The following is a 57,671-nucleotide window of genomic DNA, read 5'->3' as shown; positions in this document are numbered from 1 at the left end:
CGGCCCGCCCGAGGAGCCCGGACAGGAGGACGGCAGGGCTCCGCAGCAGGACCATTCCGGGCTGCCGTCCTTCCTGTCGGCGGACGCTCTGCTCGCCTTCAACTGGCGGTTCGCGCTGGGCGATCAGCAGCTCACCCGGGCGGAGCTGGACCGGCTCGCCGAAGCGAGCCGCCCAGTCGTACGCCTGCGCGACCAGTGGGTGCTCATCGATCCGGAGGAGGCTCGGCGCGCACGCGAGAGCCAGGACCGCAAGCTGACTCCGGTCGACGCGCTCGGCGCCGTACTCACCGGCACGACCGAGGTCGACGGCCGCCGCATCGACGTACAGGCGTCCGGGTGGCTGGCGCGGCTGCGCGACCGGCTGGCCGATCCCGAGGGCGGACAGCAGGAGGTCGGACAGCCCGCGGCGCTCGACGCGACCTTGCGCGACTACCAGCTGCGCGGCCTCAACTGGCTGAACCGTATGACCTCGCTCGGCCTCGGCGGCTGCCTTGCCGACGACATGGGACTCGGCAAGACGATCACGCTCATCTCGCTGCATCTGCACCGGCAGACCGACGCATCGGCCGCGGGCCCCACGCTCGTCGTCTGCCCGACGTCCCTGCTGGGCAACTGGCAGCGCGAGATCGAGAGATTCGCGCCCGGCACTCCGGTACGCCGCTTTCACGGCGCATCCCGCGGTCTCGACGCCCTGGCGGAAGGGGAGTTCGTGCTCACCACGTACGGCACGATGCGGGTGGACGCCGAGAGGCTCGGCCAGGTGTCCTGGGGCATGGTCGTCGCCGACGAGGCGCAGCACGTCAAGAATCCGTACTCCGCCACCGCCAAGCGGCTGCGCACCATCGGCGCGAAGGCCCGGGTCGCGCTCACCGGCACGCCCGTGGAGAACAACCTGTCCGAACTGTGGGCGATCCTCGACTGGACCACGCCTGGGCTGCTCGGGAAGCTCGGCACTTTCCGTACGCGCTATGCGCACGCGGTGGAGAGTGGCGACGATCCGGCCGCGGCCGAGCGACTGGCCTCGCTGGTACGGCCGTTCCTGCTGCGCCGGCGCAAGTCCGACCCGGGCATCGCGCCCGAGCTGCCGCCCAAGACCGAGACCGACCGGGCTGTTTCGCTGACCAAGGAACAGACCGGTCTGTACGAGGCGGTCGTGCGGGAGACCCTCGCCGCGATCTCGGAGGCCGGTGGCATGGAACGGCGCGGTCTGGTGGTGAAGCTGCTCACCGCGCTCAAGCAGATCTGCAACCACCCGGCACAGTATGTGAAGGAGCAGAGCCCGAAGGGAGCGCGGCCGCGGACAGCCGGCCGCTCCGGCAAGCTGGAGCTGCTGGACGAACTCCTGGACACCATCCTGGCCGAGGACGCGAGCGTGCTGGTCTTCACCCAGTACGTCCGGATGGCGCGGCTGCTCGAGCAGCATCTGGCGGCGCGCGGCGTGCGCACGCAGTTCCTGCACGGCGGCACGCCGATCGCCGAGCGTGAGGCGATGGTGAACCGCTTCCAGGACGGCGAAGTACCCGTCTTCCTGCTCTCCTTGAAGGCCGCCGGTACCGGGCTGAACCTCACCCGGGCCGAACATGTCGTCCACTACGACCGCTGGTGGAATCCAGCCGTCGAGGCGCAGGCCACCGACCGGGCGTACCGCATCGGTCAGCACCGTCCCGTGCAGGTCCACCGGCTGATCGCGGAGGGCACCATCGAGGACCGGATCGCCGACATGCTCGCGCGTAAACGGGAGTTGGCGGACGCGGTCCTCGGCTCCGGCGAGGCCGCCCTGACGGAACTGACCGACGCCGAACTGGCGGATCTGGTGGAACTGCGAGGGAGCGGGCGATGAGCGGCAACGACGAGATGGAGCGCACGTTCGACGCGCTGCCGCAGGCGCGCGGGCGGGGTTTCGCACAGACCTGGTGGGGCCGGGCGTGGCTCAAGGCGCTGGAGGACACGGCGCTCGACGGCGAGCAGCTGAAGAAGGGCCGCAGGCACGCGCGTGAGGGTGCCGTCGGTGCGGTGTCGGTACGTCCCGGGCGGATCACCGCCGTCGTACGGGACCGGGACGGAACCGCGCACCGCAGCGATGTGCTGCTCCAGGAGCTGAGCGAGGAGGAGTGGAACCGTCTCCTGCACATGGCAGTCGACCGGGCGGGGCATATCGCGGCGCTGCTCGACCGGGAGATGCCACCGCATCTGGTGGAGGACGCGGCGGCCGCCGGGGTCGAGCTGCTTCCCGGCATCGGCGACCTGGAGCCCGAGTGCGACTGTGAGGCATGGGACCACTGCCCGCATACGACGGCCCTCTGCTACCAGGTGGCGCGTCTGCTTGACCAGGATCCGTTCGTGCTGCTGCTGATGCGGGGGCGCGGGGAGCGACGTCTCCTTGACGAGCTGCAGATACGGAGTGCGGCGCGGGCGGCCGGGGACGTGCCGGAGCAGGAGGCCGGCCAGGCACGGACGCCCGAGGGTGTGCGGGCCGACGAGGCGTTCGCAGCGCGGGACGTCGTGGCGCCGCTGCCGGCTCCTCCGCCGCTGCCCGACGAGCCCGGGCAGCCGCCCGCGCTGGACACGGAGACCCCTCCGGCGCCCGGTATCGACACCGCGGCGCTGGAGTTCCTGGCCACGAACGCGGCGGCGCGGGCGCACCGGATGCTGTCCGAGGCCCTCGCACCCGGTCATGAACACCAGCCGTTGGAGGTGAAGTTGGCGCTGGACCAGGATGCGGTACGGCTGGCCGCCGCCGGGCCGGAACCGGCGATCGCGGAACGTCTCGCCGCGGGCACGGACCGGCAGCGCGCCGAGCTGGACCTGGCCGTACGCGCCTGGCGGTACGGCGGTGCGGCCGCCCTCTCGGTGCTCGAGGAGGAGTGGACGCCGGAGCCGGAGGTGGTGGCACGGGCGCGGACACAGCTCGCCGGCGCGTGGGAGGTGGCGGAGCGGCCGCAGCTGCGGGCGGGCGGCTCGGGCCGCTGGACGGTGGTGGGTAAGGAGGCGCAGTTGCGCGTGGGCCGTGACGGCCGCTGGTGGCCGTACCGCAAGGAGCGCGGCCGCTGGGCCCCGGCCGGTCCCCCGGACCACGATCCGGCCGCGGCGCTGGCGGAGGTGCTGGGCGAGACCGGCTGAACGAGCCCTGGTCGCACATGTGTTGGCAGTGTGTCAGGCGGTGTTCATCCGGGCGCCTCATGGCGTTCTGGAGGGGCGCCCAGCCTGGCCCTGTCACATGATCTGTTGGCCAGGAGGCCCGATGTCCCCGCACGCGCACCAGCAGCGCACCGTACGCCGCTCCTTCGCCGTGGGGCTGCCGATCGCCTTGCTCGCGGCGATCACCGTGGCGGGCACCGCCACGGGCGTGCCGGGTCACGACGGCGGCCCGGAACGGGCTCCGCGCGTGGTGGGGACAGCGACTCTCGGCGACATTCCGCTGGGGCGGTTCAGCAACGCGCTGCTGCCCGGCACGGTCGGCGACGACCGCGGCGTCGACCTCGGCGGGATCGGCAGCGACCTCTGTCCCGCCGGCCGGAAGGGCGAGTTCTGGACGGTGACCGACCGCGGGCCCAACGGCCAGATCAAGGTGGACGGCAAGAAGCGCCGTACCTTCCCCGTCCCCGGGTTCGATCCGGCGATCGTGAAGGTGCGGGTGTCCGGAGACGAGGTGAAGGTGATCACGGCGATCCCGGTCACCACGCCGTCCGGCAAGCCGGTCACCGGTCTGCCGAACCAGGCTTCGCGCGACGAGGCCCCGTACACGTACGACGCGAGGACCCCGCTGTCGTACGACCCCAATGGTCTCGACACCGAGGGCATCGTCCGCGCCGCGGACGGCAGCTTCTGGCTCGCCGACGAGTACGGCCCGTCCCTCGTGCATGTCTCCGCCCGCGGCAGCGTTCAGGCGCGTTACGTGCCCAAGGGGCTCAAGCTGAAGGGCGCCGGCTATCCGGTCGTGGAGGCTCTGCCCGGCATTCTGCTCCAGCGCAGGACCAACCGCGGCTTCGAGGGCCTGGCCCAACTCCCGGGCGGCGACCTGGTGCTGGCGGTGCAGAGCCCGCTGTCCGTGCCGGACGCGGCTGCGGGGGAGGCATCGCGCAACGCGCGGCTGCTGCGTTTCTCGCCGAAGAAGCGTGCCGTGACGGCGGAGTACGCCTACCGCTTCGACGCGGTGGACGCGGTCGACCCGAGCGAGAACGACACCTCGGAGCTCAAGATCTCCTCGGTGGTGGCCGTCGGCCGTAACAGCCTCCTTGTCCAGGAGCGCACCGACAAGACCTCCCGACTGCACCGGGTCACGCTGCCACGCGGCGGCGGCATCCTGGGCAGTGCCTGGGACGACCCGGCGACCTCCCCGTCGTACGAGCAGATCGAGGACCCCTCGGCGGCGGGCGTGCCCGTGCTCCGCAAGAGCCTGGTCGTCGATTTCGGCAAGGTCGCGGGTGTGCCCGGCAAGGTCGAGGGGGTCGCGCTGACGGGCCGCGACACGCTCGCGCTCATCAACGACAACGACTTCGGCATGAGCGATGGGCCCGAGGCCTTCGACGCGCAGGGACGCCTGGTGGACAGTGGCATCGAGACGACGGTGACGTACGTCCGGCTGCCGCGGTCGCTGCGCGGCTGACCACCGGGGGGTGACACAGGGCACCAACTGCGTTTCTCACAGCGGCAGTTGCAGCGGTCGTCTTCCGTCACTCGCGCCGGGCCGCGTACCGGGTCCGATACACGTATCGTGTCGACCGGTTCGGCCCGTGCGCGCGAAGGCGCCTTCCGGATCTCCCAGTTGGGTCGGGTGCGCTGGCCGGCCCGCGAGTACGGGGTGTCCCGGCTCGACACGCATACCGGCCGGTCACTCACGCGGGCGAGTCTCCGCACGCCGGTGTCCCACGCGCCGGTGTCCGCGCGCCGGTGTCCGCGACACCAACTGCGTCTGTGTCGCCAAGTTCCGCGAAGAGTGGCTGTCGGCGGGAGATCCTCATTGCGGCCTCCACCGTCATCCGCGGGAGGCCGCCGCCGTACCTCCCGCCCCTGACACCCCCACCAGGAGAGTCCCGTGAACCGTAGAGGACTGCTCCGGGGCGCCGCCGCCGCGGCCGCCACCGGTGTACTGCTGCCCGCCGCCCGCGCACATGCCGCCACCGGGGACGACACCGACTATCCGGCCGCCTACTGGACGTCGGCCTCGACCGCCAACTGCACGGCGTCCGAACGTCCTTCGGAATATCCCATCGAGTATGTGGTCATCCATGTGACCCAGGAGAGCTTCGACGACACCATCGGGATCTTCCAGAACCCGGCGAAGCAGGTCTCCGCGCACTATGTGGTCCGCTCCGCGGACGGCTCTGTCGCGCAGTGTGTGCGGGAGTGCGACGTCGCCTGGCACGCCGGCAACTGGGACTACAACACCCGCAGCGTCGGCATCGAACACGAGGGCTGGGTGGACCAGCCGGCGTACTTCACACAAGCCCTGTACGAGCAGTCGGCGGCGCTCACCGCCTGGGTCTGCGATCGCTACGCCATTCCCAAGGACCGGGCGCACATCATCGGCCACAGCGAGGTGCCGGGCGCCACGCACACCGACCCCGGTCCGCTGTGGGACTGGGAGTACTACATCCGGCTGATCAACTACGTCTGATGCCGGGACGCTTGTCGGTCCTCGCGGATGGCGCCACGATGGGCGCGGGAGGCCGAGTTGAGCGACGCATGGGTGGCCCTGGAATCCGGCGCGGATCCGGCGGAGCGGCTCGCCGCGCTCAGCCGGGCGTACGACGCGTATCTGACGGCGGGCCGGGTCGAGCGGCCGGTGCGTTCCGTGGTGGCAGAGTCCTGGCGGCGCTCGGCCGGCGCGCATGTCAGCCCGGAGGGTACGGCCGGAGTCGAGCTGGACGCCGACGATCTGGGGGCGTACCGCGAGAGTCATCCGCTGGCGGCGGCAATGCCGCTGGTCCGGGAGCTGATGGGCGCGTACGCGATGGACGGCGAGCATCTGGTCGCGGTCTGCGACGCGCATGGCCGGCTGCTGTGGGTCGAAGGGCCTCCGGCCACCCGCAGGAATGCGGGCCGGATGAACTTCGTTCCGGGCGCCCGCTGGGCCGAGGCGGTCGCCGGGACGAACGCCCCGGGCACGGCGATCACGGTGGACCGGCCCGTCCAGGTCTTCGCCGCCGAACACTTCCGGCGGCCGGTGCAGGCCTGGACCTGCGCCGCGGCCCCGATCCACGACCCGGTCACCGGACGGGTGCTGGGCGCGGTGGACATCACCGGCGGCGACCGGCTGGCGCATCCGCACAGCCTGGCGTTCGTCGGGGCCGTGGCGCGGGCCGCCGAGTCGCAGCTCGCGCTGCTGGCCCCGCCGCCCGCGGCCGACCGTCTGCGCCTTTCGGCGCTGGGACGGGACGAGGCACTGCTGGTGGCGGGCGGGCGCAAGGTGCGGCTGAGCCGCCGGCACAGCGAGATCCTGGTGGTGCTGGCCCGGCACCCGGAAGGTATCGGCGGCGACGAGCTGCTGGTCGAGCTGTACGAGGACGAGTCGGTCACCCCGGTCACGCTGCGGGCCGAGCTCTCCCGGCTGCGCGGCCTGCTCGGTCCCGAGCTGCTGCGCTCCCGTCCGTACCGGCTGGCCGCGCCGGTCGACGCGGACTTCGCCGCGGTGGCACGCCGGCTGGCCTCGGGGGCGGTGACCGGGGCGCTGAGCGCGTACGCGGGTCCGCTGCTGCCCGCGTCGCAGGCGCCCGCGGTGACACGGCTGCGGCGCCGTCTGGAGGACGAGCTGCGGGCGGCACTGATCGCGCGCGGCGATCCGGGACTGCTGGCGGACTGGGCGTACAGCCCGTGGGGCGAGGACGACCTCGCGGTGTGGCACGCGTTCGCCGCCGTACTGCCCGTACAGCAGCGTCCGTCAGCGCTCGCGCGCGTACAGGAGCTCGAAGACTGGCAGGGCTCGTGACGGCTGCTGCCGTACGGCACAACCCGGCCAAAATTCGAACACACGGACAATGCCCATCGGGTCCCACCCCCTTCCCCACCGGATGACGGCTCCCACACTGCGATCACGGGCCAATCTCCATAGTGTCGTGTGGTGGAGCACCACATCCAGGCCCGGCCGGGCCCCTGTCAGGCGCTCCCCATCCGAACCGGAGGGAGCCCCCCATGCCGGAGCTGTTCATCGGCGGTCGGTGGACCGCCGCGGTCGACGGACAGGTTCGTGACATCCGCTGCCCCGCGGACGGCACCCTCGTCGCGACCGTCGACGAGGGGGGGCCGAAAGACGCCGCGGCGGCGATCGCCGCGGCCCGTGACGCCTTCGACCGCGGCCCGTGGCCCGGCACTCCGGCCGCGGAGCGCGGCCGGCTGCTGCTGCGCGTCGCCGACCTCCTGCAACGCGACAAGGACGCACTCGCCCGCGCCGAATCCCTGGACACCGGGAAGCGGCTCGTGGAGAGCGAGTACGACATGGACGACATCGCGAACTGCTTCCGCTACTTCGGCAATCTGACGGCCGCGAGCGGCACGGACCGGGTTGTCGACACCGGCAATCCCGAAGCGGACAGCAGGGTGGTGCACGAGCCGGTCGGCGTGTGCTCACTGATCACTCCGTGGAACTACCCGCTGCTCCAGACCTCCTGGAAGGTCGCCCCGGCGCTCGGCGCGGGAAACACCTTCGTCCTCAAGCCCAGCGAACTGACCCCGCACACCGCCGTCATCCTGATGCGGTTGCTGGCCGAGGCCGGGCTGCCGGACGGGGTCGCCAACCTGGTGCTGGGCGCGGGGCCCAGCGTGGGCGCGCCGCTCACCGAGGATCCGCGGGTCGACATGGTGTCCTTCACCGGCGGTCTTGCGACCGGGCGCCGCATCATGGCGGCCGCCGCCCCCACCGTGAAGAAGATCGCGCTGGAACTGGGCGGCAAGAACCCGAACATCGTCTTCGCCGACGCGGACTTCGACACGGCGGTCGACTACACGCTGATGGCGGTGTTCCTGCACTCCGGGCAGGTCTGCTCGGCCGGGGCGCGACTGCTGGTCCAGGACGAGCTGCACGACAGGTTCGTCGACACGGTGGTGGCCAAGGCTCACGAGATCAGGCTCGGCGGCCCGTTCGACAAGAACGCCCGCACCGGGCCGCTGATCTCCGCCGCGCACCGCAACAAGGTCGAGGCGTATGTCGCGGCAGGGCTGGCCGAGGGCGCGGTGCTGCGCTGCGGCGGCACGCGGCCCAAGGATCCCGCGCTGCGGGACGGCTTCTACTACCTGCCGACCGTGCTGGACGAATGCGCGCCGGGCATGTCCGTGGTGCGCGAGGAGTCGTTCGGCCCAGTGCTCACCGTGGAGCGGTTCCGCGATGAGGAGGAGGCGGTCTCGCTCGCCAACGACACGGTCTACGGGCTGGCCGGAGCGGTCTGGTCGCAGGACGTCGGCCGGTCACACCGGGTGGCCTCCCGTATGCGCGCCGGAACCGTATGGATCAACGACTTCCATCCGTATGTGCCCCAGGCGGAGTGGGGCGGCATGAAGCAGTCAGGTTTCGGCCGTGAACTGGGTCCGGCCGGGCTGGCCGAGTACCAGGAAGCGAAGCACGTCTGGCGCAATCTCGCGCCGCGCCCGCAGAGGTGGTTCGAATGAGTACGAATACCGGCAGTGCCGGCCCGGACCCCACCGACCCGGCCGGCACTGCCAGGACGCAGGGCCAGCACGACGACGACGCGCTCGGCGCATTCGGTTACAAGCCGGAACTGAAGCGTACCCTCGGCAACTTCCACACCTTCGCCGCCGGGGTCAGCTACATCTCCATCCTGACCGGCACTTTCCAGCTCTTCTACTTCGGTGTCGCCTTCGGCGGCCCCGCCTACTGGTGGTCCTGGCCGATGGTCTTCCTCGGCCAGTTGATGGTGGCGCTGTGCTTCTGCGAGCTCGCCGCCCGCTACCCGGTGGCCGGGTCCGTCTACAACTGGGGCAAGAGCGTGGGCGGTCCGCACATCGGCTGGCTCGGCGGCTGGATGATGATGACGGCCACCATGGTGACGCTCTCCGCGGTGGTCCTCGCCTACCAGATCACGCTGCCGCGGATCAACGACTGGTTCCAGTTCGTGGGTGACGGCAGTGGCAAGACGGACGCGGCCGCCAACGCCGTTCTCCTCGGCTCGGTGCTCATCCTCTTCTCCACCCTGGTGAACGCCTTCGGCGTCAAACTCATGGCGACCATCAACTCCGGCGGTGTGTTCATCGAGCTGATCGCCGCAATCGCCCTGGTCATCCTTCTCGCGGTACACATCACCCGTAGCCCCAGTGCCGTCCTGACCCAGACCTACGGACTCGGCAAGGGCGAGCCTCTCGGCTACCTCGGCGCGTTCCTGACCGCCTCGCTGGCCTCCGCGTATGTGATGTACGGCTTCGACACGGCGTCCTCGCTCGGCGAGGAGTCGCACGATCCGAGCCGCAACGCGCCCCGCGCCATCCTGCGGGCTCTCATCGCGTCCTTCGTCATCGGCGGGCTGATCCTGCTCTTCGCCCTGATGGCCGTGCCGAACCTGTTCGCGAAGCAGCTCTCCACAGAAGGTCTGCAGTACGTCGTGCTGGTGACGCTCGGCTCCACGATCGGCGAGATCGTATTGTGGTGCGTGGTCATCGCGATCACGGTCTGCACACTGGCCGTGCACGCCGCGGGCATCCGGCTCATGTTCGCGATGGCCCGGGACAACAACCTGCCGGCGGGTTCGCGACTCGCGCGGGTCAGCCCGCGCTTCCAGACACCGGTGGTGCCCGCCGTGGTGATCGGTTTGGTGGGCGTCTTCATCCTGGTCATCAACATCAACCAGCCGCAGATCTTCTCGGTGATCACCAGCATCGCCATCATCATGATCTACCTGGCCTATCTGCTGGTCACCGCCCCGATGCTGGTCCAGCGCCTGCGCGGCAAGTGGCAGCCCGCCGAAGGCAAGTTCTCACTCGGCAGGTTCGGGCTGCCCGTCAACATCCTCGCGGTGCTGTGGGGCGCGGCCATGTCGATCAACCTCGCCTGGCCGCGTGCCGAGGTCTACAACGCGACCGGACCGCAGCACTGGTATCTGCGCTGGGGCGCGTTCCTCTTCATCGGCGTGGTCGCCCTCGGCGGCTTCGCCTACTACTGGTTCGTCCAGCGGCACCGTACGGGCGTCCTCGCCGAGCACCGCGCCGTGCTCGCGGACGAACCGCCGACTGCTGCCGCCTCCTGACACTCCCCCGATCCTGAGATCCTCTCGCTCCTGGATCCCCTCGCTCCTCTCCCAGCGATCCCGGAGATTGCCTCGGTCCTCCTGTCCCGCAGACCTTGGAGATGCGATGCCAGCAGAAAGCCCCGTCCACGAGTTCGACTATGTGGTGGTCGGCGGCGGCACGGCCGGCGCCGTCATCGCCGCGCGACTGACCGAGAACCCGGACGTCAGCGTTTGTGTGCTGGAGGCCGGTCCGTCGGACGTGAGCAACGAAAGTGTCCTCCGGCTCGACCGGTGGATGGCTCTGCTGGAGTCCGGTTACGACTGGGACTACCCGGTGGAGCCGCAGGAGAACGGCAACAGCTTTCTGCGGCACGCCCGCGCCAAGGTGCTCGGCGGTTGCTCCTCGCACAACTCCTGCATCGCCTTCTGGGCGCCGGCCGAGGACCTCGACGAGTGGGGTTCGCTGGGCTGTACGGGCTGGAGCGCCGAGGACTGCTTCCCGCTCTACCGGCGCCTGGAGACCAATGACGCGCCCGGAGAGCATCACGGCCGCTCGGGCCCGGTCATCATCCGCACCGTCCCGCCGAACGACCCGTGCGGAGAGGCGCTGCTGGCCGCGTGCGCGGCTACGGACATCCCCACGACCCCGTTCAACACCGGCGTCACGGTGGTGCGCGGCGCCCACTGGTTCCAGATCAACTGCCGTCCGGATGGCATCCGTTCGTCCGCGTCGGTGTCGTATCTGCACCCGGTCCTCGGCAAGCGGCCGAACCTGGAGGTACGTACCGATCTTCAGGCCAAGCGGCTGGTGTTCGACGAGGACCGGCGCTGCACCGGTGTGGAGTACCTGGAGCCGGACACCATTCACAGCGGCGCGGTCATGGCACGTCGCGAAGTCATCGTCTGCTGCGGGGCCATCGACTCGCCGAAGCTGCTGATGCTCTCGGGCATCGGGCCGGCGGACCATCTGCGGGACTGTGGAGTGGACGTGCGGGTGGACTCCCCCGGCATCGGCTCGCATCTGCAGGACCATCCGGAGGGCGTGATCATGTGGGAGGCGAAGCAGCCCATGGTCACCTCCTCCACGCAGTGGTGGGAGATCGGCATCTTCGTGGACACCGAACCGGGCCTGGACCGGCCGGACCTGATGTTCCACTACGGCTCGGTGCCGTTCGACATGAACACCTACCGGCGCGGCTACCCGACGTCCGACAACGCCTTCTGTCTCACCCCGAACGTCACCCGGGCCCGGTCCATGGGCACGGTGCGGCTCCGCTCCCGCGACTTCCGGGACAAGCCGAAGGTCGACCCGCGGTACTTCACGCACGAGCACGACATCCGGGTGATGACGTACGGTCTGCGGCTCGCCCGTCAGATCGTCTCGAAGGCGCCGATGGCGGAGTGGGCCGGCCCGGAGCTCGCTCCGGGCCCGGCGCTGCAGTCCGACGAGGAGCTGTTCAGCTATATCCGCGAAACGCACAACACCGTCTACCATCCGGCGGGCACGGTGCGGATGGGCGCGGCGGACGACGCCGATTCGCCGCTCGATCCGCAGCTGCGGGTCAAGGGCGTCAGCGGGCTGCGGGTGGCCGACGCGTCCGTGATGCCGTTCCTGCCGACGACCAATCCGTGCATCACCACGATGATGATCGGCGAGAAGTGCTCCGACATGATCAAGGCGACCTGACGCCGGTCCGAACCCTTGGTCCGGCCCTCGGCCTGATCCCCCGGGCTGACCCCTCGGCCTGACCCTCGTGGCCGACCCCCGGCATGACCCCTCGGGCCGACCCGCAACCTGCTTGCAACGTACGGACTCCTAGCCTCACGGCGAGCGCCGTCCAAAGGCGGACGGCGCCCTCACCGGGAGGCCTTGGAGATGACCCGATACGCAGCGCCGGGCAGCGACGGCGCGATCGTCTCGTACCAGTCCCGCTACGACCACTGGATCGGCGGCGAGTACGTCCCGCCGGCCGGTGGCCAGTACTTCGAGAACCCGAGCCCGGTCAACGGCCGTCCCTTCACCGAGATCGCCCGCGGCACCGCCGAGGACGTCGAACGCGCCCTGGACGCGGCGCACTCCGCCGCACCCGGCTGGGGCCGCACCTCCGCCGAGGCACGCGCGGGGATCCTCAACAAGATCGCCGACCGGATGGAGGCGAACCTCGAGCAACTCGCGGTCGCCGAGAGCTGGGAGAACGGCAAGCCGGTACGGGAGACCCTGGCCGCCGACATCCCGCTCGCCATCGACCACTTCCGCTACTTCGCCGGGGTTCTGCGCGCCCAGGAGGGCTCGCTGAGCGAGATCGACGACGACACCATCGCGTACCACTTCCATGAGCCGCTCGGCGTCGTGGGCCAGATCATTCCGTGGAACTTCCCGATCCTGATGGCGACCTGGAAGCTGGCGCCCGCGCTGGCGGCGGGCAACGCGGTGGTGCTGAAGCCGGCGGAGCAGACCCCGGCGTCCATCCACTTCTGGATGAGCCTGGTGGCCGATCTGCTGCCGCCCGGCGTCGTCAATATCGTCAACGGCTTCGGCGTGGAGGCCGGCAAGCCGCTCGCCTCCAGCCCGCGCGTCGCGAAGATCGCGTTCACCGGCGAGACCACGACGGGGCGGCTGATCATGCAGTACGCCTCCGAGAACATCAAACCGGTCACGCTGGAACTCGGCGGCAAGTCGCCGAACATCTTCTTCGACGACGTATGGGCGGCCGACGACGACTTCCGCGACAAGGCGCTCGAGGGCTTCACCATGTTCGCCCTCAACCAGGGCGAGGTGTGCACATGTCCGTCGCGTGCGCTGATCCAGCGCGGGCACTACAGCGAATTCCTGGAGGCGGGCATCGCCCGCACCGAGAAGATCGTGCCCGGCCACCCGCTGGACACCGACACGATGATCGGCGCGCAGGCCTCCAACGACCAGCTCCAGAAGATCCTTTCGTATCTGGACATCGGTCAGCAGGAGGGCGCGAAGATCCTGACGGGCGGCCAGCGGGTCGAACACGAGGGCGAGTTGGCGGGCGGATACTACGTCCAGCCGACCATCTTCGAGGGCGACAACCGGATGCGGGTCTTCCAGGAGGAGATCTTCGGCCCGGTCGTCGCCGTCACGTCCTTCTCGGACTTCGACGACGCGATCAAGACGGCGAACGACACGCTGTACGGGCTCGGCGCGGGCGTGTGGACCCGGGACATCAACACCGCCTACCGGGCTGGGCGCGCCATCCAGGCGGGACGGGTCTGGACGAACTGCTACCACGCCTACCCGGCGCACGCGGCGTTCGGCGGCTACAAGCAGTCGGGCATCGGCCGCGAGAACCACAGGATGATGCTGGACCACTACCAGCAGACGAAGAACCTGCTGGTGAGCTACTCGCCGAAGAAGCTGGGCTTCTTCTAGAGGGCGGTTGAGGGCCTCTGACGCGTAAATAGCAGCAGGTCAGGTTGGCTATGGGCAGGACTGGGTGCCCGGTGGCTGTCGGCGGCCGCCGGGTGTCCGGGTCTCCGCCCGGCGCGCAGGGCCCTGACATGCGCCCCTTACGCCCCCGCCGCCGACCCGCACCCCGCAGGCCGCGGTCATTCCGACCGGGGCTCATCGGGCGGGTCGGCGGTGGCGGCCGCGTCCCGCAGCGCGTCCAACAGGCCGCGCAGAGCCGGCTGTTCGAGGGCGGTCTCCCGGGCGGCGGCCGAGATCACCCGGACCGGCTCGGGGTTGCGGACCGGGCGCACGACGACACCGGGGTGCTGGTTGCGCAGCCCGAGCCGCGGCATCAGACCGACGCCGAGACCGGCCGCGACGAAGCCCTGCGCGGTGGCGTAGTCCTCGCTCTGGATGACGAAGTCGGGGCTGAAGCCGGCCGCCGCGCAGGAGTCGATGACGGGTTCGAGGCAAGGGCCTGGGGGCTCGCTGCCGACCCACTGCTCACCGGACAACTCGTGCAGGTCGATCACCTCCTTGCCGGCGAGCGGATGGCCAAGGGGCAGTACGGCCACGTACGGGTCGTCGAGGAGGTGGACGAGCCGGAAGCCGTCGCCTGCGCGGTCCTGCGCCTGGACCACCACGGCCAGGTCGGCCCGGCCCCGCGCCACCCCCTGGAACGGGTCCTCCGGGTCGGTGAGTTGGAGGTCGACGCGGACGCCGGGGTGCTCGGCGCGGAGTCTGGCCAGGGCGGGCGCCACCAGCGTGGAGCCGGCCGTGGCGAAGTAGCGGACCGACAGCCGGCCGGTGCGTCCGGCGCGGAGGTCGGCGAGCGCGGTCTCCGCCTGGGCGACCGCGGAGCCGATCAGCGCCGCGTGCTCGGTGAGCAGCAGCCCGGCCGCTGTGGGGCGCACCCCGCGCCCGACCCGCTCGAGCAGCGCCGTACCGGCCTGCTTCTCCAGCGCCGCCACCTGCTGGCTGACGGCGGACGGGGTGTAGCCCAAGTGGGCCGCGGCGGCGGTGACCGTGCCGCTGGTGACCACCGCGCGCAGGACCTGCAGTCGCCTCACATCAAGCATGTAGCTCAGCTTAACAGTATGAGTAGAACCATTTGCTTGTCCTCAAAGCGCAGCTGAGGCACCTTCAGGACAGGGACGAGAAAACCACTGACCGAGAAAACGAGTATGGGGGAGACGCCATGAGCGACAACAGCGGAACGCGCGGTCTGTGGGGTGGATTGCGGGTGGCCGTGCTCGCCCTGCTGTGGGGCTCGACCTTCCTCTGGACCGAGCTGGCGCTGCGCGGGCTCTCCCCGCTCCAGGTCACGCTCGCGCGCTGTGTCCTCGGTGCGCTCGTCCTCGTCGTCGCCTGCTACACGACGGGCCACCGGCTGCCGAGGGGCGTCGCCGCCTGGCGGCACATCGTCGTCGCTGCCTTCTTCTGCAACGCCCTGCCGTTCGCCCTGTTCAGCATCGGTCAGCAGACCGTCGACTCCGGGCTCGCGGGCGTCCTGAACGCCACGACCCCGCTCTGGTCGATCGCCCTCGGTCTCGCCCTCGGCTCGGAGGGCGGGCTGCGGCCCGTACGGTTGGCGGGTCTTCTGCTCGGCTTCACCGGCACGATCGTCATCTTCGCCCCCTGGCAGACGACCGGGGCCACCGGCTGGGGCGCCCTCGCGATCCTGGGCGCCGCCGCCAGCTACGCCGTCGCGTTCACTTACATGGGCCGCACCCTGGTCCGCAGGGGCACGCCCACGATCTCGCTCTCCGCCGCCCAGCTCGTCGCCGCGAGCGGACTGACCGCCCTCGCGGTGCCGATCGGCGGCCTGGAGTCGATCGCCCCCGGCCCGACGGTCCTGGTCGCGGCCGTCGTCCTCAGCGTCTTCTGCACCGCGATCACCTTCCACCTCACCTACCGGATCATCAACGACGAGGGCGCGACCAACGCCGCCGTGGTCGGCTATCTGCTGCCGGTGGTGTCCGTGCTGCTGGGGGCGGTCGTCCTGGGCGAGGACCTGAACGTCCGGGTGATGCTGGGGATGGCCGTGGTGCTGGTGGGTGTGGGGATGACCCGGAGGCAGGGGGCGGCTGCGGAAGCTGCGGCTGCTGCCGAAGAACCGGTCGTCGAGGAGTCGGCCACCGGGCTCGCCCCGGACCTCCGCTCGGTCGACGCCGAGCCCACCCCGGAAGACCGCCCGGCCGAGGCCGCGCGCCCCCTTCTGGAGAAGACCCGGTGACCTTGGGCGCGCCCGAGCCCCGGCTGTGGTCGGCGCACCGCGCGCTGACCGAGAAGGCGGCCTTCACCAACCTCACCCATGCCTTCCGGCCGGGGCAGCCGCTCTTCCCCGGCTTCGGCGACGAGCGGCGCGGTTCGCCCTTCGACCTCGACCGGGGCGAGGGTTTCAGCCGTGCACCGCTACACGCTGGTCGGCCAGTGGGGCACCCATGTCGACCCGCCCGCGCACTTCGTCGCCGGGGCCCGCACGCTGGACCGGATCCCGGTCGAGGAGATGGTCCTGCCGCTGGTGGTGCTCGACATCGCCGCACTGGGCCTGTCCGGTGAGGAGGAACTCTCCGGGCGCGGCGTGTCCTGGGCGACCTGCGACGGGTTCTTCTTCAAGCCGTCGTCGGCGTCGGCGACACCTCCATGGAGGAGACCACCTTCCTCTCCCGCTTCGCCAAGTCCGTCACCGTCGTCCACCGTCGCGACACCCTGCGCGCCTCCAAGGCCATGCAGGACCGCGCCTTCGCCGATCCGAAGATCCCGTTCGCCTGGGACAGCGAAGTTGCCGCCATCCACGGCGACGGCGGCAAGCTCGCCGGCCTCACCGCAACGCCAAGACCGGCACACCACCGAGCCCCAGGTGACCGATTCGTCGCCATAGGGCACGACCCCCCCGCACCGAACTGCTCCAGGGCGTCCTTGACCGCGATGACGAGGGCTACCTCACGGTCGCCTCGCCTTCGACGCGCACAAACGTCCCCGGCGTCTCCGCCGCCGGGGACGTCGTCGACCACACCTACCGCCAGGCCATCACCGCAGCTGGCACCGCCTGTCAAGCAGCCCTCGACGCTGAGCGGTACCTCACGGGCTCGATGACCAGTCCCCTGTGGCAACGGTCATGGCAACAGCCGTGTAGCGGATCGGAACCATCGCATCGCCACGTCCGACCATGCGTCCGCCAGTCCGGGAGCGAAGCCTGCGCCCCGGACTCGCGGGCATCCGCGTTTCAGCCGCGGACCGCGCTCGTGTTGGGCTGTCGGCCCCCGCCCTCGAGTGGCCGACTGCCCGGCCTAGCTCTACGGGGGAACGGTGCGGCCGCGTCCTGTGAGCCGTCTTGGTACGAGCTGGAGTGCTCTCCCGGGGCCATTTTCAGTACGGGCCGTTTACCCGCACTCCGCACGGAGCCCTGCGATCCAGAGGTTGTTCAGCGCCCCGTCGCCTGCCGCCACCCGCGCCCACTCTGCCACCCCCACTTGAGCAGCATCGACGAGATGGCCCCAAGGCGGCCACTTCCGATTCCCTACGTCCTGCCAGCGTCCCGAATTCAGCATCCGGCCACTCACACACGCCACGTGCGGGCGGCATTGCCGGTGGCGGCACGGCACATCCGTGCAGGTCAGATCAGTTCGAACAACCGCTGGCGGCAACGCCCTTGACGTCCTGGGCAGCGGATTCAGTCCGTTGAGCCGAAGTCCTGAATCCGCACTAGCGGCGTTACGTTTCTGCAGGTCAGAAACCTGCACAGTGGGGCTGGTGGGACTCGAACCCACGGCCGACGGATTATGAGTCCTCTGGTGATCGTGACGGTCCTTGTTCGTCTTGCTCAGTCTGTGGAATTCTTGCAGGTCAAGGAGGGTGTGCGCTGGCATCCCTTGTCGGTGCTACTCGATCCGCGCAGATACTTACGTCCCCTCACCGTCCCCTGGAGGCCCCCAGGGGGCGTATGCCCAGGCACAGTTGACCAGTCACTCCACTTCGGGACGTGGACTACAAATCTCTGCGCAGCGGAGAGCCTTACAGACGCAAACGAAGCGGAAGGTGACTGAGCGTCCGAGTTCATCCTGATTCGACGAGGCCCTGCAGAGCCGACGCCGTGGTCGCCCCGGACCCGGCCGTGCACGGCATCGAGGGCTTGCGGATGGTGGACGCATCCGCCATACCGCGCAACCTGTCACGACCGCGGATGAGGTCGGCCCCCTTCGCCACGATCACGATCGCCGCGGCGTTCGTATTGATGGAAACGATCGTGCGGAAGGAGACGCCGGTTCTGCACAGGTACGTGGTTCCCGCTATCGCGCGCGGAGGTGTCGTGTGAGCAGCTGGAGCGAGTCCCATGCCTGAACGTCGGTGCCGTCGCTGAGGGGGAAGTGCAGCCCGGGGCGGGTGGCCGGGCCGAGCTGAACAGGGTGCAGGTTCAGCGGTGGGCGGCGGGCGTGCGTGAGGCCGATGTCGCTGACGCTGTCCGGCCCGAGGGTGAAGGCGACGGGGATGGGTGGTGCCTCCAGTTGGGGAGGAAGCGTCAGATCGCGGCGTGCGGTGCGCAGGGACGCGATCATGGAAGTCAGGTCGTGCCGGGTGGCGAGCGTCTCGGCGAGGGGCTCGATTGCGTGCAGTGGCGGGTTCTCGTCGGAGCTGTAGCCGGTGACGAAGGTGATCTCCTCCTCGACGCCCTCCTTGGTCCGGGTGATTCGCAGGGTGGCAATGGCCGGACGGTCCGGGGAACCGACCGCGAGGAGCCAGGTGGGTCTGGGGGCACGGTGACGTGCGAGGTCCGTCAACTGGCGGGTGGACCAGGGGAGGTTGACCGGTTCGGCGGTGCTCCAGCCGGCCGGAGGAGACCCGGTGAGCGCCTGCCACGCGGCTTCGAGTGCGTGGCCGAGAACGAGCTGCTCGTTGGGGGCGTGGCGGGTACTGAAGGAGAGAATCAGCTGCCGGTCACCGGTCTCGGCGCCCTGCGTGAACGAGGAGGCGACAGCTGTGGCGCCGGTATCGGTGCGGACAGGGGTGAACGTGCCGTCGATCCAGCGCAGTACGGCGCCGGAGAGGCCGTCGTAGTAGCCGCACTCCTCGTCCTGGACGACCCAGCGGTTCGGCGCGCCGGTCAGTGCGGTGCGGGTGGCCAGGGTGAGGCGGGCGTGGGGCGGGGTGACGATGTGCAGCGCCTTTTCGGCTTCGGTGCACACGCTCAGAATGTCGGAGAGCCACGCGGTCATCGCCACGCGCGGTCGCTCGGAAATGACGACGGCCGTGGAGTGGGTGAGTACGTCCACGGCGGGCACTGCGTCGTCGGCCGCCGGCAGCGCGGTGATGTCCGAGGAGAGCGGGACGACGGCGGTGTGTGCGGCCTCCGGGGGCCAGGTGGCGCCGCCGAGCACGGTCGTGAGCCGGCCGGCGAACGATCCGGCCAGGCTTTCGGCCTTGGGGATGGCGGTGGAGGCACGGGCTTCGGTCCACCACAGGGGTGTCGCGGGTATACCCACAGGCTGAGCACCCAGGAGTCGCTCCACCTCCCCGGGAGTGTGGACCAGTATCGGCGCCTCGATGGAGACCAGAGAGCGGCCGCCCGGTGCGCAGAGCTGGATCACAGCCCCGTCCGCGGTGGTGGCCACGCCCAGGTCCGGCCCTCCGGCATGGAGTCCGGCCAGGACGGTCCACACATCGGGCATCGTCGGGGTGAGCGCGATGACGTCGTTCGTCACAGGGCGTGTCCTGGATCTTCCGGTTCGAGTGCGGTCTGGATCAGTTGGTTCGGGCGGCCGCGGCGAACCAGCGTGCCGCGGCCGGGCGGCTGCACGGACGCGTACAGACCGGGGAAGAGCTGTCCCTCGGAGCGGTCGCCGCTCATAATGACGGCGGCGGTGCCGGCCTCGCGCAGCGCGGTGAGGAGCGGTTCGTAGAGCGCGCGGGAAGAGCCGGCGGCACGTCGGGCGAGGACAAAGTGCAGCCCGATGTCCTGCGCGGAGGAGATATACGGCAGGAACGGCGCCAGCGGCTGTTGCCCGGCGGTGGTGAGGACGTCGTAGTCGTCGACGAGGATGACAATCCGAGGACCGGTGAAGCCTGGGCCGTCATCGAGGGAGTCGTGGTCTGTGGTGTCGTCCGGCAGTCGCTTGTCGAGTTCGCTCGCGATGCCGGTCGCGAGGGCGGACGCCAGCTTCGGGTTGTGCGCGTATCCGCCTCGGTATGGCTCTGGGACGACTCCGCGCAGGCCGCGGCGCGGGTCCATGACCGCGAAGACCAGCTCGTCCTGCGAGTAGCGGTCGATGAGCTGCCGCGAGATGAGCTTGAGGAGGTTGGTTCGGCCGCACTCGGTGTCGCCGAGGATCAGCAGATGCTGGTCGTGCTCGAACAGGTCCAAGAGGACGGGTTCCAGGGCGTCCTGGCCGAGCCCGATGGGGATCCGCTTCGGCTCGGCGGCCATGGAGGGCAGCCTGGCGGTGGCCAGTCGCGAGGGCAGCACCCGTACGGGAGCGGCGAGTTCGCCGTGCCAGGTCACGCGAATCGTACGGGCGGCCTCCTCCAGGGCCGGGCCGATTCCGGTGGCCGTAGCGTCAGCGTCGATCCGGGGCAGGGCGGCCTGCGCGAAGAGTCTGGCGTCGGTGAGCACACGCCCGGGCTCGTCGGGAGCGAGCGTTTCGGAGAGCTTGCGGTCGATGCCCGAGTCCGCGGGGTCGTTGAGCCGCAGTTCGGTGCGCGTGCCGAACAGTGACTGGGTGGCGATACGGACGTCGTTCCAGCGGAGCATGCCGGCGACAACGTGGATGCCGTAGCCGCTGCCACGCCGCAGCAGTTCTGTGACAGCGTCGTCCAGGTCCTCGAAGCCGTCGCGCAGAGCGCCGAAGCCGTCGACGATGAGGACGATGTCGGTGGACTGGAGTCGGGGTACCTGCCCCGAGGCGCGCAGAGCGCGGAGCTGGTCGATGGAGTCGATGCCCAGCTCGCGGAAGAGTTCCTCGCGTGCGCCGAGCATGGCGCGTACCTCGGCGACCGTGCGTGCTGCCCGTTCGCGGTCCATGCGTCCGGCGACGCCACCGACATGTGGCAGCCCGGCCAGGGCGGCGAGGCCACCGCCGACCAGATCGAGGCCGTAGATCGCGACCTCCTGCGGCGTATGGGTCATGGCCAGCGACAGGGCGAGCGTGCGCAGCAGAGTCGTCTTCCCGGACTGCGGACCACCGATGACGGCGACATGGCCGCCGGCCACGGTGAGGTCGAGGTTCCAGGGGCCTTGCCACTGCCTGGCCGGGTCGTCCAGCAACCCGAGCGGCACGCGCATTGTTCCTGGGCGCCGGGCGAGGTGGAGGCCGCGCTCGGAGACGCCGACTGGACCGGCGGCGGTTTCGAGGGTGAGCGCGGAGGGGAGCGGGGGCAGCCAGATCCGCCGTACGGGAGTGGCCGCTGCCCGCAGTTGGTCGCCCATCACCGACATCACGGTCGGCCCGGTCTCCCGTTCCCGCATCGCCGGTTCGTCCATGGCCGTGGCCTCTGGGTCCTGCAACGTATTGAAGGCAGGGTATGGCCAGGCAAGAGGCTCGTCGGCCTTCTGCTCGCGCAGGGCCGGGCCGCGGTACGCCCCGGAGACGTACCCCGCCTTGAAGCGTTCATAGGTCGAGGTATCGACCTTCAGGTATCCGAAGCCGGGCAGCGGCGGCAGATGGAAGGCGTCGGTGGTGTCCAGGACGGTGCGCGACTCGTCGGCCGAGAACGTCCGCAGGCCGAGCCGGTACGAGAGGTAGGTGTCCAGGCCCTTGAGCTTGCCGCCCTCGATGCGCTGGCTGGAGAGCAGCAGGTGCACGCCGATCGAGCGGCCGATCCGGCCGATGGAGAGGAAGAGGTCGATGAAGTCCGGCTTTGCGGTAAGCAGTTCACCGAACTCGTCGATGACGACGAAGAGATGCGGCAGCGGCTCCAGGTCCGGCTTCTTGGCGCGCAGCGCCGCGTAGTGTCCGATGTCGGCTAGGTTGCCCGCATCCTTGAGTACCTGCTGGCGGCGCTTGATCTCACCGGCGAGGCTGGTGTGGACGCGCTCGACGAGTCCGGCCTGATTCTCCAGGTTGGTGATGACACCGGCGACGTGCGGCAGGTCCGCGAAGGGCGCGAAGGTCGCGCCGCCCTTGTAGTCGACCAGAACCAGGGCCAGGTCTTCTGGCGGATGCGTGGCGACCAGGGCGAGGACGAGCGTACGCAGCAGCTCACTCTTGCCGGAGCCGGTGGCGCCCACGCACAGGCCGTGCGGCCCCATGCCGAGCTCCGAGGACTCCTTGAGATCCAGCAGCACTGGCTCGTGGCGGTCGTTCAGGCCGATCGGCACGCGCAGAAAAGCCCGCTCGCTCCGGGGCCTCCACAGCGCGTCCAGATCCAGGGTTGCCGGATCGTCCACTCCGAGCAACTGGGCGAAGTCCACGGGGCCGGAGACAGGTGTGCCCTCGGAGACGGATTCGGCCGACAGCCGCAGAGGTGCCATCATCCGGGCCAGCCCCTCCGCGCCGGGCGCCGTCAGTACGTCGAGGGCGCCGTGCGCCGGACGGGCCTCGGGGGTGCGCAGGTCCTCGATCGTCACCTGGTCGCCGTCCACCAGGATCCGTACCGCCACCTGGTCGGGCTCCTGAACCTGCTTCTCCAGCAGATGCAGCACCGTGACACCCATGTCGGAAAGGGTGACCGTGTCGTCGGGCCGGGGGAGTTCGGCCGCATCCTGGCCGTACTCGTCGCTGATCACCACGAGCCGGCCGGTCATGCGCAACGCATCGCGGCTGGACAGACCCCGCCGTACTTCCGCCGCGTAGGAGGCACGTCCGCGCAGATCCGGCCCGATCAGTTTCGTGAGCTGGGCGAGGCTGGGCGCGGTCCGCCTGGCGGCGACCGGGCCGTCGCCGCTGTCGACGGCCAGCACATGCGGCAGCCACTTTGCCCATGCCCAGTCGTCCTCGCGCTCCCCCGGAAATCCGAGGGCCAGGGCGACGTCATCCGGCGAGTGCGCCACTGCCGTCTGGACCAGCAGAGTGCGGGTGACGCGCACGACGGCTTCGCGATCGCCGATGATGCTCACATTGCCGACGCGGTCCAGCGGGACGGTCAGCGGGAAGTCGGCGGCGACCGTAAAGCGTGAGATCAGGGCGTTCGCCTCGTTGAGCATGAAGGGATCCGGCGGTGTCAGCACACTGCTGCCGCTCTGCTGTCCGATCGTCAGCTCCTGTTGAGGGACCGCGCCCGTGCCGACCCTCATCTGCAGGAAGTCCGCGTCCGGGCGACGCCGTTCCCACAGCCGTGACGGGTCGCGCACGATGTCGTAGAGCGCCTCGGGCGGCGGGCTGAGCAGCCGTGCCGTCTCTCTGCGTTCCCGCTCCAGGCGGCCGAACTCCTCGCGCATCTCCTCCAGATACTCCAGATACCGCTCACGCTGGGACCGCCGGGTGCGCTGAGCCTTGCCGCGCTGAGACACGAAGAGAGCGACGGCTCCCAGCAAGGCGAAGACGAGCACCACCGCACCGATGGCGGCGAACTGGCTGTTGCGGATCACCGTCATCATCACGACCGAGCCCATGACGCCGGCCATGGGCAGCATGGCTGTCGCCGCATTGCCGATCTTGCCCTCGGGCAGATTCGGCGGCGCCTCGACCGTGAGGGGCGCGGGCTGCGGGAGCGGATGCGTGGAGCGGGCCGGCCGGTGGATCAGACAGTGGGTCATCGCAGCGCCGCCGCACGCCGCAAGACCTCGGCGGCCAGCAGGGTGGCGCTCTGCCGGGTGGCCTGTCCCAGCAGATCGGTGCGGACCGGACCGCCCGCCGCCAGATGCCGGTCGTACGGAATCCCGATCACGGGCACGCCGGTCTCCTGCAGATGCCGGGAAGCCGCCTTCAGATCGGTCGTCATGTCCGGCGAGACCGAGGTGAGTGCGACCACCGTGCCGGGCAGCGCGGTGCGCGGCAGGCCCGCCATCCAGTCCAGCACCGTCCGCGCACCCACGACCCCTTCCACGGTGGCGGGGGCCACCAGAACCCGGCCGTGGGCGGTGTCCACCGCGGTACGTGCGATGTCGCCCGGAAGCGATTCGCAGTCGACCACTGTCACTCCGAAGTAGCGGCGCAACGCCATGGTCACCAATCGATAGGTACGGATGTCGAGTTGAGCGCCCACACGTCCCTGCCCCGCGGGCAGCAGCCACCCGCCGTCCTCCAGCGGCACCAGATAGCCCGTGATGTCGGTCAGCTGCATCGAGGGCTTCAGGATCCGCGCCAGATCGGCACACGACCAGCGGACCGACTCCACGCCCAGCCGCACCGGCAGCGTGCCCAGGGCCGTATCGGCCTCCAGGGTCAGCACCGGGTCGTGCCGGTAGTGATTGAAGATCCGGCTCAGCAACGCGGACACGGTGCTCTTGCCCGCGCCGCCGCGGATGCTGGTCACCGCGATGTGCCGCCCGGTGGTGACAGGTTGCTGCAACTGCTCCGCGACACGGGTCGCCTCGGCGACGTCCCGTGCGGCGGAGGAGGTCAAGCGGCGCAGGGAGTGCCCGGTGCGCCGGGCCACGGAGTCACCGTGCTGGGGGCGGCCCTTGACGAGGGCGAGCCGCGGATCCATGACGGGGACGGACTCGGGCGTGGGGAGAGGCGAACGGGGGGCGGCGGTGGGGCCGGTCGCTGTGGGTCCGGTCGGCAACGTCGCATGGGGAGTCGCAGGCGCGGCGGTGGCGGGAGGCTGCGGATCGTCCGGTGCTGCGGCCTGGTCCTGCACCGCACCCGGCTGCCGCAATTCCCGCAGTACGTCCCGCTGCCAGTCGCCCGCCGCCATCGCGTACCCCCTACCGGAACGTGTCGAGCAGACGCCCGTACACGCCGAACACGCCGATCGCCAGCGGGAACAGGAGAACGACTCCGACGGACTCCGCCACGTCCCCGATCCGCCGCAGACGCACCCGTACATGCTCAGCAGGCTCCACCGCCAGCACAACGAGTCCGGCGGCTGCCAGCCCTGCCACCAGGGCGAGCGCCCCGTAACCGGCAGAGTGCCCCAGCCACAGCATCGTCAGGCGGACCGCGAGAACCAGCCCGACGGCCAGGAGCACCACGACCTCGGCCACGAGCGGAAACGCCCGGGCGCGCAACAGCAGCACCACGGTCACGACAGACGCCAGGACGACGGTCCACAGGTTCCGCTCGCTGACCACAAGCAAGCCGGCGGCTCCAGCAGAGACCGCAACAATCATCGTCGTCAGCACCAGCCCTCGATGGGCGGCCGCCAACGCCGTGGCGACCTGATGCCGACTCACCGAAGCCCCGGCAGAGCGCGTGTCGTCCAGCCGGGTCAGCCCGGCGCCCATCAGGGCCACGCGCGGCAGCACGCCCAGCACCACCACGGACGCCACTGCCAGCACCGTGCCGAGCCTGGCCTGTTGAGCCGCCGTTTCCGCGCCGCTCTGCAAGGCGGATACGACCTCCCAGCTGAGGCCAATCGCCGCGACCGCGCCCGCGCCGAGCATTCCCCCGCGCCCCAGCGGCGAGAACCAGCCAAGGAGGAGCAACGTCAGCGCGACAGCCCCGGCCATACCGGCCAGCCGCTCCGGACCGGACCATTCATGTGCGTCGGCCAGCAGCCAGGCGCCCAGCACGGCCAGGGCACCACCGCTCGCGACCAGGGTGGTGGCGAGCCCACGATTGCCCAGCCGACCGGCCAGAGCGCCGCAGCCTGCCAACACCACTGCGATGAAGGGGAGGACAGCACCCACACTCGCCGCGGCAAACTCGCCCCGTGCCAGCAGCGCCGCCGTTACGGCCAGACACACCGTGACGACTCCCGCCGTCACCCTCCGCGCCGCGGGCCGCCACCGCCATGCCCGTACGCCGAGATCCTCGGCCACTTCATCGGTGACGTCGTGCACCACCGCGGCCGACGGCACATCCTCCACTCGCACCAGCCGCAGCACCGCACCATCAGGAACGGCTGCCGTCGCCAGTGTGCTCTCCTGAGGGATCACCGAACCGTCGGTGGTGACCAGCTGCCGCAGCATCGGCTGGGCCGCGACCCGGTCGCCCAGAAGCCGCATAACCTCTGGCAGTAGCCGCCCTATTGGTTCATCGGAAGGCAGCACGAGATCTATGCGCCGCCGGTCACCCACCAAAGTGACCCGGCTCAACTCCGCACGCTGCACTGCCGCCGCCCCCAAAATCACCATCCGATCGAACTCATCACCGAGCAGAACTGCTCACCGGGCCCGGCACCACGCCCTGCCCCTGCCCGACAAGCCGGTTCGAGATGAACGACCACCCCACGCACCCGGCACACAACACCGCCGCGATCACAATCCCGGCGAATGCTTTGCCCAAACGCTCGTTGGCCGAGCGCCGCCCCCGCTGGGCACCGAACAGCAGGGCATCGCTCATCCGCCGACGTCGAACCGACACCGACTCCAGCAACTGACTGTCGTAATCCTGGGACATCGGTCCGCCTTACCGCTCCACGGCCGTGGGGGCGTTGCTGTCTCTTGTTACCGGCTACGTGTCAGAGCAGGTCTGAGAGGTCGGGTCCGCGACCGTCCAATACATCGGGTACCTGAATTGCATGGCCCTCGGCACACCCGAAGTACGTGGCTTCCCCGGGCTCCGCAGCCACTCCCAGCAATGAATCGAGAGATTGGAGGGCTGCGGCGAGACGCGGTGCATTGCGCTTACGGACGTCCGGGTGCGGGTGACCACGGAAGTCGAACTCGCCCCAGATGTCATGGAAGACGGACACCTCTGCTGACAGGCCGATGGAATCGGGTGAAACCGTCAGCTCGACCAGGCGTTGCTCCCGATGATGCTTCCCTTCCGCATCGACCCATGTGCCGGACCCCGACACCAGGATGTCGGAGACCTGGGCATCCGGGAATCCCACAGGTCGACATTGAAGGACACGCTGGGCCAGGTGCGCGTCGTCGATCGGCCCTCCTGCGAGGGAAAGACGCGTGTGCAGACCAAGTCCGCCGACACCGAAGACGAACCAGTCCCATTCGAGGCTGCCTGGCTCCAGGAGGCCGTGCTCACGCAGAACGGCAGACATTCGCGCTGCCGTCATCAGCGCGGATTCCAGGCCAGGAGTGGCAAATTCGTCGAGTTCCCAGACCCACGAGGCACATTCTTGCGGGGCTCGCATCAAAGTGGACATGGAAATTCCTTACGGGTTTACCGGGCCACGGGGCGGAACACTGATGGAGCCGTCCTGGAAACGCAGCTCGAACGTGGCATTCGACTTCTGTGCAGCATGCTCGACATTCCTGAGGACCTCGTCCGTCAGAGCGGCTTTCACGTCGTGGATGTCCAGAATGGCGATCTTTTCTCCCACGCCGGGTCCGGCCAGTTGCTTGGCGGCGATCTTCTTGACCGCGGATCTGATGCCTGAAGCCCCTTCCACCTCCTTGAGCTGCCATCCGTACTCGATCTTGCCACCCGACCTGACCAGGACGTCCAAGTCCAACTTAGCCCCCGCGTCCTTGTACTCGAACTCCAGGTCCTTGACTCCTCTCGACCGCAATTCCTCCGCGTGCTCCATGGCTTGGTGCACAGCGGGAATCATATTCCCCTGCTTGCACTGGCTGAGAAGGTCGTTGTAGCCCGGCATAGCGGCAAGATCACCTCGCGCGATATGATCCGCAACCCCTGCTCCGTAGTCCGATTTTCGAAGCTGTGTCAGCAGACGCTGCTGATCCTGCGGCTGCATCTTCGCGTGGTCGAGAGCTGCCACGACCGCCGATTCCTTGTCCGGCCTCATGACTCCCGTAGGCGGGGACGCGACACGATCTCCCTCGGTATACCGCCCAGATTCGGCACCGGGGATACCACCCAGCGGCGTGCGCCCGTCACCGCCGCCCGGCCCATCACCCGCGTCGGCGTGGTCGCCCGGCGTATCACGCTGGGGTGGTGTCGGCGCGTCCTGATCACCGTGGCTGGATGCACCCGCATCCTGTCCAGGCGACCCGCCCATGTCGTCGTGACTGCCCTGGTGCGGGAGGTCGTGGCCAGAGCCTGTAGGGGCGGTGACGCCTCCCCTACCAGGTGGTGTGGAATTGGCCGCATGAGCGGCGCCCGGTCCGACCGGTACATCGCGACCTCCCGGCCCGCCGCGCGAGGGGCTGCTTGCCCCTGGTGCGTCATGACTGGACCGAGGCGGGAGGGGTTCCCCGGGGGGGTCCCCCACCTGGGCCGTGGCGCCGGGCTGCCGCACTCCTGCTCCGACTTCCGCCGGAGTCCGCAAAGGATTACGAGAAGCGTCGTCCAGGGCGGCGCGGTCTGCAGCCGACAGTTCACCCGGGGCCTTCCCGGCCACGCTTCCGTCTGGCTTCGTGACGACGAGTTCCCCGTCCACCGTCCGCAGGATGGACCCATCCGGGAGCCGGACCGACCCGTCCCCGAGGTCAGGGAGGTCCGGTACGGCCTTCCGGAGGCCTGCCGTAATCTCCGCGATCTTCGGTGCGGCAGCGCCCGCCGCCTTGACCGTCGCCGAGACGGGGTCGAGCAGCTCACCGATCTTGGCCGCCGTGCCCGCGGCCTTGGCACCGAGGCCGGCCTCGGCTGCCGTTCCCGCCTTGAGCGGACCGACTCCGAGAGTGAGGACGTTGAAGACGACCGTGGCCGAGGCGCGGGCCGGATTCTCGCTCCACATGTCCCAGGCAACCAGGCCCTTGGCGAACTCCTTGGCGTCCTTCCTGCTCTGCTGACCGAGCGGCGTGTCCCCCAAGCCCCCTGGGCGGTCGTTGAGGGGGTCTTGCAGGTAGTCGCCCGCTCCGATGAATACGCGGCCCAGGGCGGCCCATGTGTCGGAAGCGTCCGCGCCGATGCCGACCAGCGCGCCCAGGCCCTGGATCGTCCCCCAGATGTTGTCGACGATCAGACCGTCCCAGACGAAGCTCTTGATGTGCCGGTCGATATTGCCGGGCAGGAACGTGCGCTCCTCGACCGAGCCCCAGGGAAGCTCCGCATCCTTCAGCGCGTCGGACGAAAACCCGTACATGTCGGGCTTGTTGGAGCCGTCGTTGGCCCGGTACTTGATGCAGCTGAACAAGGCCATGATCTTGTTCGCGGCGGTGCGTTCGGCTTCCCAGAACGCGGTGGTCGTGGCCGTGACGCCGTTGACCAGCTCCTCGTTCTTGTCGATCTTGTCCTGGTCACGTTGCCAGTTGTTGATCAGGACGTGGCCGCGCTTGGCCTCGGCGACGAAGGCGATCGCCTCGCTCCGCAGAGTCTCGAGCCGGGCCACCAATGGCCGGATCTCGATCGCGTACTCACCGAGCGCGCGAGCCACACTCTCCACATCGGTGCCCAGGTTCTCCCCGGTCGTCTGCACTGCGGCGGTGGTGGCGAACAGCTTCTCGGCCTCAGGAGCCTCGTAGTACGAGGCCAGCGACTGGAACCGACTATGGATGTCCGAGCCCGTGGAAGTGAACCCGGATCCGTCGGCGTCCAGTGCCCCGACGGCCTTCTCCAGCACCTCCAGTTTTCCGGTGAACCTGGGTATGTCTTCCGGTTTGATCACTTCGCGCCCTTGCCGTCGACTCCGGGCATCTTGAGATCAGGAATGTCGGGCGCCTTGAGAGCCTCGCTCTGGGCCCGCTGTGCCATCTCGACATTGCCGGCCTCGTACGCCGCCGCTGCCAGGGAGGCGCCCTGCAGAGACTTGGCCGCACGCCGCTGCATGAACACCAGCTGCTCCCGGCGGGCCAGAGCGAACTGCATGAGTGCTGCCCCGACGAGTCCCGGGGTGCCGTCCCCGTCCGAACCCTCCTGGCTCAGTGTCCCTGCCCCCTTGGACGCGCTTTCCAGATCCGAGGCGAATGCCTTCACCTGCGCCGGCAGAGAGTCCACCGAGATCGAGGTCACCGCGAGCGTGCCCTTCACCCCGGCAGGCTGGATGTCCCAACCCGTCACGTCATCCCCCTAGTTGTGAGCAGCCGAGTTGGCCGGGTCAGCCGATGGCGTCCACCGCGGCCTTGGCCCTGGCCAAGGTGGCCTGCGCGGTGGCGTCGTTCTTCTCCAGCGTCGTGCGCACCAACTTGATGATGTCGCGCACCTCGTTGGCCGCCACGTTCCAGCGGAGCTCTTTGCCGTGGTACTCGTCCGAGACCCCGTCGGCGGTGAACTCCGTCATCGCGGCCTTCACGGCCCTGTCACGGTCTGCCAGCACCCGCTCCAACTGGCCTACGATCCCCTGCAGCCCGCCCTGCACTTCCACGGATGCGCCCGTGTCGTAACTGCGCCGGTCGTCACTTGCCATGAGAGATCCCCTATCGCCCGGAGAACCGGGCCGCGTCGAAGTTGGCAGATGCCATGTGCTGGGTAGCGTTGTCCTCGGCCTCCTGATCACCGGTACCGAAGGCGTTGTCCATGCCGGACTGGCCGCCCAAGATCGACTGAAGCGATCCGTTCAGCGCCGCGGTGATCTCGTCCGAACGGTTCTTGAACGAGTCGAACGCGACCTTCCCCGCCCCGTTGAACTTGCCCTCCAGCGGCTCCGCGGCAGCGATCAACATCCGGATCAGCGTACCGAGATCGCTACTCGACCCCACCGTGCTGTTCGTCAGTCCGGACAGCGTCGTACTGCCCATGTCGAACTTCATGCCCACCCCCGAGTGGTCCTGTCGGAACGTCAGGTCGAGAGCTGCAGCAGAGAGGCAGCCCGTACACACGCGTCACTTCCGACACTTGCAATCCGATCACACTAACCAACTCGAAGTTGCAATCGCCACGCCCTTGTCTCCATCGTGGCGTGAAACACTCCATGCCACGTGAGGGGGGAAGTGCGGGCTGACGACACGGTGCGCGACCGACCCGCGCAGTTTCCAAGTAACGATTGCCAACAGCCCGTTGGCCAGGCCCCCACGGACGTACGAAACGCGATCACTCGACACGCACTACGCAGGCTGCGTCGACCAGGCTGCTCTACGCCTGCGCACCGGCAGGCTGACCAGCAAGATCCACCGGCCGTGTCCGGTCGCTCGTCTGCTGACCTCGTGCCTCTTCCCAGCAAGCCAGCCTGGGTCCCGCGGAGTTGGGCGGTGATCGTTACGGTTCCACGGCTTCGCGAGCTGTGTTCCCTTGGGATGCTTGCGAGTCCCGGAGCGCCCTGACGAACTCTTCGTGTGTCAGTGTCGGTTTGCCGTCTCCCGCGGCGTCCGCCAGGATCGCTGGCCGCGCTCAACGGAGGCTTTCGCCTATTGAAGTGCCTTTTCTGGTTCTGCCGACGCGTGTCGATCAGGACGTAGGTGGTGGCTCCGACCAGCAGGAGGGCGGCGACATGGGCCACGAGGCAGCCCGAGGACAGAAGTTCGGAGTGGTCTCCTGCTTCTCGAACCGAATGCATCCAATGTCATGCGGCCAGCTTCTCGTATAGCCGATCGCTTGCAGTGTCCCCTCGATGATTCGTGTGTGGCCGGGGTACCGGCGGACTTGGGGTGGAAGGACTCACGACTCAGGGTTGGCCGCCTGGGTCAAGATCATGACTGCTCCGTCCTTCGCGTGACGACCAGCTGGCGCTGCTTGACGGGCTCACGCCAGCCGCTCGCCACCTATTCGGGCTAATTGAGCGCGGAACGCTGTCGCGGTGTTCGAATGCGCGATATTCCCGGAACTCCCCTTGTGTGTCCGCCCGTTCGGTGACGGACGGCCGTCGTGGGCTCGTTGGGTGGATCCTGTCCGTGGTCTCGCCCAGGGGTGGGGCAATAGGGGAAGCGTTCGGCTCGGGCTTCGGGCCGAGAGGAGAGCGGGGGCGGGGATGGAGCGCCAAACATCTGGTGTACGTGCTGCCGGGAATCGGTGGCAGCGTGCTGGAGCGGTCGGCGGTGGGCAAGAAGTCCGCCGAGACGGATGAGCCACACCCTGGATGCGCGAGCGACCAGCGAACTCATCGTCGAGAGCTACCGCCGCTACCTGCGCTCGCTGTTGCCTGTCCGTGAGCCCCGTATTGACGTCGCCGCTCGCCGTCCGCCAATGGGCTCAGCGACCACGACCGGCAGGTCGCTCGGATCCGCCTGCCTTGACCTGAAGGGCTGCGGTCTGGGATGCGGCCACTCCGTGGCGGATGCATCCCGAGAAGGGCCGCATCAATCCTTACGCGCCCATCCGCGTGCTCTTTTCGCGAGTCGGCGGAATCCGGGCACTTGCAGGCCTCGTTCAGACTGAGCCTGACGTCGTTGGTGTCGGCCTCGCAGAGCCAGCCGTCGACGTTGCCGCCGGAGTTGTTCGCCCCACTGTAGCTCCGCGACCTGCACATGCCGCCGCGGGCCAGACGGACGCTGATGTCCGCCCAGCATTACCACTTGAGGGGGCTGCGTTCGCCGCGTCCTCGGATACGAGGGAGCCGCGGGAGACCAGCTCTGAGAACTGGTAGCGGCAGGCGTCGGTGATCGACAGAGGGCGGTTCACGCCGCCCGCCCTGCAGGACCAGCCTGACGGGCTGCCGCCGTCCTGGACCGACGTGGCTTCGGCGTGCCCGAGACAGTGAAGGTGCGGCCGTAGCCGTTGAAGTTGATCGCGCTGAGGTAGGTGGACGTGGCGGAGGCGTCGGCTCTCGCCGGGACTATGGCCAGGCCGATGAGGGCGAACACGCTCACCAGCAGCGCGGCCAGCTGGCTGCGCAGGGATCGGGACATGACCTGCTCCTCTCGTGCGCATTGTCATGCCGATGCGCACCATCACGCTCGCAACCCCCACTGGACGGCGATTGGACAGGCATTGAACGGCTGGCGGCTGCAATGGCGGCTATGCGGCACTGGGCCGGAATGGGCCTTCCGGATATGCCGCTGATGAGGGAAGGGTGAGGGAGGTGTGGAACAGTGAGGCGGGGGGCTCATGCGCATTCAGGTACTCGGGCCGGTCTGTGTCTGGCGGGACGGCACACGCCTCGACCTCGGCTCGCCCCAGCGCCGTGCAATTCTCGCCCTGCTGACCGTGTCCCGTGGACAGCAGCTGCCGTTCTCCGGGCTCGCGGACGCCTTGTGGGGCGAGCGGCCCCCGGCGAGCGCGTCGAACGTCATCCAGACGCACATCAAGCACTTGCGCCGGCTGTTGGAGCCGGGGCGGCCGCCGCGCGCCCCCAGCGCGGTGCTGCCCCGGCTCGGCGACGGCTACGCGCTGCGCGTTCCGTACGGCGTCATCGATCTGCTGCGCTTCCGGGCCCTGGTCGCCGCGGCGGAGACCGCACGGCGGGACGGCGGCCAGGAGCGGGCCGCGGCGCTGCTGGCCGACGCCCTCGGGCTGTGGCAGCAGCCGCCCCTCGCCGACCTGCCGTTCCTCGCCGCCAACCTGATGGTCGTCGCGCTAGCCGGGGAGCGTCGTGGCGTGGTGGCCCAGTACGGCGAAGCCATGATCGCGGCGGGAAAGAGCCCCAGCGTGCTCCCCGTCCTGGAGGAGGCCGCGGCCGCGCAGCCACTGGACGAGGGCGCGCAGGCCCGGCTCATCCGGGCGTACGAGGCCGTCGGGCGACGCGACCAAGCGGTCGCCGTCTACCGGCGAAGCCGCCGCCTGCTGGTCGATGAACTCGGCGTCGACCCCGGCCCCGAGCTGTCCGAGGCCTATGTCTCCGTGCTGCGCCGCCGTACCAGGCCTCCTACTCCCGGCCACGGGCATGTCCCCGACCAGGACGCGACCACCGGCCCGGTACCGGTGAGCGTCGCCGGCGCGCTCCCCGCGCAGTTGCCCGCGGATGTGCCCGACTTCTCCGGCCGGGACACGGAGCTGTCGGCCCTCGACCGGCTGCTGGCCGGAGCGGAGGGAAGCCTGACGGCGGTGGCCGTCTCGGTGGTCTCCGGCACGGCCGGGGTGGGGAAGACCGCGCTGGCCGTCCACTGGGCGCACCGGACGCGGCACCGGTTTCCCGACGGCCAGCTCTACATCAACCTGCGCGGCTACGATCCGGACCACCCCATACCGCCCGGTGACGCCCTCACCCGGTTCCTCAGCGTCCTCGGGGTTCCCGGTGACGTGATCCCGCTCGACGTCGACGACCGCGCTAGCCGCTACCGGACCGAGATCGCCGACCGGCGGATGCTGGTGGTCCTGGACAACGCCCTGTCCGAGGAGCAGGTCCGCCCGCTGCTTCCCGGCTCGCCGTCCTGCACCGTCGTGGTCACCAGCCGGGACAACCTGGCCGGCCTGGTGGCCCTGCACGGCGCCCGCCGCATCGGCCTGGGCCCGCTCCCGCTGCCCGACGCGGTCGCCCTGCTGCGGTCGCTCATCGGCGCGCGGGTCGAAACCGAGCCGGGGCCGGCCGCCGCCCTGGCCGAACAGTGTGTACGGCTCCCGCTGGCGCTCCGGGTCGCAGCCGAGCTCGCCGTCGCCCGCCCGTCGCTGCGACTGGCGGACCTGGTGACGGAGCTGGCCGACCAGTAGCGGCGACTGGATCTCCTGGACGCGGGCGGCGTCCGGCGCGCGGCGGTGGAGGCGGTGTTCCAGCAGGTGTCCAGTCGACGCGGCCGGACTGAGCGCACCAGGCAAACCCTCTGGTCGCTGACCCGGTCACCCAAGGGAGAGGCCGACATGCGACGAAGACTGCGAAGACTGCGTTCCCCGGCCCTGTTCGACGCCCGTTGCTGCTCGCGCTCTCCGGCGCGGTCGCCTCGCCGGCCTCGGCCGCTGCCAACGCCCTGACGGTGGACGTGGAGTGCGACAACGGCGGCTATCGCGCCGCCTGCTCGGCATTCATCAGCGGGAGCACGCTGCCGGTGACCAGGCAGGCCGGTCGGTTGAGGGCGGCTGCGAGCAGGTGGCGGATCTCCGGGACGGTCAACTCGATCGGCTCGTGGCTTCGGGCGGGGTGGTGGGGCTGCGGCGACACCGCCGCGCAAACGCCGATGTGAATATTTCAATCACCGTCCAGTGGATGTCCAGTCCTGCCAAATAGCTTGTGGTCGCCGGCTGATGGTTCAACCAAGCGGACCATGCCGCAATGCCTTTACCACGCCACACTCTGACCGGGAGGGAAGAAGCGATGAAAGCAGGGATCAAAAAGAGAATGGCTGCGGCGGTCGCGGTCGCATCCGCCATGGCGGCACTCGTTGTGGGAGCCCCGAGCAACAGCTGGGCCCAGGCCCAGGCCGACAGCCTGCGGGCGTTCGGGATCTCGAGTGACGGCACGTTAATGGCCACGTTCACCACCGACAGACCCCAGGTGCTCGACTGGGTCAGGGCCGTCACCGGGCTCAGTGACGACACCGCCTTGATCGGGATCGACTTCCGCGTGCAGAACGGCCTCATGTACGGCGTCGGCAACCAAGGCGGCATCTACACGATCAAGACCCCGCCAGTGACCACGGACGTGGTTGTCACCAAGGTCTCCCAGCTCAGTGTTCCGCTGTACGGCACGAACTTCGGGGTCGACTTCAACCCTGCGGCCGACCGGCTGCGGGTGATCAGCGACAACGGCCAGAACCTGCGTCACAACCTCGCCGACGGCACCACGACCGAGGACACCACACTGACTACTCCGCCGGCGACCGGGCCAACCAGGGGCGTCACCGCCGCTGCCTACACGAACAACGACTTGAACGCGGACACCGCGACCACGCTGTTCGACATCAACACGGCCACGGACCAGGCCGTCATCCAGTCACCGGCCAACAGCGGCACGCTGGCCCCGACCGGCGCACTCGGCGTGGACGCGGGCCGCAATGCGGGCTTTGACATCTTCAGCGACCTGACCAGCGGCAAGACGACCTCGGTGTCGGCTTTCGCCACTCTCACTTCGGCGAGTGGCTCGGCAACGCTCTACAGCGTCAATCTGTTCACCGGGGCCACGGCCGGCGTGGGGCAGTTCCCGCTGCCCATAACCGACATAGCCATCGCACTCGACACGAACTGACACACTTCCGGTCCACCGACCGGTCATGGTGAGCCCGCGCCCCAACTCACACCCCCCGGGGCGGGTTCACCACCCTTGGGGCACCACCGGTCCCAGCGAACAACCCGACGCTTCGGGAGCCAGTCAGACGACGACAGAGCCTGTGACCACACCCGTATTGCGGTCCATCCTGCGAGGCATCGTTGCTGGCCCGAGTCACCACCCGGATGCCGAGCACGACTCACCCTGGCACCGGCGGCCAGTGCGTCAAGCAGCGACGACAAGGCATTCCAGCGCGCACTGCACCCCTCCCACATCTATCCACAAGAAAGCGGACGACGGGCTCGCCCAGCCCACGTGGGCATAAGAGTTGCGTTACACGGGCGCCGGCCCGTTCCCGCCCCCTCGCGAACTGAGCCCACATCGCTACTTGTATCCCCGCCGGACCGTTTCCGGTTCGAACCGTTGCCCAGCACCCTCGCCGACCGAACCGTCGCGCACCAACGCCGAGGCGAGCAGCCCTGCGAAGGGGGTCTTGCCCGGTCTGGCAACCCCAACACGACCGGTGGCGCCCCGCCGAAACACCGAAGAGGGCAGCCAACCCCGACAACGCACTGGGTACCAAGGGACGAGATCGCGGAACCGCTGCCGACACCCCGCGTCCCCTGTGCGTCCCCTCGATCTTGCATTCAAGACCGTCAGCGGCCGCCGGGTAAGCCAGCCACAGCCTTGATCGCTTACATCGCCGCAGGTCAGAGAAGTCGGCCACTCTTCGGGCCGCGCAGGCTGCACAAGGACTCAACGGCGTGAGCAGCGGATTCTCTCCGTTGAGCCCAACTTCGCGTACCAACACTCCAGGAAAGCCGTTTCCGCAGGTCAGGGAACTGCTGTGGTGGGGCGGGTGGGACTCGAACCCACGGCCGACGGATTATGAGTCCTTTGGGGACCTTGGCGGCCCTTGTCGATCTACGCTGATTCATGGCGTTCTTGCAGGTCAGAGCAGGCGAGCTGTGTCGACGTTACTTCGTCTTTGTCAGTCTGTTCGTGTCCTTGCGTCCCGAACGCGTCCCGAACGCGTCCCGGTTGGACAGGATCGATGGGGACGAAAGCGATCTCGCCAGCTCCGAAAAGGGGCTCGAACCTCCGCGCAGCGCATTCCCCTTCCAACGCGCGGAGGCCCGCCCTGTTGCCAGGTCGGAGCCCCATGACTGACGTTGGGCCAGCGAGCTCCGGACGTCCGCTGGGCTCGGCCCGTGAGGAGGGAGGCGGTCGGCTCAGAGGCGGACCCCCATCCCGGCCGTGCCTCCGGCGAGGGTGGCTGCGTGCAGGGTTCTTCCCCCCTCCCATCAGGCGCCCCGGCCGCCCTCCAAGACCACGACGAGCCCGCCTCTTGCCTGGCCGCACTCACCCGACGTCTGCATGTTGAACAAACTCTTTGGCCTCTGCCCTCGATCCGGCACGGTAACGGCCGGGCAGCTCCATAGGGTCACGCCTGCGTCCGCCGCCCAGGCCGTGTAGCGCGCGGCATCGGTCGCCTCCAGCCCACGCCATGCGGCCTCTATGAGGGTGGGGGGCCAAGGAACCGTTCGAGCTGTGAGCGCAGATCCTGTAGGGGGTCTGCGGGCCCACTGGACTCCGCACCTGCTCCGTCGAGCCGGGGCAGCGTGATCACGACGGTGCCGTCGGCCCGGCGTTCCAGGGTGTAGCCGTGGCTCGACGGATCCGGCTGCGGCTCGCTCCGCCCCGCCTGTCGGCTCGGCCGGAACTGTCTGGTCTGGCGTGCTTGGAGCCAGGCGGTGAAAGACTGGAGCACTGCACTCGTCAGTGTGAGCACCGCTACGACGGTGCCGAGATCTCCGTGCGTACGGCCGTCGTCGGCGGCACGCGACTGCTTGCGGATGGCGCCGGGCGGCAGGCTCTCGGACAGTTCGAGGAACTCGACGAGCCATAGCCCCTCGATGAACACGACGGGCCCTTCGGCCAGCGCCTGGCTGTCGTGCTCCGGGTCGGCGTCGGGCATCTGCGACCTTCTTTCGATGGATCGGGCGGGTCTCCGTCACACGAGGCTGAGCAGCAGCTTGGGGGAGCGCATCACCTGGGGTGGATAGCCGTGCGTGTGCCAGCAGGCATCCAGCTGGGCAAGCGTCCACTCCAGGTCGAGTCCCCGGGAGGCGAACACCTCGGCGACTCGGGAACGGTCGGAGTCGATACTGGTTGCGAGACCGAGCAGGGCCAGCGAATTGAGCAGCCTGACCGAGGCGAGCACGGGAAACAGGCCGTCTTCCACCATCAGCGCCGCGCAGTGTTCGGTCGACGCCTGGTCGCGTGACGGCCACAGCGCCGTGTCGCGGTACAGGGAGTCGGCGACGGAGGCGGTTTGTCTCATTGTGCGGTCGAGGAACTGACTCAGATCCTCCATGTGTGCGACCACAGCATTGGCGAAGCCTGACAACTGCTGTCCAGCTGCCACGAGTTCCTCGCGTTCGTGATGCTGCGTGAGCATCGTCCGACAGTAGCCGGGGCCTTGGGTTGACGAAAAGTCACGGATTCCTCAGATGGGCGGAAGACACTCCATTCATGCCATTGGCAGGTTATAGACTCCCCTCCCTGTCTTCGCTTTGTGGGGGAGGCGAGCAGACTTGACACCTGGAGACCACGTGGTGCGGCGCATACGTGTCAAGGTCCTCGGTTCCGTGTGTCTTGAACTGGACGGTGTGGGCGTCCATCTGTCACCGCAGACCACGAGGCTGCTGTTACGCCTGGTCGCCGCCGAGGGTGACGTCATCACCGCCGGACGGCTCTACCAGGAGCTGTGGGACGCCCCACCCGGTCAGCGCATCACCCGCCTGCACCGGGCGGAGGTGCAAAAGCGTGTCCACGAACTGCGCCGCGCCATGGCGGTCGGCCGCCCGGGCAGCGGCGACGACCTGTTACGCACGGAGCAGTCGCTGACCGACCGCGACCCGACGTCCGCGTACCGGCTCGTCCTGAATCACAGCCAGCTGGATCGGCTGGAGTTTGAGCGGCTGGTGAGCGAGGCCGCCCACGCCGCGCCCGTCACCGCGACCGGGCTGCTCGGCCGCGCGCTCGACCTGTGGCGCGGCACCCCCTTCGAGGAGGTTGCCGAATCGCCCTTCGCCCGCCCGGTGGTCCGCCGCCTGACCGACCTGCACGGCACGGCCCGCCGTGAACTGGTCCGAGTACACTGCGAGCTGGGCCAGCTGCGGCTCGCGCTGCCGATCGCCGAGTCACTCACGCAGGAGGCCCCGGACGACGCAGAGGCCTTGCGCACGCTGCATGAGCTGCGGCTGAAGCTGCGGGCACGGCATGGCGACGAGGTGCTCCGCCACGAGATCACCCCACTGCGGACCACAATCGTGGTCAAGCGGGGCGACCTGTTCGACCAGGACGACGCCAACCTGGTCGTGGGGTTCGGCGACACCTTCGACACCTCGACGGACCAGGACGTCGTCATCAGCCGGGACAGCGTCCAGGGCCAGCTGCTACACAAGGTGTACGGCGGCAGCCGGGAGGCACTCGACCGGCTGCTGCGCCGGGGGCTACGCACCGTGCCGCCCACGCGCCGGGAGACCGCGCGGGACAAGCCCCGCGGCAAGCGGGTGCGCTACCCCATCGGCACAGTTGTACCGCTGCCGCTGCCCGGCAGACGGATCTTCGCCGCCGTGTACTGCCGACATGGCAACGACCTCGTCACCCGCGGGACGAAGGCGCAACTGTGGGAGACCCTGGAGCGGCTGTGGGAGTCGGTCACCGTGCACGGCCTATACAAGCCGGTGGCGATACCGCTCGTCGGCTCGCGACTGGCCCGCATCGACGGGCTGGACGAGGAGCAGTCCCTGATGATGATCGTCGAGACGTTCCTGCGGGCCTCCCGGTCCACGCCGGTCAGCCCAGAACTGCGCATCGTCGTCCGCCCGTCCGCTCTGGAGCGCATGCGCATCTGGGATGTGGCGCGCTTCGTGGAGGGGCTGGACGGCACCGGGCGATGCGGCGACGGTTGAGACGCTGGCGGGACGCGTGACCGGGAACTGGCAGACTGCGCGCACGTCGTACTGCGGGACACCGGGCGTCGCGGCTGCCCACGGCGCGCTGTGAGTAGGTGGCCAGCCTCCTCGACGCGGCCAGCGCGACCATCCTCGCAGACAGCGTCGAGGCGTTCGGCCTACCGACGCTCCGGTTGGAGACGGCCGGCCCGGAGCGTATCACCGGGCTTGGGGTCACTTCTGCGGCCGAGGTCCGCTCCTACGCCGCGGAGCTGTACGACCGGCTGTCGCCTGCTGCCGGCGCACGGCCTCGTCGGCCCGCGCCAGGGGCGACGCACAGCGGCGACCTCGCCGTGTGGGAGACCCGGGCGGACGCCGACGACCGGATCCTGCGCGACTTCCGGGTTGGTCGCCCCCAACGTCGACCCGGCCGGGAGCGCCCGGCTGGTCCCAAGGCGACACCGCGCTGCCGCCCTTCGCTCGCTATCTACTGCTTGCCGCCAAAGCTGCGCTACCAGCTGCGGGTGTGGCGGCGCGACAACCGCCCCCGGGCGCTGCGCGAGACCCTGGAGTGCCTGGCCCGGCTGTGCCAGCTCGGCGCCGATGAGGCACCGCCGACCTGCCGCGGCTACGCAGCATCGACTCGGCCCTCTTCCTCACTGACCTGCGCACCCTGCGCCGGACCGTCGACATCGCGACGGAGAACAGACGGAGAACATGAGCCGTCCGTCGATCTGCCCGAACCCCCGCCTCCGGAAAACCTGTTCGCCGACGACTCTGATGACCTATCCGACCGCACACTGATTCCTGGTGGCCGGGGAGCATCGGCCGGTCAGCGACTTCGGGGCAACAACTGCGTCCGGACATCGAGGGCGGTCAGCTTCCCGCGAAGGTTGCGATCCGGCTCCGGCTGGCGGGCTGTCCAGCCGACACCACCGCCTAAGACTGGCTGAACGCCGGTGACTTCACCGCCCGCGCCTTCGACCGCCGCCCCGACGGGAGCGGTCCGGAAGCGCCCGGGAAGCACCAAGGAAGCGTCGCGGTGGTTGGGCAGGAAGCGGGGGCGGGGCTGAGGTGGGGGCATGACCGAAATCCAACGCAAAATGCCCTCCGACGACACCTCCCGAAACGAAACCCTCGACACACTGCGGGTGATCTTCCAGGACAAGCCCGACCTGCTGCGCGCCGTGACCCTGGGCGACTTCGAAGGCCAGGGCGTCCTGAACGAGGTGCGCTCTAAGGACCGGCTATTCGGCAACCCGGTGTACCAGTTCACAGTGGGCCGCACCAAGGCCGGCAAGACCACCCTCGGCAACCTGCTCTTCGGCGCCCAGGCCATGGAGGTCACAGGCCGCGACGACTGCACGGACTACGTCGGCATGCTGCCAATGCGCAGCGACCTGTACTACTTCGACACCCCCGGAGCCGGGGGCAGGGAGCATTACGAGAACTACGCGCGTCTGGCCCTCGGTCTCGAACAGATCGAGGACGAGGAGAGAACCAACCGGTTCGAGCTGCGGGACTACGGCGCAGCCACGACGGTCGGCGGCGAGACGGTGGGCGTCCGGAAGCAGGTGATCACCGCCGACACGTGGGAGGCGGAGTTCGCCGAGAAGTTCCCGCCCGACGTTCTCGTCTATGTGGTGGCTCCCCAGGGCCAGTTCATCCGCACCGACCGGGCCTATCTGAAGGACATCCTGCACCGGTACGGTGACAAGGTCGTCATGGCCCTGAACTGGTTCGACGGCAAGACCGAGCGGGTTGATATCGAGAACGTGCGCACGCAGATCGAGCGGGTGTACCAGCAGATCTTCGGGGGCTCCGTCCGCCCCCGCTTCGTCGAGTTCAACGCCCGCACCGGCGCCGGGATCCACGACCTCACCCGCGTCCTATGCCAGGTGCTCGCCCCCGAGAAGCTCGGCGGCATCCAGGCCGTGCTGGACGGCGAGCTCAAAGAGCACGCGCGTGTGCAGCGCAGCCTGCACTACCGCCGCACCATGCACCGGATCGCGGCCCGACTGGCGCTCAACACCGTCGACCAGCAGGCCGGCAGCCAGGACCTGGTGTCGGTCGCGGCGGGCGGCCTCAGCCAGTTCGGGGTACTCACCTTCGAGGCAGAGGCGAGCGCCGCCACGTTCCGCAAGGACCTGGCGGCGTTGGTCCATCGGGAGGCGGACCAAGTTCGGGAGAAGCAGTCCGAGGTGATCACCACCCAGGACGTCGAGACGAAGCAGCGGGACATCGTCACGCGCGAGCCCGTCTTCGACTTCGAGGAGAGTACCCGTACGGAGAAGCACAAGATCACGCGGAAGGTCGAGGACGTCCGGGCCAAGAAGGCCTCGGAACAGCTCGGCATCCTCGTGGACACCGCCGCCGAGGCCCTCGTCAGCTGGGTGTCGCGCGGTCCGGCCGCCGAGCGCAAGGCCATGTGGGAGCAGGCGCGGGAGGACTCGGTAGACCGGACTGAGCGCGTGGTCGAGGAAGAGGTCGACATCCCAGTCAAGGAGATCCGCCAGAAGGTCGTCGACTACCAGGAGAAGGTCATCGCCAAGGTCAACGAGGTAGTCGGCGTCACCGAGCGGGTCATCGGCACCAAGCCCCTGGAGGGCGGCGTACCGGTGATCGAGCTCCTGCTGTCCGTGGGCGCAGGCGTCGAGGCGTACTGCGTCGCCGAGGGCGAGCGGGAGCGCGTCGACCGGTACGTGGAGCGGGAGCGGCAGCGGGTCGCGCTCGCGCTGAACCGGGCGAAGCCGCAGCTGGCACGGCTGCTGAAGCAGGGGCATCACGCGGAGGAGGAGATCGCCGAGCTGCTCGACGGTCTCTTCGCGCGGTCATGAGCCGCGGCACCCGAAAGGAAGTCCTGCTGCCCCTGGAGGAACCGTCCCTCGGTGCCGTCCGCGCCCGCCTCGTGCAGAAACGGCTCGGCGAGGGCCGTGCCTCAAAGGGCACCCTGCCCCGGCTGGTGTCCACCGGCAAGACCGGCAGCGGCAAGTCCACCCTCGGCAACCTGCTGGTGGGCGCCGACGACCTGCTGCGCACCACCGGCCACCAGGACTGCACGGACGCCGCGCACCTCTTGACCTTCCCACACGGGCTGACGTACGTCGATCTGCCAGGAGTGGCCGGCGACGACCGGCTGGAGAACTTCAACCGGGTCGCGCTGGGCATGCCGCAGACGCCGACGTGGCCGACGGTGGAGGAGGTGCGGGTTCTGCGGTACGAGCGGCTGCGCTGCACCGGCGAGCAGCGGCACCCCGCCGAAGGGTTCCCGACGGACCTGCTGCAGCCCGACCTAGTGCTCTATCTGATCGCCCCGCACCGCGGGTTCGGGAGGGCCGAGGCGCCATATCTGAAGGACCTGCTGTGTGCCGTGGGCAGAGAGCGCCTGCTGTTCGTGCTCAACCTGTTCCATGGCGCGGGCGGGCGGCGGATGGCCACCGCGGAGAACCTGGAGGACGTGCATGGCCAGCTGGCGCGCTGGCACCGGGAAGTGGGCCTAAAGCTGGACACCTCCCGTGTCGTACCCATGGACTGCCGGTCCGGTGCGGGGCTTGCGGAGCTACTGTCGGCGGCCCGGGACTACCTCGGCGGGAGCACCGCTCTGACCGATGTAATCACGTACCAGAGCGAGCGGGCGCTCGGCGTCTACCGCGAGGAGGTACAGCGGGCGGTGGTGGGGTTCGCCGCGCAGGTCGCGCTCAGCGCGCCCGCCGACGACGAGAGCGCGAGCGAGCTGCCCACGATGGCCGGGCGACTGCTGCTGGAGTACGCGGGCCGGCTCGCCGAGAACGGCGGCGCGGTCCACGATGCGTGGCTGGAGCCGTTCGCGGCGCTGATCGGCAAGGAGGTCGCCAAGCTGCGCAAGGTCGCCACTGAGCCGATCATCGAGCGGCGGTCGAAGGACATCTACGAGAAGGTCCCGCGTTACGGCTGGGTCAAGGAAACCGACTACGATCGGCCGATCTACGAGACCCGGCGCCGCAAGGTGAAGGTCCCGCCCGGTGACTTCGACGAGTTCCTGGACGGGGTCGGCAGCTGGTTCAACGGCGACGGGTTCGTCGCCGAGCGGTGGGTCAACGAGGAGGTACTGGTCGGCTACAAGAAGAAGAAAAGGCAGGTGGTGGAGGGCTACGACAAACGCCATGTGCGCACCGACCACTGGGACGAGACCGTGGGTCACCGCGAGGTGGCCGTCACCTACGACCCCCTCGGCCCGCGCGGCATCGCCCTTGTGCTCACCGCCTGGCACGCGGCCCTCGCCACCCTCGGTGGCGGCCAACCGGGCAAGCTCAACGGGATACGCCGAGACATCCACCACCGCATCAAACGCCTCGACACCGCCCCCGACCAACTCGCCGCCCACGCCGCCAGTATTCTCCCGGAGGCCACCGTCCGCCTCCTGGACGAGGTGCTGAGGGCCGGGGAGACGGGAGGTTCGCCGTGACCGGAACACGCACACCCTCCGACCATGACATCCCGCTCCCACGCTCGAACCCGGTCCACCCATGAGCAACGGCCGGACCCTTGCCGGAGACTGGGCACATCCCGGACCGGACGGCTTCCCCAGCCGATGCACGTCCGCAATCACTCCGATGCCGTACGAGAGTGGACGAGAACAGTGGTGTCTGCACTGCTGGGACCAAGGGCTGTCTCTCTGCGAGAGTGAGAAGTCAGGCTCTGCGCAGAACCCGGTTCGCACCTGCCGCAGCTGTCGTCGCGAGGATCCATCCCAAGCTCACCAGTACGACCACCGCCCATTGCATCGCTCCGCGTGCACCGAACGCCCGCTCCTGCCCGAAGTCGATCACAGGAAGCAGCAGGTCGAGCGTGTAGACGGCCGGCTGGAAGTCCCGGGGAGTGCCTTCGCCGACGGGCGGGGGAGGCCACCGGGCGAAGAGCGCGGTACCGATCGCGAAGAACGCGGCGAGCAGCCACACTGCGCGCAGCGGCCGGTAGCCGTAGCCGACGGTGACGTCCTGCAGGACGCTCCACGCCCGTGCCGGCCACGCAAGGGTGGAGCGCATCCGGCGCTGTTTGGCCAGCAGCATGGTGCGGGCATCGGCGTCGCGACCGTGGCGCTGGTAGTTGGCGGCCAGTTGCTCGTAGGGCTGCGGCGCGAAGCCCGTCGGATCCCGGTCGAGCCAGGGCAGCCGCTGGTGGCCGGGCAGCGTGGGGTGGGTGCTGTCGTAGAGGACGCCTTCCAGTAGCAGGGAACGGGGCCACGTGGCCGCATCGTCCCGCAGGACGCTGACCCGGGTGTGGCTCAAGTCGACGATGCCGACTGGTGCTTCGCGAGGGTGCAGCACCAGCTCGGCGGCTGTGGACCGTCGGCATACCAGCGCGTGTTCCCCGCCTGGCACATCGAGCAGGGCGCCTTGGAAGCAGAGCCTGCCGCGTACGGTGATGTTGCTGAGGGAGATTCGACCATGCGCCGTCAATCCGTCACAGCAGTGGAATTCGGCCCCCACCTCGATGCCGTTCGCCCGCAGGGCAGGCGCGGCAAGGCCGGTCAACTCCGCGCCCTCGAAGAGGACCGATCCGCCGACCCGGGCATCGCGGAGGTCCACCGTGCCCTGCGCCACGAAGCCGTCACGGCAGTTGAAGTTACCGCCGACATGAAGGCGTTCGGCCTTCAGCGCCGTGCCGGCCGGATGGTGCAGCCGGGCCCGCTTCAGCACGACGGTGCCGCGCACCGTGGTGTCCCTGAGATCGACGCACCCCCGCACGACGAGCCCCTGACCCGCTTGGATGTCGCCGCCGACCGTGGCGCAGAGCAACTGCAGCGCCGGTTCGCCTCGCCCCTCGCCCGTGCCGGTCAGGGTGCTGTCCTCCAGGTGCAGAGATCCGCCGATCGAGGCCCCGTAGAGGTTGATCCCTCCGTCGTTCGCAAAGCCGCGGTCGAGATAAAGGCCGCCGCCCACAGTGAGTTCAGGGGCCTGGAGGTAGGCTCGGTCGCCGCGGATCCGCGCGCCGCGAAAGCCAAGAGCATCCTGTACCCGGGAGCTGTTGAGATAGATCGGCCCACGGCAGTCAAGTTGAGCCGCCGAGAAGTCCTCCTCGACAGCGAGCGATTGCGCGTCGATCGCGGCCTGATCCTCAGGGGCATCCACCGTCGAGCGGTCGAGTAAGAGACAGGTGCCGACGCTCAATGAGCGCAAATCCAGCGTGCCGTCGAGCGCACAGCCCACGATTTCGCACTCCTGGCCAACCCGCGCCCCCACCGCGGTCAGTCCCGGCAGGGCACAGTCCGTCAGCTCCAGCACGCTGAACTGACCGCCGTCGAAGCAGGGCGCCTCGTCGAAGCGGCAGGACTGGAGGCGTATCGCGCCCTGGACAACCGCCTCGGCCAGATCCAGCACGCCGGTGATGTGCGCGCCGCGCAGCCTGAGCCGAGCCAGCCTCCCCCGCACCGGGCGAGGCTCGGCGACGAGCAGCCACCGCAAGACCTCAGCGCGGACCACCGACACGTCCTCGCACCACTCGCCGCGCCGGTACGCCTCCCACATCCGTCGCTCGTGCGCCTCCCAGCCGTCTGGCGGGCTCTCGTCCGACACCCTGCCGTCCCCCTCACCTCAGCGGCAGCGAAGCACCGCATTGCTACCCGACCAGCATCGAGATCACGCGTGCGAGGGACAGTCCAACAGCCAGGTGCCGAGCATGGGCTCGCATCCGCACGCCGCTGGTTCGAGCCGTGGATGAGCTCCTGGCACCGGTCCCTCAAGGCATCGACCAAGAGCTTCCGGCGGCTGAGGCGACGGTCGCTATCAACGCGATCCGGGCAGCGATCAGTGAGATCGAGAGGTTGCTTGCCGAGTCTCTCGAAGGCGGGCCGCGGAGAGGAGCTGCGTCCCCAACGCGTTCCGGAAGGACATGCCCAACTGGGTGCGAGACGATCGCCCCAGCTCGGGTGTGGGCCTCAAACCCGCCAACAGCGGATTCACCTTCCAACCGTAGGTGGGCCCCACCTCGTCTTCCCGAGGGAGGACAGTCGATCTTGCGGCTAGGAAGGATCGTCATCCCAAGGGCCGCAATTCTGCCACCCTGCGCCACTGTTCCAAGCTGTCTTGCGCTGTCTGAGTGTCAGGGTGATCGGGGCCAAGGATCCGTACCTCATCCTTGAACAGCCCTGTGAGAGCCTTCACTGCGGCAGTTGGATTTCCTGCCAGTCCTTGCATAACCGCGAGATCGTGACGAGTGGTCAATGGGTCAGGATGGTCCGGTCCCAGGCCCTGGAGCCTGTCCTCCAGCAACAGCTCAAGAGCAGCCACCGCACTGGCCGGATCCCCTGCCAGTCCTTGCATGACGGCGAGATCGTGGCGTGTGGTCAACAGGTCAGGATGGTCCGGTCCCAGGACTCGCAGCCTGTCCTCCAGCAACAGCTCAAGAGCAGTCACTGCACTGGCCGGATCCCCCGCTTGTCCTCTCCATCTAGCAAGGTTGTTACGGGTGGTGAGCGTGGCAGGGTGGTCAGGGCCGAGGATTCGAAGCTGATCTTCGAGTAGCTCTTCTAGGGCATCCGCAGCAGCGTGCAGGTCTCCCGCCAGGCTCCGCATGAAGGCAAGATTGCCTCGACAAGTGAGCGTGTGGGGGTGGTCCTTGCCCATTACCCGGAGCATTTGTTCGAGCAGTTGCTCCATGTCGTCCGCGGCGCCTGCTGGATCCTCTCTCTGCCCCTTCCAATTGGCGAGAACGCCTCGGCCCGTGAGCGTTGACGGGTGGTCGGGGCCCAGCACTCGCAGCGTCTGCTCCAGCAACTGTTCGATGGCTTCTGCAGCGCCAGCAGGGTTCCCCGCTTCGCCTCTCCAGTGCGCCAGGTCGTAACTAGCGGCCAGGAACTCGGGGTGGTCAGGACCAAGGACCTGCAGCATGTGCTGTACCAGCCGCTCCATGTCATCTGCGGCTCCGGCTGGGTCCCCTGCCAGGCCCCGACAGCATGCGAGGGCGCTACGCGTGGCCAGCGTGTTTGGATGGTCAGGGCCGAAGATGCGCAGTTGGTCCTTCAATAGGTACTCAAGAGCGTCTGCCGCACCGGCTGGATCTCCGGCTTCGCGCTTCCAGCGGGCGAGGTCGCCACGTGTGGTGAGGGTGTGAGGGTGGTCCGGCCCCTGGACCCGCAGCCGGTCCCGGAGGAGAGCTTCCGCCGCAGCAGCGGCGCCAGCCGCGTCCCCCGCCTCCCCCTGGTAAAAGGCGAGGTGATTGCGGGTGGTTAGGGTGTAGGGGTGGTCGGCACCGAGGGACTGCAGCATCTGCTCCGATAGTTGCCGGAAGGCATATGCAGCGCCCGCCGCGTCGCCGGCCTGCCCTTGCCACTGGGCCCGGTTGCCACTGGCAGCAAGGGTGCTGGGTTGATCGGGGCCCAGGTGACCGGTGAGGGCTTCAACGAGGTGCTCGAAGTAGTCACGGGCAGCCGTTGCCTGGCCGGTCTCCCCAAGACTCTTTCCGAGCCGAAACAGCACGTCGTGTGCGTCGCGGTGATACAGAGCCTCTTCGGCGCACTGCCTTAGCGCCGTAGTGTTGGCTCGCAGGGATTCCTCAAGCTGGGTCTCACGGGGTACGTCGGGCCACACCGATACCAGTGCATCAGCGGACGCTCTTGCGGCCTGGGTGTATTGGTCTCGGGTGAGAGCGTCAAGAACGGCGCGTTGGATCAACTGGTGGACGCGGACGGCTTGATGTGGTGTCTGAGGAGTGTGCTCGATCAGGCTGAGCCGGTGCAGAGCCCTGAGGGCGAGCATCGCGTCCTGAGCCGACACGCTTCCTGGGGGCTCGGCGGTATCTTCTTGCCCGGCCGTGCGGTGTTGGGCGAGGTAGGCGATGGCTGGTGGACTGATCAGGACATTGCCGGGAATGCCGTTGGCCTCGAGCATGGCCACCATGTGGAGCATAGGTCGGGCAAGACCTGCAGGGCGGAGCGTATCGGCACGGTCGATGGACAGCGACCATGCGGCGGCGACAGGGGCGGCATGGTCATCAGGTAGCGCGTCGGGGGTGGTATCCGCGAGGTTGGTCGCCCGATCGGCCAGGAGGTCACGGTACGCGGCACAGTTAAGGCCGGTGTCGATGAGGTACGCGACGGCTTGGGCAAGGGCAAGGGGCAGAAATCCGAGATCACGTGCCAAGGCCTTGAGCTGTTCGACGGGTTCCTGTCGGCCGCAGGTAGACAGAGATTGGGCCAGGTAGGTGTCTGCCTGCCCTTCAGCGAACAGGCCGACATGGATGAGGTGGCGGCCGTCTCCGGACAGGGCTGCGTCACGGCGGCGGGTTGTGACCAGGGTGCGGCCGTGAGGGCTGGCGGGCGGCCACAAGTTGCGCAGGTCATTCGGGTCGGCTACGTCGTCCAGGACGATCATCCACTGGCATGGCGTCGCTCCGGCTTTCGGTGTCAGCCAGGCCAGAAACGTCTGCGCAGCCCCTTCCGGGTCATCTGGGTCGGCCCGGCACAGTTCGACGCCGGCCTGTGCGTATCCGTTCACCACGGGCGAGCGGGCGCTCGCGCTGACCCAGACCAGGACGTCGAGGCTGCCGTCCTGCCATGCGGTGCGGGCGCAGTCGGCGGCGAGCTGGGTCTTGCCCACCCCTCCCATGCCGGTCAGGACCTGCCCCAGCACGGCCGTGCCGCCGGTGTCGACCACCGCCCGCAGCCGGTCTGACTCGGCGCGGTGCTGGAAGAAGTGAGCCCGGGGAGGGATCACACCTACCTGGTGTGGCCAGGAGGCCGGCTCCCGGGGCGCGCGCTGCTGCACCATGGTCAGCTGCTTGGCGCTCACCTGGTGGATGTAGCCGCTGTTAGCGAACCCGCCCTCGGCGGCGCGCGCGTCCCCCGTGTCGCACACCCTTATCGGAGCAGTCGGGGTGCCGTCCGTCCCTGACGCCGGTCCGCGGTAGCCGGTAACCGCCATGGCCCCGGACGCGGCCGTGGCGTCCCCCGTGTCGGTCACCACCACGGGCGTATCGGTGACTCCGATGAGGTCCTCTGCGTGCTTGTCCCCTGTGGCCACGCGACCATTCCCTCTTCCTCTGGCCCAGCTGGCCGGTCAGCTGTAGTCGATACCGCTGACGGCGCTGCTGTCGTTACCGGTGGCGGTGGCATTCCCCGTGCTTTCCGCCTTCGCGGAGCCACTGCCCCGTCCCTTCGGGCGCCTGACACCCGTCACGGCCGTACCCCCACCGCTCGCACGGGCCTGTCCGGTACCCACCGCTGTGTCGTCCGTGTGGTTTCCTCCGGGTTGGAACAGTGCCCAGACCAAGGCTGCGATGCCTACGGCGGCCTGGATGGAGGCTCCGGCCAGCTGTCCCGAATCGGGGCTGTCCAACAACCAGATCAGCGGCGTGGAGACGACCCCGGCCGCCGCCAGCACGATGACCGTGATCTTCCATCCCTGCGACATGGGCAACTCCCTCTCACCCCACGCGACCGCCGCGAAAGGGCTAATGAATCCGCCACTGCGCACCTCGTAGTGGTGTCCTCCTGGATAAGGATCGCATCCTGCAGCACCGTGGTTCCGGTGTATCCGGCCTCGGCACTCACGGCTCGTTCGGCTGGGGCGGGCACAGTCGGTCGGCGGTGAGCAGAAGTTGGGCCCCCTTCTTGGCGACACTGAAGTACGTGCGCCCTGGGCCGTTTCAGTACGGGCCGTTTCCACGGCGCTCAGCTCAGGCCCTGGCGGCAGCTCCAGCGAATCAGACGTCGCAGCACGCCGCGGCCCCGCCGCACCGCCCCCGACGCAGACAACCCTAGCGACCATGATCAAAGGTCCCATGCCAGCCACTTCCGATTACCTGTGTCCTGCCAGCGTCCCGAATTGGAGCGTCCTGCCAGCGTCCCGAATTGGAGCGTCGAGCCGCTCACACAGGCCCTGGAACAGCTTGCTCTTACGGTCGACCGACACGTCTTCGCAGGTCAGAACCCTTCGAACTAGCGCCAGCGGTATCGGCGTCGAACTCACGAGCAGCGGATTCAGTCCGATGAGCCAGAGTTGACACTCCAGCACCTCATAAGGAACGTTTCCGCAGGTCAAGGCATGTTTCTGGTGGGGCGGGTGGGACTCGAACTCACGGCCGACGGATTATGAGTCCTTTGATGATCGTGACGGCCTTTGCATTTCCACTCTGATCCTTGGCATTCTTGCTGGTCAGATGGGGTGCGCGCCCTTGGTCTTGCTCGATGCTTGCAGATCTGTGCGGGTCCTTGTGTCCCCTCCATGTCCCCTGTCCGTCCCCAAAGGAGCAGTCGTGAGGCACCGGGCTTACGCCGCCCCAGGTCGCCGGAGCGGATCGAACCGATGCGCAGCGGATTCGCCTTCCAACGCACGGAGGCTCCGCCCTCAGCATCGGGGCGGCGCCTCTGTGGCTGTTCCCGCAGGCCACAGCGTCGGCAGGGAAGCCCAGTTGGGGTCTTCCACGGTGAGCGGCTCGCGTCGTCCTCGGCACAGTCGGCCTTCTCACACGCTGAGCGCAGCCCGTACGGTCTGCTCGGCCGATGCCCCTCCCTCGCCGGAGGAGGTCACCCGGCCCGCTTCCAGCACGTAGTACTGCTGGGCGGCACGCATGGCGAAGCCGACGTGCTGTTCGACCAGGAGGACGGACAGTCCACCGCGGCGGGTGAGGGCGAGGATCGTTTCCTCGATCTCGGCGACGACGGAGGGCTGGATGCCCTCGGTCGGTTCGTCGAGGAGGAGGACTCTGGGGCGGGTGATCAGGGCGCGGGCGATGGCCAGTTGCTGACGCTGGCCGCCGGAGAGGAGGCCGGCGCGGCGGCCGGACAGCTCACGCAGGACCGGGAAGAGACCCAGGACCTCCGCAGTGGCCTCCTCGGCATCCGCTCTGCCGTCGGCGACGAGTTGCAGGTTCTCGGCGGCCGTCAGGTGCGGGAAGCACTGCTGACCCTGAGGTACGTATGCCATGCCGCGGGCGACTCGCTGGTGCGGGGCCAGGCGGGTGATGTCTTCGCCGTCCAGGAGCACTGTGCCGCTCCTGGGCTTGAGGAGGCCCATCGCCGCTCTGAGGAGTGTGCTCTTGCCCGCGCCGTTGTGGCCGAGGACCGCCGCGACTTGGTCCCTCGGGACGGAGACAGTCACGCCGTGCAGCACGGTGGTGCGGTCGTAGCCGGCCTGGATGTTCTTGATCTCCAGCATGGGCTTCATACCTCTTCTGCGGCGGTGACGGGAGCGGCGGCGGGCTCGGGCACCGGCTTGGCCTGGGGTACGGGGTCGGGTTCGGAGGCACGGCCGAGGTAGACCTCCTGAACCTGTGGGTCGGCCTGGACCTCGGCGACAGTGCCCTCGCTGAGGACCTTGCCGGCGTGCAGGACGGAGACGCTGCGCGCGAAGGAGCGCATGAAGTCCATGTCGTGTTCGATGACGACGACGGTGTGGTCATTGCTGACGCGCTCGAGCAGTTCGCCTGTGGCCTCGCGTTCCTCGTGGCTCATGCCGGCGACGGGTTCGTCGAGCAGCAGCAGTTTCACGTCCTGGACCAGCAGCATGCCGATCTCCAGCCACTGCTTCTGGCCGTGGGCGAGGACCCCGGCGGGGCGGTCGCGCAGGTCGGTCAGGCCGGTGGTCTCCAGTGCCTTCGCGACCGGCTCGGGGATGCCCTTGCGGCGGCGGAGCAGGGTGAGGGGCCCACGCCCGGCGCCCGCGGCGATGTCGAGGTTCTGCAGCACGGTCAACTGCTCGAAGACCGTGGCCGTCTGGAAGGTGCGGCCGATGCCGAGGCGGGCGATGCGGTGCACGGGCCTGCCCAGGAGTTCCTCGTCACCGAAGCGCACCGATCCGCCGGCCTTCACCAGCCCGGTGACCGCGTCGACGAGGGTGGTCTTCCCCGCACCGTTGGGCCCGATGAGGAAGCGCAGGTCGCCGGGGTGGATGTCCAGGTCGACGCCGTCGACGGCGGTGAAGCCGTCGAACGACACCCTCAGGTCGCGGATGGTCAGTCCCTCGCCGCTCATGGTGCCTCTCCTGCCGGAGTCGTACGAGTACGGGTCGCGGGCCTGCGCCTGCGCACGACGCTCACCAGCGAGGCCAGACCGCCCGGCAGGAAACCGACCGCCACCACGAACAACAGCCCCTGCAAATACGTCCACGCGGCGGGGAAGGCGTCCGAGAGCGTGCTCTGCGCCCATGCCACGGCGACCGCGCCGAGCACCGCGCCCACCAGCGACGCCCGGCCGCCGACGGCCGCGCCGATGACGAAGCCGATGGACGGCACGATCCCGATCAGGGCCGGGGAGATGATCCCGACGGCGGGCACGAAGAGGGCCCCGGCCAGGCCCGCCATTCCGGCCGCGACGACGTAGGCGACCAGCTTGACGTTGGCCGGGTTGTAGCCGAGAAAGCGCACCCGCTCCTCGGAGTCCCGTACGGCGACGAGGAGTTCGCCGTAGCGGCTGATGAACAGCTGCCGCGCCCCAGCCATGAGCAGCAGCAGGACCGCGGCGATGATGAAGTACACCATCCGCTGGTTGACGGGGTCGTTGAGCGAGTAGCCGAAGAAGCCCTGGATGTCGGTGAGTCCGTTGGTGCCGCCCGTGGTGGCCTGCTGGCCGATCAGCCAGATGGACAGCGCGGCGGCGAGGGCCTGGCTGAGGATGGCGAAGTAGGCGCCCTTGACCCGGCGGCGGAAGACGAGGAATCCGAGCAGCGCGGCGATGGCGATGGGCAGCAGTACGGTCATGGCGAGCGCGAAGGCCGGGTTGGCGAACGGCTTCCACCACCAGGGCAGCGTGTCGGAAGTGCCGTAGAGCTGCATGAAGTCGGGCAGTGTCTGGCCGGTGTCGGCGGCGTCGGCGAGCTTGAGGTGCATGGCCATCGCGTAGCCGCCGAGGCCGAAGAAGACGCCCTGGCCGAGCACGAGCAGTCCGCCCCGGCCCCAGGCCAGGCTGACCCCGACGGCCACGATCGCGTAGCACAGGTATTTGGCGAGGAGGTTGAGGCGGAAGTCGGAGACGAGCAGCGGAGCGATACCGAGGAGGACTACGGCGCCGAGGAGGAAGGCGCCGGGGACGCGGAAGCGTTCCAGCGGTGATACGGGTGGCTGTGTCACGGGCGTGGCCGGGGAGGTCGTCGTTGTCGTCATGCCAGGCTCCGGGTCCGCAGTGTGTACAGGCCCTGGGGTCGCCACTGGAGGAAGGCGACGATTGCCACGAGCACGATGACCTTGGCGATACTGACCGTCGTGGAGTACTCCAGCACCGACTGCAGCACACCGAGTGTGAAGGCGGTGATGACACTGCCCTTCAACTGCCCGATACCGCCCACGACGACGACCAGGAACGCGTCGACGATGTAGTTGGTGCCCATCGTGGGGCCGATGGGACCGACCAGGGTGAGCGCGACTCCGGCCACGCCTGCGAGGCCCGAGCCGATGAAGAACGTCGTACGGTCCACTCGCTCGGTGGCGATGCCCGACACCTCGGCCAGGTCGCGGTTCTGGACCACGGCCCGGATGCGCCGGCCCAGCGGTGTCAGCCGCAGGATGAGCGTGAGGCCGAGGACGCACAGCAGGGCGAGAGCGAGGATGAACAACCGGTTGTTGGCGAGGGTGATGCCGCCGCCCACCGAGATGTTGCCCGTGAGCAGGTCCGGGGCGTGGGTCTGCACGTTCGGCGCGCCGAAGACGTCGCGGGCGAGTTGCTGGAGCATCAGGGAGACGCCCCAGGTGACCAGCAGGGTGTCCAGAGGCCGGGTGTAAAGGCGCCGGATGAGCAGCCACTCCAGCAGGGCGCCCATGGCTCCGGCGACGAGGAAGGCCAGGGGCAGGGCGAGGAGCAATGAGACTCCGGCGCTGCTGATGGACTTCTGCAGAACGTAGGTGGTGTAGGCGCCTGCCATGATGAACTCGCCGTGCGCCATGTTGATCACGCCCATCTGACCAAAGGTGAGGGTCAGACCGAGCGCGATGAGCAGCAGGACGGCGCCGATACTGATGCCGGTGAACGACTGGTTGAGGATGACCGTCATGAAGCGGCTCCGGATGGGGACGTAGGTGCGCGGCGCGGGACGGGACCCGGCCCTGTGACAGGGTCGGGTCCGTCCGGAAGGGCTGATGCGGCCTCAGGAGAGGCCGCTGGCCCAGGAGTAGCCCTTGAGGTACGGGTCCGGCTTGACCGGCTTGCCCGAGTTCCAGACCTCGGTGATGAGTCCGTCCGCGCCGACCTTGCCGATCCGGGCCGTCTTGTAGACGTGCTGGGTCGCGCCGTCCACCGTGACCTTGCCTTCCGGAGCATCGAACTCGATGCCGTCCGAAGCGGCCTTGACCTTGGCGACGTCGAAGGAACCTGCCTTCTCGACCATCGCCTTCCACAGGTAGACCGAGATGTACGCGGCCTCCATCGGGTCGCTGGTCGGTTTGCCCGCCCCGTACGCGGCCTGGTACGCCTTCACGAACTTCTCGTTGGCCGCGCCGGGCGTGGTCTCGTAGTAGTTCCAGGCAGTGAGCTGGTCCTCCAGGTACTGGGTGCCGATGCTCTTGACCTCCTCCTCCGCGATGGAGACCGACAGCACCGGCATCTTCTTGGCGGCGAGTCCTGCGGACTTGTACTCCTTGAAGAAGGCCACGTTGCTGTCACCGTTGAGGGTGTTGAACACCGCGTCCGCGCCGGATCCCTTCACCTTGTTCGTGATGGTGCCGAACTCCGTGGAACCCAGCGGCGCGTAGTCCTCGCCGAGCACCTCCATGCCGTTGGCCTTCGCGTACGCCTTGATGATCTTGTTGGCGGTGCGCGGGAAGACGTAGTCGCTGCCGACCAGGTAGAGCTTGGTCAGGCCCTGCTTCTTGAGGTAGTCCAGCGCGGGCACGATCTGCTGGTTGGTGGTGGCGCCGATGTAGAAGATGTACGGGGACTGCTCCAGGCCCTCGTACTGCACGGGGTAGAACAGCAGCGACTTGTACCGTTCGAAGACCGGCTTGACGGCTTTGCGGCTGGCCGAGGTCCAACACCCGAAGGTGGCCACGACCTTGTCGTCCTTGATCAGGGACTCCGCCTTTTCCGCGAAGGTCGGCCAGTCGGAGGCACCGTCCTGACTGACGGGCTTCAGCTTCTTGCCCAGCACGCCGCCGGCGGCGTTGATCTCCTTGACCGCCAGCAGCAGCGCGTTGTGCACCGTCACCTCGCTGATGGCCATCGTGCCCGAAAGCGAGTTGAGCAGACCCACCTTGACCGTGCTGCCAGAAGTGTCCGCCGACGCCCCGGAGCCGGACGCCGTGTCACTGCCGGTCTTGGCGCCGCAGGCGCTGAGGGCGGCGGAGGCGCCGACGGCCGAAATACCGGCCAACAGGCCGCGTCTGCTGATGTTGAGCCCGGACATGCACAACCTCCTTGCCCCGAAGGGCGATGCGAATCAAGCGGAAGCCCCTGAGGACTCTGGGGAGGGTGTGGGGGGTGGGGACGGAAGTGGATGGCGCTTCAGAGGTGCCGCGTTGGCGCACTGCCCAGCCGTTCCGGGGTGGCCTCCGGCTGTTTCGCTGAAGTGCGACACAGCTTGCGAGGAAACTGTTTCAGCGGCGTTTCGGAGCAATTGAAGGATAGTTTCCAGGGGAAGTAATAGTGCGGGCAGGAACGAGTGAGGTGGTAACCGATGTGCGCTTGTCGGCATCTCGGTCGACGGTCATTGTCGCTTCCTGCGGAAAGGATCTGCTTTCCTGCTTGAACTGGCCATGCCCGAGGTGATCGACGGTAGGCTCCGGCCATCCCCGCCACGGGGAGCCGAGGTTTCTAGACGAGGAGTGCCGATGGCGAGGCGGCCCGAAGAACTGCTCCGTCTGCTGACACGGGCTGAGCGCCTTGCCGTACGCCAAGTGCAGTCTGTATTGGACGAGTTCGAGTGTTCGGTGGAGGCGTGGCGGGTGCTCGACCTGCTCTCGGACGGGCAGGGGCACAACATGACGGCCGTTGCCGACCATGCCTTCCTGCCGGCACCGAGCCTCACCAAGCTGGTCGACCAACTCGTCGACCAGAACCTGGTCTACCGCCGCGTCGATCCCGCCGACCGGCGCCGCATCCTCGTGGATCTCACCCCGCGGGGCAGGCAACGCTGGCAGCTGCTGAGCCGTGAAGTACGAGCCGAATGGGCCAAGTTGCCTTTCCCTGGCACGGACGACGACGGCGAGCAGCTGGAGGTGTTGCTCGACCGGCTCGCTGGTGCTCTGGAGGGCCCGGTCACAACATGTCGTGGGGAGCGCACAGTTGGGCGAGCACGTTGAAGTCGAGCCCGTCCGCCTCCGCCAGGTAGATGCGCTGGCGAACGTGCCGGTCCTCGAGATGGAGCAGACCGCGCGGTCCTTCGTAGGAGACCCTGTCGGCGGAGGCCGAGATCGCGGAGATGTCCAGGGTGCGGGCCCGTTCCACGAGCGCCGCCAGCAGAAGTACTCCTTCATAGCAGGACTCGCCGAGGCTGCCCGGAGCGGGTGCGTCGACACCGAACCGGGCGGCGTACTGACCGTGGAAGTCCAGGGTGTCCTGGTTCGCCAGTGATGAGAAGAACCCGGCTGTGCTGAACAGGCTCCCTGTCGCCTCGGGGCCGCTGGCCATGAGCATGTTCTCGTCCATGAGGGTGCTCAGCCTGAGACACCGCTGGTCAAGCCCTGAGGCGGCGAAGGCCCGGTTGAAACGCACCGCGTCACTGCCGACGAGCAGCATCAGCACACCGTCCGCGTCCATCCGCTCGATCTTCCGCAGTACGTCGTCGAAGTCCTCGGTTCCCAGCGGCAGATACGCCTCGCCGCAGACCCGTCCGCCCCGGCACGCGCGGGCATAGCGCCGGGCGGCGGCGGCCGTGCGGCGGGGCCAGACATAGTTGTTGCCGACCACGAACCACCGCCGTACGCGTCGCGTTTCGGCCAGCAGCCGCATCGCGGGCAGCAACTGCCAGTCGGGCGTCTCACTGGTCATGAAGACGCCTTGAGTGCTTTCGCCACCCTCGTACAGAGCCGTGTAGACGTACGGCACCCGGTGCGCGATCCTCGGTGCCACCGCCTGCCGCACGGAGGAGATGTGCCAGCCGGTGACTCCCTGCACCGTGCCGGTGGACACCAGTGCCTCGACGTCCTCCGCGACCTGCTGAGGATCGGCGCCGCCGTCGACCTCCAGCAGCCGCAGTTCCCTGCCGAGCACCCCGCCTGCCCGGTTGACCTCTTCGGCGGCCAGTTGCGCACACGCCTCACAGGTGGGACCGAAGATCCCGGCAGGCCCCTGCATCGGATACACGAACGCGACGTTCAAGGTCGAATCGTCAGCCGTGAACCAATCGGGGGTGTGGAAGCGAAGCGGCT

General features: G+C 68.7%; 40 protein-coding genes and 2 pseudogenes (2 of these 42 running past the window's edge). 19 read left to right on the top strand and 23 right to left on the bottom strand.

Annotation, left to right across the window (positions count from 1 at the left end; translation table 11 throughout):
* The 9 genes from ACWDZ6_RS17845 to exaC form a co-directional block, all read left to right on the top strand.
* Nucleotides 1-1,840, top strand: the 3' portion of a protein-coding gene (locus ACWDZ6_RS17845) for a DEAD/DEAH box helicase (protein WP_451503624.1). The gene continues 983 nt to the left of window position 1, outside the view; the window shows 1,840 of its 2,823 coding nt (coding positions 984-2,823); its start codon lies off the left edge, out of view; it ends in the stop codon at nucleotides 1,838-1,840.
* A complete protein-coding gene (locus ACWDZ6_RS17840) occupies nucleotides 1,837-3,120 on the top strand; it encodes an SWIM zinc finger family protein (protein ID WP_451503616.1) in 1,284 nt (427 codons plus the stop codon). The genes ACWDZ6_RS17845 and ACWDZ6_RS17840 overlap by 4 nt, the downstream gene beginning before the upstream one ends.
* Nucleotides 3,121-3,241: 121 nt before the next feature.
* Nucleotides 3,242-4,606 carry an esterase-like activity of phytase family protein gene (locus ACWDZ6_RS17835; RefSeq protein WP_451503615.1) on the top strand — a complete coding sequence of 455 codons (1,365 nt, stop codon included), beginning with the start codon at nucleotides 3,242-3,244 and terminating at the stop codon, nucleotides 4,604-4,606.
* A 429-nt stretch (nucleotides 4,607-5,035) separates the two neighbouring features.
* Entirely contained in the window at nucleotides 5,036-5,617 is a 582-nt protein-coding gene (locus ACWDZ6_RS17830; protein ID WP_451503614.1) for an N-acetylmuramoyl-L-alanine amidase, read from the top strand.
* 57 nt (nucleotides 5,618-5,674) lie between these two features.
* Nucleotides 5,675-6,928 (top strand): GAF domain-containing protein, encoded by a 1,254-nt coding sequence (locus ACWDZ6_RS17825; protein ID WP_451503613.1) that lies wholly within the window; start codon nucleotides 5,675-5,677, stop codon nucleotides 6,926-6,928.
* Between the two features lie 203 nt (nucleotides 6,929-7,131).
* A complete protein-coding gene (locus tag ACWDZ6_RS17820) occupies nucleotides 7,132-8,601 on the top strand; it encodes an aldehyde dehydrogenase family protein (protein WP_451503612.1) in 1,470 nt (489 codons plus the stop codon).
* Entirely contained in the window at nucleotides 8,598-10,190 is a 1,593-nt protein-coding gene (locus tag ACWDZ6_RS17815; protein WP_451503611.1) for an APC family permease, read from the top strand. Before ACWDZ6_RS17820 ends, ACWDZ6_RS17815 begins: the two co-directional genes overlap by 4 nt.
* A 106-nt stretch (nucleotides 10,191-10,296) precedes the next feature.
* Entirely contained in the window at nucleotides 10,297-11,859 is a 1,563-nt protein-coding gene (locus tag ACWDZ6_RS17810; protein ID WP_451503610.1) for a GMC family oxidoreductase, read from the top strand.
* Between the two features lie 189 nt (nucleotides 11,860-12,048).
* Nucleotides 12,049-13,572, top strand: coding sequence for an acetaldehyde dehydrogenase ExaC (gene exaC, locus ACWDZ6_RS17805; RefSeq protein ID WP_451503609.1), 1,524 nt, complete (start codon nucleotides 12,049-12,051; stop codon nucleotides 13,570-13,572).
* Nucleotides 13,573-13,748: 176 nt separating this feature from the next.
* Here the strand turns inward: exaC and ACWDZ6_RS17800 are convergent, their stop codons facing one another.
* Complete coding sequence (locus ACWDZ6_RS17800) at nucleotides 13,749-14,669, bottom strand: LysR family transcriptional regulator (protein ID WP_451503608.1); 921 nt, start codon at nucleotides 14,667-14,669, stop codon at nucleotides 13,749-13,751.
* A gap of 119 nt (nucleotides 14,670-14,788) precedes the next feature.
* Between ACWDZ6_RS17800 and ACWDZ6_RS17795 the strand changes: the two genes are divergently transcribed.
* The 3 genes and pseudogenes from ACWDZ6_RS17795 to ACWDZ6_RS17785 all read left to right on the top strand — a co-directional run.
* Nucleotides 14,789-15,826, top strand: a complete 1,038-nt coding sequence (locus ACWDZ6_RS17795) for a DMT family transporter (RefSeq protein WP_451503607.1) — start codon at nucleotides 14,789-14,791, stop codon at nucleotides 15,824-15,826.
* Between the two features lie 78 nt (nucleotides 15,827-15,904).
* Nucleotides 15,905-16,075: pseudogene (locus tag ACWDZ6_RS17790) on the top strand (cyclase family protein); the annotation flags it as partial.
* A 60-nt stretch (nucleotides 16,076-16,135) separates the two neighbouring features.
* Nucleotides 16,136-16,676 (top strand): annotated as a pseudogene (locus ACWDZ6_RS17785) (NAD(P)/FAD-dependent oxidoreductase); the annotation flags it as partial.
* A gap of 1,206 nt (nucleotides 16,677-17,882) precedes the next feature.
* Here ACWDZ6_RS17785 and ACWDZ6_RS17780 read toward each other — a convergent pair.
* The 11 genes from ACWDZ6_RS17780 to ACWDZ6_RS17730 all read right to left on the bottom strand — a co-directional run bounded on the left by ACWDZ6_RS17780 (nucleotide 17,883) and on the right by ACWDZ6_RS17730 (nucleotide 32,212).
* Nucleotides 17,883-19,292, bottom strand: coding sequence for a DUF6177 family protein (locus ACWDZ6_RS17780; RefSeq protein ID WP_451503606.1), 1,410 nt, complete (start codon nucleotides 19,290-19,292; stop codon nucleotides 17,883-17,885).
* Nucleotides 19,289-23,281, bottom strand: coding sequence for a type VII secretion protein EccCa (gene eccCa, locus ACWDZ6_RS17775; RefSeq protein ID WP_451503605.1), 3,993 nt, complete (start codon nucleotides 23,279-23,281; stop codon nucleotides 19,289-19,291). Before eccCa ends, ACWDZ6_RS17780 begins: the two co-directional genes overlap by 4 nt.
* Nucleotides 23,278-24,384 (bottom strand): MinD/ParA family ATP-binding protein, encoded by a 1,107-nt coding sequence (locus ACWDZ6_RS17770; protein WP_451503604.1) that lies wholly within the window; start codon nucleotides 24,382-24,384, stop codon nucleotides 23,278-23,280. The genes eccCa and ACWDZ6_RS17770 overlap by 4 nt, the downstream gene beginning before the upstream one ends.
* A gap of 10 nt (nucleotides 24,385-24,394) precedes the next feature.
* Nucleotides 24,395-25,765 carry a type VII secretion integral membrane protein EccD gene (eccD, locus tag ACWDZ6_RS17765; protein WP_451503603.1) on the bottom strand — a complete coding sequence of 457 codons (1,371 nt, stop codon included), beginning with the start codon at nucleotides 25,763-25,765 and terminating at the stop codon, nucleotides 24,395-24,397.
* A 13-nt stretch (nucleotides 25,766-25,778) separates the two neighbouring features.
* Nucleotides 25,779-26,030 carry a hypothetical protein gene (locus ACWDZ6_RS17760; protein ID WP_451503602.1) on the bottom strand — a complete coding sequence of 84 codons (252 nt, stop codon included), beginning with the start codon at nucleotides 26,028-26,030 and terminating at the stop codon, nucleotides 25,779-25,781.
* A gap of 61 nt (nucleotides 26,031-26,091) precedes the next feature.
* Nucleotides 26,092-26,736 carry a hypothetical protein gene (locus ACWDZ6_RS17755; protein WP_451503601.1) on the bottom strand — a complete coding sequence of 215 codons (645 nt, stop codon included), beginning with the start codon at nucleotides 26,734-26,736 and terminating at the stop codon, nucleotides 26,092-26,094.
* Nucleotides 26,737-26,745: 9 nt separating this feature from the next.
* Nucleotides 26,746-29,100 (bottom strand): hypothetical protein, encoded by a 2,355-nt coding sequence (locus tag ACWDZ6_RS17750; protein ID WP_451503600.1) that lies wholly within the window; start codon nucleotides 29,098-29,100, stop codon nucleotides 26,746-26,748.
* The gene (locus ACWDZ6_RS17745; protein WP_451503599.1) at nucleotides 29,097-29,492 is read right to left on the bottom strand and encodes a DUF6507 family protein; all 396 of its coding nucleotides are present in this window, start codon (nucleotides 29,490-29,492) and stop codon (nucleotides 29,097-29,099) included. The genes ACWDZ6_RS17750 and ACWDZ6_RS17745 overlap by 4 nt, the downstream gene beginning before the upstream one ends.
* 37 nt (nucleotides 29,493-29,529) lie before the next feature.
* Nucleotides 29,530-29,838 carry a pore-forming ESAT-6 family protein gene (locus tag ACWDZ6_RS17740; RefSeq protein ID WP_351458171.1) on the bottom strand — a complete coding sequence of 103 codons (309 nt, stop codon included), beginning with the start codon at nucleotides 29,836-29,838 and terminating at the stop codon, nucleotides 29,530-29,532.
* Nucleotides 29,839-29,848: 10 nt separating this feature from the next.
* Nucleotides 29,849-30,181 (bottom strand): hypothetical protein, encoded by a 333-nt coding sequence (locus ACWDZ6_RS17735; protein WP_451503598.1) that lies wholly within the window; start codon nucleotides 30,179-30,181, stop codon nucleotides 29,849-29,851.
* A 1,800-nt stretch (nucleotides 30,182-31,981) separates the two neighbouring features.
* On the bottom strand, nucleotides 31,982-32,212 hold the full coding sequence (locus tag ACWDZ6_RS17730; protein ID WP_451503597.1) for a hypothetical protein: 231 nt from the start codon (nucleotides 32,210-32,212) through the stop codon (nucleotides 31,982-31,984).
* A 199-nt stretch (nucleotides 32,213-32,411) separates the two neighbouring features.
* On the opposite strand from ACWDZ6_RS17730, the gene ACWDZ6_RS17725 reads away from it, so the two are divergent.
* The 3 genes from ACWDZ6_RS17725 to ACWDZ6_RS17715 all read left to right on the top strand — a co-directional run bounded on the left by ACWDZ6_RS17725 (nucleotide 32,412) and on the right by ACWDZ6_RS17715 (nucleotide 35,418).
* Nucleotides 32,412-33,950, top strand: coding sequence for a BTAD domain-containing putative transcriptional regulator (locus ACWDZ6_RS17725; protein WP_451503596.1), 1,539 nt, complete (start codon nucleotides 32,412-32,414; stop codon nucleotides 33,948-33,950).
* A 197-nt stretch (nucleotides 33,951-34,147) separates the two neighbouring features.
* Nucleotides 34,148-34,417 carry a hypothetical protein gene (locus ACWDZ6_RS17720; RefSeq protein ID WP_451503595.1) on the top strand — a complete coding sequence of 90 codons (270 nt, stop codon included), beginning with the start codon at nucleotides 34,148-34,150 and terminating at the stop codon, nucleotides 34,415-34,417.
* Nucleotides 34,418-34,572: 155 nt separating this feature from the next.
* A complete protein-coding gene (locus ACWDZ6_RS17715; protein ID WP_451503594.1) occupies nucleotides 34,573-35,418 on the top strand; it encodes a DUF4394 domain-containing protein in 846 nt (281 codons plus the stop codon).
* 1,537 nt (nucleotides 35,419-36,955) lie between these two features.
* Here the strand turns inward: ACWDZ6_RS17715 and ACWDZ6_RS17710 are convergent.
* On the bottom strand, nucleotides 36,956-37,417 hold the full coding sequence (locus tag ACWDZ6_RS17710) for a hypothetical protein (protein WP_451503593.1): 462 nt from the start codon (nucleotides 37,415-37,417) through the stop codon (nucleotides 36,956-36,958).
* Between the two features lie 36 nt (nucleotides 37,418-37,453).
* Complete coding sequence (locus tag ACWDZ6_RS17705) at nucleotides 37,454-37,900, bottom strand: hypothetical protein (protein ID WP_451503592.1); 447 nt, start codon at nucleotides 37,898-37,900, stop codon at nucleotides 37,454-37,456.
* Nucleotides 37,901-38,057: 157 nt separating this feature from the next.
* Here ACWDZ6_RS17705 and ACWDZ6_RS17700 point away from each other — a divergent pair, with 157 nt between their 5' ends.
* From ACWDZ6_RS17700 to ACWDZ6_RS17690, 3 genes are all read left to right on the top strand, one after another.
* Entirely contained in the window at nucleotides 38,058-39,419 is a 1,362-nt protein-coding gene (locus tag ACWDZ6_RS17700; protein WP_451503591.1) for a macro domain-containing protein, read from the top strand.
* Nucleotides 39,420-40,483: 1,064 nt separating this feature from the next.
* Nucleotides 40,484-42,238 carry a hypothetical protein gene (locus ACWDZ6_RS17695; protein WP_451503590.1) on the top strand — a complete coding sequence of 585 codons (1,755 nt, stop codon included), beginning with the start codon at nucleotides 40,484-40,486 and terminating at the stop codon, nucleotides 42,236-42,238.
* The gene (locus tag ACWDZ6_RS17690) at nucleotides 42,235-43,845 is read left to right on the top strand and encodes a hypothetical protein (protein ID WP_451503589.1); all 1,611 of its coding nucleotides are present in this window, start codon (nucleotides 42,235-42,237) and stop codon (nucleotides 43,843-43,845) included. The genes ACWDZ6_RS17695 and ACWDZ6_RS17690 overlap by 4 nt, the downstream gene beginning before the upstream one ends.
* A 226-nt stretch (nucleotides 43,846-44,071) precedes the next feature.
* Here ACWDZ6_RS17690 and ACWDZ6_RS17685 read toward each other — a convergent pair whose 3' ends face one another.
* The 8 genes from ACWDZ6_RS17685 to urtA all read right to left on the bottom strand — a co-directional run bounded on the left by ACWDZ6_RS17685 (nucleotide 44,072) and on the right by urtA (nucleotide 55,708).
* A complete protein-coding gene (locus ACWDZ6_RS17685) occupies nucleotides 44,072-45,955 on the bottom strand; it encodes a hypothetical protein (RefSeq protein ID WP_451503588.1) in 1,884 nt (627 codons plus the stop codon).
* A gap of 459 nt (nucleotides 45,956-46,414) precedes the next feature.
* A complete protein-coding gene (locus ACWDZ6_RS17680; protein ID WP_451503587.1) occupies nucleotides 46,415-49,399 on the bottom strand; it encodes a tetratricopeptide repeat protein in 2,985 nt (994 codons plus the stop codon).
* Nucleotides 49,400-49,435: 36 nt separating this feature from the next.
* Nucleotides 49,436-49,789 (bottom strand): hypothetical protein, encoded by a 354-nt coding sequence (locus ACWDZ6_RS17675; protein WP_451503586.1) that lies wholly within the window; start codon nucleotides 49,787-49,789, stop codon nucleotides 49,436-49,438.
* A gap of 1,053 nt (nucleotides 49,790-50,842) precedes the next feature.
* Nucleotides 50,843-51,535 carry an urea ABC transporter ATP-binding subunit UrtE gene (gene urtE, locus ACWDZ6_RS17670; protein ID WP_451503623.1) on the bottom strand — a complete coding sequence of 231 codons (693 nt, stop codon included), beginning with the start codon at nucleotides 51,533-51,535 and terminating at the stop codon, nucleotides 50,843-50,845.
* 5 nt (nucleotides 51,536-51,540) lie between these two features.
* Nucleotides 51,541-52,350, bottom strand: a complete 810-nt coding sequence (urtD, locus tag ACWDZ6_RS17665; protein ID WP_389176523.1) for an urea ABC transporter ATP-binding protein UrtD — start codon at nucleotides 52,348-52,350, stop codon at nucleotides 51,541-51,543.
* Nucleotides 52,347-53,477, bottom strand: coding sequence for an urea ABC transporter permease subunit UrtC (gene urtC / locus ACWDZ6_RS17660; protein ID WP_451503585.1), 1,131 nt, complete (start codon nucleotides 53,475-53,477; stop codon nucleotides 52,347-52,349). The genes urtD and urtC overlap by 4 nt, the downstream gene beginning before the upstream one ends.
* Entirely contained in the window at nucleotides 53,474-54,361 is an 888-nt protein-coding gene (gene urtB, locus ACWDZ6_RS17655; protein ID WP_451503584.1) for an urea ABC transporter permease subunit UrtB, read from the bottom strand. Before urtB ends, urtC begins: the two co-directional genes overlap by 4 nt.
* Nucleotides 54,362-54,454: 93 nt before the next feature.
* Nucleotides 54,455-55,708, bottom strand: a complete 1,254-nt coding sequence (gene urtA, locus ACWDZ6_RS17650; RefSeq protein ID WP_451503583.1) for an urea ABC transporter substrate-binding protein — start codon at nucleotides 55,706-55,708, stop codon at nucleotides 54,455-54,457.
* Nucleotides 55,709-56,132: 424 nt separating this feature from the next.
* Here urtA and ACWDZ6_RS17645 point away from each other — a divergent pair, with 424 nt between their 5' ends.
* A complete protein-coding gene (locus ACWDZ6_RS17645) occupies nucleotides 56,133-56,603 on the top strand; it encodes a MarR family winged helix-turn-helix transcriptional regulator (protein ID WP_451503582.1) in 471 nt (156 codons plus the stop codon).
* Here ACWDZ6_RS17645 and ACWDZ6_RS17640 read toward each other — a convergent pair.
* Nucleotides 56,560-57,671: the 3' portion of a substrate-binding domain-containing protein gene (locus tag ACWDZ6_RS17640; RefSeq protein WP_451503581.1), read on the bottom strand. The gene runs 7 nt beyond the window's last position; the window shows 1,112 of its 1,119 coding nt (coding positions 8-1,119); its start codon lies beyond the right edge, outside the window — the gene reads right to left on this strand; the stop codon is at nucleotides 56,560-56,562. The genes ACWDZ6_RS17645 and ACWDZ6_RS17640 overlap by 44 nt on opposite strands.

The sequence above is a fragment of the Streptomyces sp. NPDC002926 genome (assembly GCF_053591755.1).
This window is presented reverse-complemented; position numbering and strand designations above follow the sequence as displayed.

Bases quoted from the DNA above. Each gene is read 5' to 3' on its own strand.
- ACWDZ6_RS17710 (WP_451503593.1), bottom strand. From the start codon at position 37,417: ATGCCCGACGCCGACCCGGAGCACGACAGCCAGGCGCTGGCCGAAGGG.
- urtA (WP_451503583.1), bottom strand. From the start codon at position 55,708: ATGTCCGGGCTCAACATCAGCAGACGCGGCCTGTTGGCCGGTATTTCG.
- urtC (WP_451503585.1), bottom strand. From the start codon at position 53,477: ATGACGACAACGACGACCTCCCCGGCCACGCCCGTGACACAGCCACCC.
- ACWDZ6_RS17725 (WP_451503596.1), top strand. From the start codon at position 32,412: ATGCGCATTCAGGTACTCGGGCCGGTCTGTGTCTGGCGGGACGGCACA.
- urtD (WP_389176523.1), bottom strand. From the start codon at position 52,350: ATGAGCGGCGAGGGACTGACCATCCGCGACCTGAGGGTGTCGTTCGAC.
- ACWDZ6_RS17695 (WP_451503590.1), top strand. From the start codon at position 40,484: ATGACCGAAATCCAACGCAAAATGCCCTCCGACGACACCTCCCGAAAC.
- ACWDZ6_RS17755 (WP_451503601.1), bottom strand. From the start codon at position 26,736: ATGTCCACTTTGATGCGAGCCCCGCAAGAATGTGCCTCGTGGGTCTGG.
- ACWDZ6_RS17810 (WP_451503610.1), top strand. From the start codon at position 10,297: ATGCCAGCAGAAAGCCCCGTCCACGAGTTCGACTATGTGGTGGTCGGC.
- ACWDZ6_RS17760 (WP_451503602.1), bottom strand. From the start codon at position 26,030: ATGTCCCAGGATTACGACAGTCAGTTGCTGGAGTCGGTGTCGGTTCGA.
- ACWDZ6_RS17835 (WP_451503615.1), top strand. From the start codon at position 3,242: ATGTCCCCGCACGCGCACCAGCAGCGCACCGTACGCCGCTCCTTCGCC.
- ACWDZ6_RS17730 (WP_451503597.1), bottom strand. From the start codon at position 32,212: ATGTCCCGATCCCTGCGCAGCCAGCTGGCCGCGCTGCTGGTGAGCGTG.
- ACWDZ6_RS17840 (WP_451503616.1), top strand. From the start codon at position 1,837: ATGAGCGGCAACGACGAGATGGAGCGCACGTTCGACGCGCTGCCGCAG.
- ACWDZ6_RS17800 (WP_451503608.1), bottom strand. From the start codon at position 14,669: ATGCTTGATGTGAGGCGACTGCAGGTCCTGCGCGCGGTGGTCACCAGC.
- ACWDZ6_RS17675 (WP_451503586.1), bottom strand. From the start codon at position 49,789: ATGTCGCAGGGATGGAAGATCACGGTCATCGTGCTGGCGGCGGCCGGG.
- ACWDZ6_RS17715 (WP_451503594.1), top strand. From the start codon at position 34,573: ATGGCTGCGGCGGTCGCGGTCGCATCCGCCATGGCGGCACTCGTTGTG.
- exaC (WP_451503609.1), top strand. From the start codon at position 12,049: ATGACCCGATACGCAGCGCCGGGCAGCGACGGCGCGATCGTCTCGTAC.
- ACWDZ6_RS17770 (WP_451503604.1), bottom strand. From the start codon at position 24,384: ATGGCGGCGGGCGACTGGCAGCGGGACGTACTGCGGGAATTGCGGCAG.
- ACWDZ6_RS17705 (WP_451503592.1), bottom strand. From the start codon at position 37,900: ATGCTCACGCAGCATCACGAACGCGAGGAACTCGTGGCAGCTGGACAG.
- eccD (WP_451503603.1), bottom strand. From the start codon at position 25,765: ATGGTGATTTTGGGGGCGGCGGCAGTGCAGCGTGCGGAGTTGAGCCGG.
- urtB (WP_451503584.1), bottom strand. From the start codon at position 54,361: ATGACGGTCATCCTCAACCAGTCGTTCACCGGCATCAGTATCGGCGCC.
- ACWDZ6_RS17820 (WP_451503612.1), top strand. From the start codon at position 7,132: ATGCCGGAGCTGTTCATCGGCGGTCGGTGGACCGCCGCGGTCGACGGA.
- ACWDZ6_RS17735 (WP_451503598.1), bottom strand. From the start codon at position 30,181: ATGAAGTTCGACATGGGCAGTACGACGCTGTCCGGACTGACGAACAGC.
- ACWDZ6_RS17740 (WP_351458171.1), bottom strand. From the start codon at position 29,838: ATGGCAAGTGACGACCGGCGCAGTTACGACACGGGCGCATCCGTGGAA.
- ACWDZ6_RS17690 (WP_451503589.1), top strand. From the start codon at position 42,235: ATGAGCCGCGGCACCCGAAAGGAAGTCCTGCTGCCCCTGGAGGAACCG.
- ACWDZ6_RS17795 (WP_451503607.1), top strand. From the start codon at position 14,789: ATGAGCGACAACAGCGGAACGCGCGGTCTGTGGGGTGGATTGCGGGTG.
- urtE (WP_451503623.1), bottom strand. From the start codon at position 51,535: ATGCTGGAGATCAAGAACATCCAGGCCGGCTACGACCGCACCACCGTG.
- ACWDZ6_RS17645 (WP_451503582.1), top strand. From the start codon at position 56,133: ATGGCGAGGCGGCCCGAAGAACTGCTCCGTCTGCTGACACGGGCTGAG.
- eccCa (WP_451503605.1), bottom strand. From the start codon at position 23,281: ATGACCCACTGTCTGATCCACCGGCCGGCCCGCTCCACGCATCCGCTC.
- ACWDZ6_RS17815 (WP_451503611.1), top strand. From the start codon at position 8,598: ATGAGTACGAATACCGGCAGTGCCGGCCCGGACCCCACCGACCCGGCC.